Here is a 57,671-nt window from a genome sequence, read left to right on the forward strand (position 1 = left end):
CCGGAACAACAGGAGCAACCGCAGCCACAGGGGCAACAGGAGCTACAGGAGCTACAGGAGCCACGGGAGCCACAGGAGCAACCGGAACAACAGGAGCAACCGCAGCCACAGGGGCAACAGGCGCTACAGGAGCTACAGGCGCTACAGGAGCCACGGGAGCCACGGGAGCCACCGGAGCTACAGGAGCAACGGGAGCCACCGGAGCAACAGGAGCTACAGGCACTTCAGGGGCTTTCCAACAATTTCAGGGGGCCCTGAATACTCCAAATACAACGGGTAGTTCAGCAATTCTCATAACCGCTACCCCGACCACACTAAAAACTGTCACATTAACAGGTGTAGTTGGAGGCCGTGTCTGGTTAACTGGGATTGTTGGTTGGGAATCAACGGCTGGCAATACTGCAGTTCAACTTCAGATTCTTCGCGGAGCAACTGTGATTTTTAGCATTAATCAGCATGCAGCCGGTAATACCACATTTAGCACTTCCTTTGTTGATCATGTTGACTTAACCCCTGGAACTGGAAGTGTTACGTATTCGTTAGATATCCTGACTGTTGTCGGTACAGCTACTGCTATTGGAGGCACCACTTTCACAGCAGCTTTAATCGTTCCTTAGCTCAGTAGGCAAAAATGTTGGGCGGCAAGCTAAACTTAGGGGTGCTTCCATGTTGCCATGGAGCACCCCTTCTTTTTATGCACGTTCAAAAAAAGTCATTGCATCTAACTGCTCTTTGACAAGCTGTGCGGCATTATCAAGCGTTTCGGCTTGCAGGATGATTCGGTTTTGTTCATATTTTTGCATGGCATGTTCATAACGCGGGTCGTGATAATGTTCTAGCAGGAGTCTGACCCCTTGTTCGAATTGATGTTCCTTCAGAGCTCCCTCGATTTCTTTGGCGATGGGGGTATGAATCCGTTCCTTGATAAGCCTATAAGCCAGAAGCAGCTCTTGCTTATGCTCCCAAGGCCGGTAGTCCTCAATAATATGGCGTGCTCGCTCTTCAATGGGTATTTCAATAAAAAGTTGTACAGCAGAGTCCTTTTTGTGGTAAAAAAGTCAGGGATAACAGTTTTTCCAATCCACTTACTTTCTCCTTCAATCAAAACATAGGGTGAATTCTCCAATTTTAAGAGGTTCGTGAGAAGAAGGGATTCAAACGTTTTTTGATTGTTTGCCGTGAGCCCTACTTGTCCAAAGATAGATCCCCTGTGTCCCGCCATCGCTTCCAAGTCCAATACTGGGTAGCCTTCCTCTTGGAGACGCCTCAAGATAGCGGTTTTTCCGGCCCCGGTTTTTCCGGAAATCACACATGCCGGAGGTTTAAATTCTATCTGCTCGAGTGTATCCACCACCCATTTGCGATAGGCACGAGCCCCCCGGTTAAGCGGTAATCCCAGATGCCCATCAGCGAAAGGACGGTTGCGGTTGTCTTGCTGCGCATACCGCCCCGCCAGCAGAATACAGCCTTTTGTTCCTTGATCTGTTCGAAGGTCTTCACAAACGCAGGCAGTTTGGCGAAGACGATTTCAAGTCCTCTGTCTTTGGCAGCCTGTACGCTTACTTGTTTATATATCGTACCAATCTCTGCACGTTCCGCATCGTCGAATAAGGAGATGTTAAGGCTGCCCGGAATGGTAGAGTTTCGATACTCAGAAGGGGAACGCACGTCAATCATCACGATTTCTTTCTTGTCCATAAGGGAAAGTAACTCTTCGATGGTGATGTCTTGAAACAATGGATTTCGCTCCTTTAGATGACGACGATACGTCCAGGATGTTCTGCCGTCATTTCTCCGATGAGACTGGCTTCCACACCGGCAAGCTTCAGCTTACCTAGCAACTCCTCGGCTTGATCGCCTGCGACCGAGATGAGAAGACCGCCGAAGGTTACAGCATCGCATAGAATCCATTTACCGATCTGATCCAGATGATCCGGGAGCGTAATGGAGTCCTTGACATGGGCGAAGTTATTTTTCGTCCCTCCGGGAACAAACCCTTCTTCAGCCTGTTCTCTGACTCTAGGCAGTACGGGCACATCACTTGCAGTAATCCGAATGCCAACCTGGCTGCCCTTAGCCATCTCCAGGGAGTGTCCGATTAGCTCGAAGCCGGTAACATCTGTGCATGCGTTTACATCGAACGGCTCCATGATTTCGGCAGCCGTCTTGTTAAGCGTAGCCATGACTTGCGTGACCCGCTCGATTTCCTCCTCACTTAATCGGTCTTTCTTGATGGAGGTCGTCAAGATGCCTACGCCAATCGGCTTCGTTAAGATTAACTTATCTCCCGGAACGGCTCCTGCATTGGTTCGGACCTTGTGAGGGTTCACCAGTCCGGTTACGGCGAGTCCGAATTTGGGTTCATTGTCGTCAATGGAATGTCCGCCGACTAAGGTAATAGCCGCTTCATTCATCTTATCTCCAGCGCCTCGCAGATTTCAGCGAGCACTTGCTTATCAGCGGATTTTTCGGGTGTTTTGAAATTACCGGCGGTGAACGCTATAATAGGATGAAACTTTAAGTGCTAAGGAGACCCTACATATGATTCCTACATTGAAACAATTGGAAAACTACGCCGAATTGGCCGTCAAGGTCGGCGTCAATGTGCAGCAGGGGCAGACGGTTGTCGTCATGGCGCCGATCTCTGCAGCAAGCCTAGTCCGTCTTATCGTAACCAGTGCCTATCAGGCCGGAGCGCGGCATGTCCATGTCGAATACAACGATGAAGAGCTCTCGCTGATCAAGTACCGTCTGGCACCGGAAGAGGCGCTCGGAGAATACCCGATGTGGCGTGCCAAGTCGATGGAAGAGTATGCCGAGAACGGTGCGGCTTTTATCCAGATTTACTCGCCAAATCCGGATCTGCTTAATGGAGTGGATGCTTCCCGCATCTCCGCCGCTACCAAGGCTGCTGCCCATGCACTGAGCAAATATCGCGCTTACCTGATGAATCATACGAATTCATGGACGCTGATCTCGTATGCGACGCCGGAATGGGCGGCCAAGGTATTCCCTGGCCTGCCTGCCGAAGAAGCTGTTGCCAAGCTGTGGGAGAAGATCATCGATGCCACTCGTCTCGAGGCGATAGATCCGATCCAGGCCTGGAAGGAGCATAACGCAACCCTGCTGCAGAAGGTTGAGCTGCTGAACGGCAAGCGCTACAAGCAGCTTCATTACACAGCGGCAGGCACAGATCTGACGGTCGACCTGCCTGAGCAGCACGTCTGGCTTGGCGGGGCGAAGGGAAATGGCAAGGGCCATTTGTTCAATCCGAATATGCCGACGGAAGAAGTTTTCACGATGCCTCATAAAGACAGTGTGAATGGCACTGTGCGCAGCACCAAGCCGCTCAACTATAACGGCCAGGTCATCGATGGCTTCTCCTTGACCTTCAAGGACGGGAAGGTTGTGGATTTCACCGCGGAGCAGGGCTCAGACGCTCTGACCAAAATGCTGGAGACGGATGAGGGGGCGGGTTCACTGGGCGAGATTGCGCTGGTGCCTCATGACTCGCCGATTTCCAATTCCAACGTTATCTTCTACAACACGTTGTTTGACGAGAATGCGTCCTGCCATCTGGCGCTCGGTCAAGCTTATCCGGTCAACCTCAATGGGGGCACTTCTATGCAGCCGGAAGAGCTACTGGCCCATGGCGCCAACCGCAGTCTGATCCATGTCGATTTCATGATCGGCTCGCCGGATATGAATATTGACGGTGTGACGCAGGATGGGAAGACCGAGGCTATTTTCCGCAATGGCAACTGGGCGATCTAATCGCACGTGATGAATCAGCAGATATAGAGTTTCATGTGAACCTGCAGGTGCCGGGATACCGGTTGCCTGCAGGTTTTGCTGTATGTGGAGGTATTGCAGCTGCTATGGGAACGGATGGGGATGCGGGTTAAGCTGCCCAGCGCTCAGCGGCTCCTGCGCATATCCGAGCAGGACGGGCACAGTCAATACCCGGTCCAATCCCGTCAGACGCACCAGATGCTGTCCGAAGGTCATGGGCAGCATCCCAGGGATGATGACCTTTACACCACAGAGACCCTGGCTTCGCATCTCGGGTGTCGTCTGGTCTACGACGATAACCTCTAGCTTCAGCCCACGGAACAGCTGAATGAGCTCGCGTACATCCTCAGTCAGGTCCTTATGCGCTGGCCAGCTGCGGAAGGCTTCGCTTATGGTTTGTACCCGGTCTCCTTGCAGCAGAAAATGCAAGCGCTCCTCTGCCTCAGGCAAGCCGTAGAGCAGCGAATGATCCGCCATCTGCTGAACAAGCTCACGATCATGCAACAGTTCCTCAGCTCGTTCCGGGTCTGCCATAAAGCTTTCATTCAAGGCGAGAAGCAGCCCTCCCAGCTCATGAACGGCGTTCTTGATCGCCTTAACCGGGTCCAGATGGGCACCGGCCCCGCAGAGAAGGTTCATCCCCTCAGCCCTGGTGTTCTTGGCTATCGCCCAGACGCTCGGAATCCCATGCTCCATTGTCGTATTGAACACTTGCAGCTCAAAGCCTGTCACGGTATGCAGGCGGTCGGCCATCAGCATCAATTCCTGGTCACCCGTGCTGCGGAGGTCAATCCGGGGAACCGAAAGCCGGGCATACCAAGTCATCAGGAACGAATCCCGTTCCACGACCTCAAGCAGCCCGTGGAGAATCGCTTCGGCCAAGCTGCCGCCAACTGCGCATCCGTTGGAGGTTTCGTTGACGAAGCCGCCATCGTTATCCAGGCTGTAATAAGCGAAGCGTTCGGGAAGCAGCAGCGGGCGTTCGGCCGTCAGGGAGTATCCCCACACCCAGGGGATGGTGCGGTCATCATTGAAGGGTTCGAAAGGGAAGTCCGGCTGCGCATACTGCTCCTGCGAGTAGATGCCTACGGTGGAAGGGTCCAGAGCCTGCCCGGCCAGCGCGCGGTAGCTGGAGTGGACGACGGTCCTTTTGCCTCGAGGGCTGACACCGCAGTACCTTTCCAGACCCTCGAGCACGGCGGTCAGCCGGCTTTCCGGGAAGGTATGGGCACGCCCTCCTGTAATCTCGTCGCGACCCATTTCTAAGGGCAGGTTTACAACGGAGCTCGCAAAGGGAGCCTCTTTATCGTCCTGCCTGCTATTGAACAGCCCGGTACGTTCATCCACATAGGGACGCTTGAGAAGGGGCTGCAGGGAGTCCAGGGGACGGCTACGGAAGCTGCCAGGCTGCAGCTTGGGGCTTGGCTGCAGCTCAATCCGGGCTGCCTCGGCCGAATCCTCGGGCAAGTTTCCGCAGATTGGACACAGAGGATTCGGCAGCAGAGGGTGTAGGGAAGCCTGCAGGGTGCGAAGGTTCAATAGGTATAGGCTTCGCTCGGTCTGGGCAGGTTGCCCTTCCCAAATCCGCTGCGTCTCCATGGCGATCAGGTTCGCCGCTTGTTGTAGCCCGGTCCGCGAAGCATAGGTTTTGGAGGCGGCAGAGCCGGGCCTCAGAAGTCTGCTCATCAACAGCTCCAGCTTCTCTTCGGAATCATGTCCGGCCAGTTTGCGGCGATGCTCGGAGCAGTGCCCGCATCCGTGGCTCCCAGGACGGACTAGCGGCCCGATGACGGCCTCATCCCCGGCGATACCTCCGCAGAGCCAGGGGATCGACCCGTGGTGCAGCGCTTCCTCTGCTGCCAGCCACGAGGCATCTTCTGTATCATCCGACAGGAGGAGGACAAGGCTCGCCCCGGCAGGAGCAGAAGAACCCGGCTGGGTCAGGGTAACAATCCCGCCGTGTCCGGCCAGAGTGTCGCTGACTAGCTGGGCCAGCAAGCCTCCGCCAATGATCGTAACGACTTGATTCATAGCGACGGCACCTCCTTAATCTGAAGTCCGAACACTTCGACAGGCTCTCCTGGAACGAAAGGCTCCAGGTTGATTTCGAATACGGCAAGCGATCTCTGATGCTGCTCCAGGACCTGCAGGGCATGACGCACCGTCTCCGTCAGCTGGGTCTGCTGCCAAGCGGGAACGGTAAGGGCATGACGCTCCTCTTCCAGCACCAAGCCGGCCGATTGTCTTCGTAGAACAGAGGAAGATGAGGCAGGGCTGCTTGCGTATTCCAACGCCAACTGGAGTGCCCGCCGCAGCGCCAGCGTGAGATGAAGTCCAGGGCTGGCGAACCATGTTCCTCCGGTCCCGACCCCTATCACGGGAAAGCCGTGCAGATCTTCGCATCGGGCAATGACAGGCGTGCCGTATAAGTGTATCAATGCCTGCAACTCGTAGCGGCATACTTCATCCTCGACGAAATCTAGCTCCAGCAGCTGTGCACGTGAGGGACCGGCTTGCAAACGATCCGCCAATTCCTGCTGCAGCCACGTCTGGATGCCACGTCCGATGCCTTCGGCTGGAGTGGTGCCTGCGCCGATGCTGGTGAAGACGAGAGGCGGCCCGGCATACCCATGCTCCTGCCCGTTCCCGGGACGAGTCATGCCGGTTATCGCCCCGGTCATTCGCGAGACATAGGCTTCGGCACCCAGCAAGCCTGCCTCACGCCGGGCCTCCTCATGGGTAAGTCCGACGCCGGTCAGCTCCGGCAGCAAGCCCGCCGGGCCCCGGGTGAGAGGATCGGCCGGCTGCACACGGCACTGGGCGAGGGGGAGTTGACTGAGCAGGCCTTCATCCCAGAAGTGAAAAACACCCATAACAGGCGAGGTAAGCCGCTGCAGAAAGGACCACCATTCGTCGCCTGTCCCGTAGGGGACATTCAGACGGTGATCCAGATCGATAATGAGGCGGGCGGCTGTAATTCCCCTTACAGCGGGGTGAGGGTCGAAGCGATGCCAGCTTCCTTCACAGGTAACGGGGTCAAGCACGTACAGCTGACCTCTGCCTTCCGGCTCCATCACCTGCGTGGTCACCTTGAGTCCTTCGAAGACAACGATGGCGGACAGCAGCTTCTCCGCAGTTGCAGGGCATGGAACGGTCGTCGTGCAGTTTCCGGCCAGCGCGGTCTCATGTACGCGGAACCAGGCCGATTCCCAGTCATGCGGGGATTCGGGGCTCACCACAGGACCGGCCAGACCGTATCGATCCGTAAGCAGGGCAGGGATCAGCACCTTTCCTGCTGCCAGGCATGCGTCTTGAAATCTCACCAGTTCTGAAGCATTCTCATCCATGGACGCATAGAGTATCAGGTCAAAGGGACGCAGGGAAGCCTGCAAGCCGTGGATGTCCGGCTGCTCCAACACGGCTATCTCGACTCCAGCAACGGGGTCCCACGGTCTAACGCGTTTTGCCAGTTCGGTGAGCTGTTTCCGGTCCGTCTGGTCAGGTTCAGTCACCAGCACATCCAGATTGGATAATCCGGATTCCAGCAAGGACGTGGCCAGCGCGAGCAGAAAAGTACCCGAGCCTGCCGCAAGCACACGGCTTCGGCGATATGTCTCGAAGAGAGAGGCTCCCGATGGACCGAAGCTGTCGAGGAACCGAATTTGCGCCAGGTCATAAGGGTGAGGGTGAGAGCCGGACGGCAGGAAGGTATCATCGTTCGGGTTGCTCATCGTCGTTCCTCCTGTAGGAAGAAGTAGCCTCTCTGGGGAGCAAGGAATCTGTCGATAGAAGCTCATCATTAGGGTATGAAGGAACGGGGTAAATGAACTATGTCCAAAGGCAAACGTCAAAAAACCTTCCGAAGGGAAGGCTTTTGCAGTGTGCAGGTCTATGGTGCTTATCAGGTTGCCGGTTGTTCATCTACGTGGGCTTCCACTTCGATCTCAACCAGCAAAAGCGGGTCGATAAGAGCCTTGACCTCTACCATGGTCGCTACCGGTTGAATCTCACTGAAAAATTCGCCGTGAGCTTTACCGATTTCTTCCCACTGGGAGATGTCCGTTACGAACATTCGGGTCCGGACCACATGGGTCAGATCCGCATCTAATTCGCGCAGAGCCTTCTCGATGGTTTGAAGAATAAATAAGGTTTGGGCGTAAGCGTCGTCCACTCCGATGACTTCTCCATTTTGCATAGCAGTGGTTCCTGCCACTTCGATTCTGTTGCCGATCCGGATAGCCCGGCAATAACCAACAACCGGTTCCCAGGGAGAGCCGGTAAATACTCGTTTTCTGCTCATGTCTTGCATCCTCCATCGGCTGCCCGTCAGGTGCCGTTTCTTTAAGCTGATGTTCAAGCCTCGCTTGCCTTGCCTAAGCTAGTAGTCTAAGGCATGAGCTTTCCTTTGACAATACCTGCGGGAGGAGGTGGGACTATTCCAGTCAGGGGAACCGGTGCGCTTATGAGGCTGTTTGATCGGCAGAGAAGCTGGCTGCTGCCAGCTCCCCCCTGCCATCGTAACGTACGCACGCCTCGCTGTCTTATTGAAGCGGAGCGAGAAACATCGCTTCATTGCCTAGAATAAGATGGATCAGGAAGTAAAATAGCGGCGAAAATAAGGCCACGCAGAACAACACGATAATAAGGATCAGGCCTTTGTAAGAGGGCTGGTTAGTTGGATTAGCGACTGTTTTTTCCATGGCGACATTCCCCGTTTCGATTAAGGATGGTTGCGGATTGCTTCTATACGGATAGTGTATAGAACTCCCGGTCTGGTGTAAGTGATGCAGATCACACCTAGAAGCTCTGTTGTCTGAACCGTACACCTGTAATCTAAGCGATCCGGCCGGGGATGTAACCATCCAATTTCCGTTTTTTGCACCCATCCGGTTCGTTCTATGAGAAGAAAGTCGGCATGCCAAACAACTCCGTCAAGCGGAGCAGCAGCTTTGACGCCGATTCAGACCTTTGGCGTACATACTATATGAAAAAAAAGCTTGCCGGACCTCTCATCCGGCAAGCTTCGTACTTGGCTTCCGCCCGCTAATAACCGGTTAGCGGATGGTGCTGCGCAGCGCCGCTGCAAACTTCGCGATACCCGGTCCGATGTCCTCGGCCCGGGCTCTCGCGAACGTGAACCGCACATAGCCGGAGTCTGAGCCATAGACGCTGCCCGGAGCGAAGATCACGCCCTGCCGGATGGCCTCCTCCAGCAGCCGATTATCCTGGACCTCGGGTATGATGCGGCACCACAGGTGCAGTCCTCCCTGAGGAGCGGTATAGGTGATTAGGCCGGGCAGCTCCCGGTCCAATGCCTCCATGAGCAGATCCCGCTTGAACTGCAGATTCATGCGGAGCCTCTCCAGATGCGGCTGGACATGGGCAGACTTCAAGAACTGCGCCGCCACCCTCTGCGGGATCACGCTAAGGCCGAAGTCCATCTGCTGCCGCGCATCCGCCAGGCGGTCGATGACGGAATGCGGGGCCACCATCCAGCCGACGCGCAGCCCGGAGGCGGCTATTTTGGACAAGGAGCCGATATATAGTACTGATCCAATCGTATCCATCGATTTGAGCGGAGGAGGAGGGGAACCGTTGTACGCAGTCAGACTGAACGGATCATCCTCGACGATTGGAAGTCCTAGCTCGCTGGCGACCTCGAGCAGCTCTCTCCGACGCTCGGGGTGTAGCAGGGCTCCGGAGGGGTTCTGAAAGTTCGGATTGATGAATAGCATCTTGATCCGGTGCTTCTTGTACAAGGCCCTGATGTCCTCAGGCTTCACACCATGATTGTCCACAGGCAGACGGAACAGACGAAGTCCAGCCGACTGGAACATAGGCAGAGAGTAGCAGTAGGACGGGTCCTCGATGGCTACCGCATCCCCCGGTGCCAGGAGGCATTGTGTAATTAAGTATAAGGATTGCTGGGAGCCTGAAGTAATGAGAATGGACGAATCCGTCGTCTGGATGTTACGATAATGGCTTAAAAATCCGACGAGCGCTTCTCTCAGCGGGACAAACCCCTGTGGGTTATCATAGCCCAAGTATTCCGTATAATGATTCTCCAGCATCAGCTGGTTGATCTCCTCCACGGGAGAAAGGTCCGCTCCGAGCTCACCGCTGGCAAAGTCGATCAAGGACTTGTCCTTCTGCAGCGCTTCGCGGATCCGGCGCAGGAAGGTCAGGTTCGGCAGGAAGCTGCCGCCTTCGACATAGCGGTGCCAGTTGGGCGTATGTCTTGGGGTCATGCCCCACTTGAATTTGCTGACACGGGTGCCGCTGCCCGTCTGGCTTTCGATGATTCCGAGCGAGCGCAGCTCGGAATAAGCGAGAATGACGGTGCTGCGGTTTACGCCGAGCTGCTCCGCCAATTTCCGTTCGGAAGGGAGCAGACTCCCGGGCGGAAATTCTCCGTATGAAATTCTTCGTTCCAAATCGTCAGCGATTTGTTGATAGAGCGGCTGCTCACTCCCGCGATCGGGCTTCCACATGGTCGTTCATCCTCCGGCTTAGGTTGTGAAGGTCTCCATGAAGCATGGAGGGGGAAATTCCATCCGATTTGGATGGTTACTTGCATCGTTAATTATCTTACCATAGGTAGACGACAATACGAATTGATCATGGATAAAGGAATGAAGCTTGATGTTGAACGCTAAAAATACCGCAGCCGGGATACTGTCCGCCCTAATGGCTTGCACGGGGGGCGCCGTACTGATTATCAGCTCGGCGGAGGCGGCGGGACTGACCCGTCCCGAGCTGGTCTCCTGGCTGTTTATCGTTTATGTGGTCGGGGGATTGCTGAATCTCCTGTTGTCGCTGATCTATCGCATTCCGATGGCTGGCGCCCACTCGATCACGGCCGTTGCTTTCCTGAGCACGGCCGCCGCGCAGTATTCGCTGTCCGAGCTGGCGGGCAGCTTCCTGATGGCCGGCTGCCTGATAGCCGTGCTCGGATTCTCCGGTCTATTGACCCGGGTGTTCGCGTGGATTCCAAGACCGCTGCTCGATGCGATGCTCGCAGGGATGATTCTGCATTATGTGGTGGGCATCGTGCCCGCCATCCAGCAATCTCCCGTTGCCGGAATTCTGGCACTGGCGGGGTTCTTCCTCGCGCCGCGAATATCGAGGTTGATTCCGCCCCTGCTCGGGGTGCTCGCCTTCGGTATCGCGGGGCTGCTAATCGAGTATGATTTTCCTGCGCTGCAGGCTTCGTCCTTTACCTTTCCAGCGCTTATTATGCCGAATTTTTCCGTGCACGGCTTTTTCTCGCTTGCGGTGCCGATTGCTGTATTGATTCTGAGCAATGATGTAGCGGTCGCGCTCGCTGCACTGAAGAAGAACGGATTTCAGGCTCCATTCAATAAGCTGATCGGCTTCTCGGGGTTCGGAACCGCTCTGGTCAGTCTGTTCGGCGGTCATGCGGTCAATATGGGCGGGATGATGACGGCCCTGTGCAGCAGCGAGGAAGCTGGGCCGAAGGAAGGCCGGTACAAGGCGGCGGTCGTGTCCGGTCTGCTGGTCGCGTTATTCGGATTATTCGCCTGGAAGGTGATCACGGTCATCGAGCTTGTACCGAAGTCGTTCATCGCGCTGATTACGGGCTTTTCCTTATTAAGCGTCTTGCTGAATAGCCTGAAGTCAGCATTTGCGGAGGCATCGTACCGGTATTCAGTTTTATTTGCTTTTGTTATCGCCATCTCGAATGTGCAGGTTCTGGGCATCTCGGCGGCTGTATGGTCGCTGCTGATCGGGACGCTGGCTGCCAAGCTGCTGGGGGAGGACAAGACGCCGGGAACGGCAAGCGAAGGCGTCTGAGATTTTCCATTTGGAGGGAATGTTCACATAATAGTAAACGGAATAGCCCGATCGGGTCATATGCATCGCTCTGGAAATGGCTAGAATAAGAGGAAGATCTCTTGGATAGACCGATGGAAGGGGAGGATGCTGTGATCGGGTTATTTCGTCATGGGCATATAACAGGTTTGTTATGGATCTGTCTATGGCTGTTGCCTGGACCTGCGGCTTATGGGGCTGCACAGGCAGCAGCGCCTGGGGACCTGCAGAGCCTGATCGATGTGACACCGGCCGGAGGAACGCTGGTTATCCAGGCAGGCGAGTATGCAGGCGGTGTGACGATCGACAAGCCGGTGAAGGTGGAGGCCCGGGGACAGGTGAGGATCACGGGCGCCGGACCGGAGCCTGTGCTGCATATCCGCGCGGACAATGTGCACATCCAGGGTATCGGGCTTGTGCAGAACGGCGAGGATGAGACGGCAGCGGTCCTTGTATCAGGCAGCGGCGCCCGTCTGGAGGACTTGGACATTCAAACACGGGCGTTCGGCATCGTGATGAGGGATAATGAACGCAGCGAGATTCGCCGCACGACGATCCGTCAGACGGGGGATGGGGCGGATCAGACCGAACTTAGCTCCGCGATGGTTTCGGACAAGCGCAACGGGATCGACTTATATAATTCCCATGATAACCTCATTCACGAGAACGACATCGCCTGGATGAATGACGGCATTTATCTGGAGAGCAGCCACCGGAATGTGGTGGAAAACAATCGCATTGAGCATTCCCGTTACGGAGTGCACGGTATGTACACCGATGGGACGACGGTGCGCGGCAACCAAGGGGCTTACAATATTACGGGCGCCATGGTGATGGGTGTGAAGGATGCGATCGTGACGGGCAATACCTTCGTGAAGCAAAGCGAAAGTGTGAACTCGCAAGGGCTGCTGTTCTTCGATGTCGAAAACTCGCAGATTACCGGCAACACGGTAGAAGGCAACCGGGTCGGCCTGTATGTGGAGCAGTCCCACCGTAATGAATTCAGGGACAATGATGTGCTGCGAAATTTCGTCGGCGTGCAGTTTCTCGAATCCGAGGGCAACCGGTTCGCTGGAAACCGGTTTATCGGGAATGTGATTGAATCGCAGGCCAACGACAGCGAGAATAATTCTTTCAGCGGGAACTACTGGGAAGCTTTCCGCGGGCTAGATACGAATGGCGACGGTATCAGCGAGCTTGCCTATGCGATGAATCCTTTTTTCCAGCGGCTGACCTCGGCGACGCCTGCGTTCCAGCTGTTTTTCCAGTCGCCAGGCATGCTTTTCCTGGAGGGAATGTTTACGGCCGGTCGTGAAGATTGGTCGGTGGACGGGGCGCCCGTGATGAATCCGGAGGCAATCCGTTCGGGTACGGAGAGCGGCGGAGGGACGGGAACAGCCTCGACCGGTACGCTAGTTATGGGTATCCTGATGCTGGCTGTTTCTGTAAGTACAATTTATGTGATGGGGGTTAGACGACAATGAGCAAACCATTGAAACTGATGATGACGGCGTTATTTCTGATGGTGATACTGGCGGCTTGCGGGGCCAAAGAGAAATATCCGGCTCTCGCGATCAATGAAGCGGTCGATAAGTGCGCGATCTGCAACATGCAGGTGAAGGACGATGCGTTCGCGACGCAACTTACGACCACCGACGGCAAAAACTATAAGTTCGACGATCTGGGCTGCATGAACGAATGGAAGCAGAAAAACAGCACAGCCTCCATCGGCGCCCAGTATGTGCGCGACTATAACAATAAGGAATGGATCGCGTTCGACAAGGCGACTTATGTGTATGACGCTTCCTTCAAGTCGCCGATGGCATACGGCATCTACTCCTTCAAGGATCAGGCTGAAGCGAAGAAATTCGTCGATACGCAGAAAAAAGGCAAGCTGATGACCGCAGCCGAGCTATCCTCCCACACATGGGATCGAAGCAAGGGAGCGATGGATATGGGCTCGCACGCCAAGGATACGCATTCGGAGGGCGGCGGCTCGATGAAGACGGATGATAAAGGAATGCATGGTAAATGAACCTGCTGCACATCGCGCTGAGGGAGATCAAGATCGGATTCCGCAATCCATGGGCCTATTCGTTCATGGCCCTCTTTGCCCTATTCAGTCTATCTCTACTGCTGATTAATGCGCAGCGGTTCGTGCAGGGCTACTCCAGCACGACCTCTTCCATGCTGAATCTAATTCTGTACCTGCTGCCGCTGATGACGCTGCTGCTCGGCTCTTTCTCACTAACCGCGGAGAAGGAGGAGGGGAGCTGGCAGCTGCTCTCCACGTATCCACTTAGCACCTTCTCCTTCATCGGCGGCAAGTATACGGGACTGACTGCGGTGCTGATGACGATCGTTGCCTTCGGCTATGGGCTAACGGGAGTCGTCGGCTCCGTGGCGGGGCGTGGACTGGACGGACAGACCTTCGGCATGTTCATGGCCTTCTCCTTCGGACTTATTCTGCTGTTCCTTGCCATTGCACTGGTTATCGGTACGGTAGCCCGCAATCGCTGGCAGGCGCTGACGATCGGAGTCGCCGTTTGGTTCTTCACGGTGATCGGCTGGCCTACGCTGCTGATCTCACTGCTGGGACTGCTGCCTTATTTGTGGATCAAGCCGGCACTGGTTGTGCTGACGTTCCTCAATCCGGCGGAGCTGGTCCGTCTGTTCGTCGTCGTCAAGCTCGGAGGTGGAGCGGCGCTCGGCCCCGAGTATTATACATGGGTCGGCTGGATCTCGAAGCCGTCGGGCAGCTGGATGTTTCTCCTTGTATGCATGGTTTGGATTGCGGCAGCCATCGGATGGGCCCAACTAGTCTGGGAAAGGGGGCGTTCACGTGGCTAACCAGGTACTTGAGCTTCGCGGCGTAGGGAAGGATATCGGCAAGCGGACGATCCTCAGCTCGGTGGAGCTCGATCTTGCGCCGGGTGAATCGCTCGCGCTATGCGGCGGCAACGGAGTAGGCAAGAGCACCTTGCTGCGCATGATCGCAGGCATTCTCCGGCCTTCGCGCGGAAGCATTTCTCTCGGGGGGCTGGAGTGGGCGAGCAACCGGAAACGCTATGCGGAGCAGCTCGGCTATATGCCGGATGACTACCTGTTCGGGCAGGGGTTGTCTGCGGAGGAAACGCTGTCCTTCTGGGCGTCCTTGCGCAAGGTGTCTCCGGCTAGGGTCAGCGAGACGCTGGAGCTCGTGGGTCTGTCCGGGGTTCGGCGCAACCCGGTCACCTCTTTCTCTAAGGGGATGCGCCAGCGGCTGCTGTTCGCTCAGGCTCTGCTCGCGAAGCCGCCGCTGCTGCTGATGGATGAGCCGACCAATGGGCTCGATCCGTACTGGATGGATTCCTTCGCCGAGCTGGTCCGTTTCGCCAAGGCGGAAGGGCATGCCGTGCTGTTCTCTACGCATCAGCTGCAGATCGCTGAGGCGGCTGCCGATCGGGTCGTGTTCCTAAAGGACGGCGGGATCGCCGAGCAGGGGAGAACGTCAAGTTTCACGGACCGCTATGGCCCCTATGGTCTGCAGGCGGTGTTCAGCCGGTTGTTCGGAGATGCCGGGAGTCAGGAGCGGCCGAGATGAGCGGGCGGCGGAAACTCCGCTTGGGCCGAGCATCGAATGCGGCGATTCTTGTCGTATTCGTGGCAGCTCTGGTCTATACCCTGCTGCAGGTCCGTACGCCCCGGGATGGAGCACCTCAGGCGGGGGATCAGGCTCCGAACTTTTCCGCGATGACACTGGAGGGGGAGTCTGCTGCCTTGTCCGCCTACCGCGGACAGGGCGTACTGCTCAATTTCTGGGCATCCTGGTGCGGTCCTTGCGTGAGCGAGATGCCCCGGTTGAACGAGGCGTCTCAGCAGGGAGTTCCCGGCGTGACACTGCTCGCCGTTAACGTCGGCGAATCCAGAGGAACGGCGGCCGGATTTGCTGCTGAGCATCAGCTTCAATTTCCAGTGTGGCTGGACCCCAGTGGAGAGGCAGCCGGGCGTTACGGGCTGGTGGGCCTGCCGCGGACGTTCCTGATTGACAAGCAGGGACGGATCGTCAAGATTATCCCCGGCGAGCTGGCGAGCACGGAGCAGGTGCTTGAGCTGATGGCAAGTGTGAGGTCGTGAAGGCTAGCCTTCACGGCTGTACCATGAGGCCTAATTGACCGGGGAACTGTTTGCGGTCTGGGCTTCTTTATTAGTTAGCCGTCACACTTCATATTACAATCCGTCATCAAAAAAGATCGTTCTCTTATAAAGAGAGACGATCTTATTTTATTCTTTGGCTATGTTAAAATTTGTTGTTGATATTTGATAAATAAGAACTAATGTTCTATAATTGGGGTGATATCACTGTTAAGCAGGAGATAATATCGTAACTCCGAATTGTTAAAGTATAAAAATATTAGGAGTTTGTTATCATGAACTGTGACAGGATGTTAATCGTTTGGAAGGAATTAGTAAATGTTGATAGAATAAATATGAAGATGATCAGGTAATAAATTTGTACACATAAGGAGATAAAACTATGGCAGAAAACAAATTACTAAGAATGGACAATGTTGGCATCGTAGTAGAATCCCTTGATGACGCAATCGCTTTCTTCGAGGAGATTGGCTTGAAGCTCGAAGGGCGAGCTACTGTCGAAGGTGAATGGGCTGGTCGCGTAACCGGGCTAGGTTCACAGTGTGTAGAGATTGCTATGATGGTTACCCCAGATGGGCACAGCCGAATTGAACTTTCGCGATTTCTCACCCCGCCTACTATATCAGATCACCGAACTGCTCCTGTAAATGCCCTCGGTTATCTACGCGTCATGTTCACCGTTGAAGACATTGACGAGATGGTATCCAGACTCACTAAGTTCGGTGCTCAGCTCGTTGGCGAAGTGGTTCAGTACGAGGACTCGTATCGGCTCTGCTACATTCGTGGAAATGAAGGACTTCTAATCGGTCTGGCGCAACAACTCGGTAATAAATAAGTGACGTTTAAAAGAGAACTTAACTGAAATATACATGACTAGAGTAAAAAAATAGAAACAGAAAAGCAGTGTGAAAGTATCTCGAAGAAGTCGGGTGCATCATATAAACACCGCATTCACGTTCCGGGTCTGGGTGACCCTCGGTCCCAGAGACAAGGAACGAGGAAGTAATTGCCAGGACACATCCGCGCCCTAACCGCATCGCGGCCGGCAGCAAGCTGCCTTAACTCGGTGGACTTCGTGATGCATGAAGTTTAACGGAAATCAATGCAAAGCCAAATTAAAGGGACTCAACTAACGGGTACGGAAGCTCAATAAGCCGCCTCTTCTACGAGGCGGCTTTCTTATCGAAAAGATCAACATCAGGATTTAACATAGCTTATTCTTTAAGCATTTTGCGGTTAATTTTGTGCCCTAGCGGTTACATCCCAATCTTTTTTTTCGAGTATGCGCTCACCAGCCTTGAACACAAGGGATAAGTGATTAATTCCTGGCTTCAAGGGAAACTGTAGCGTAACATCATTCACGCCGAAGTCGGAGCCCAGCTTGTACAGCTGCTTTACTTTCGCCAGCTGTATATTCGTCAGATCGTTGTCATGGGTGTCTTGGCTTTTAACTAAAATTTGCAGACTAGGGGAAATCGCCTCGTTATCCAGATAGGTGCTCTCATAGAGAAGTCCAGAAAGATGAAGTTCATTTCCGTCAACGGCTATAGGCAAGTTAAAACCGGCTATCTCATATTCGCGGGAACTTAGTGTAACATGCTTATCGCCAAAGGCAACCTTTTCATGGTAGGCCGTCGTGGCGCCAAAAAGTTTTCTTACATCAGATAAGCTTAAAAGCGGCGGGAGTTTGAGTTCAGTCGTAACCGGCGAAGCCGTGAGGTTGACTTGATTAGCAAGTGCACCGTTCCAGAACGTCTTCGACGACTTCTCGTCAGCCTTGATTTGAAATGTATATCCTGCTTTATTTTTAAGCGACCACCAACCATTCGTATCCGGGCCAGTCAGATCATAATGATACTGCTCTGCCAAAAAACTGGCACTGAAATACGGCTCTCCGTTCAGAACTTTACCGACAACTTCGGAGCCGAAGGTAAATATACCAGAGTCATTTTGATAAAATACTCCTTGATACAGCATCGTAGATCGAATTTGCACATCATCTTCGCGACCTTTCAATACTACGCTGTCTTGAAAAGGGTACAATTGTACCCAACCTTGCCCGACAAAAGAATCGATCTTGTACCAGCGCGTGCCGTCTGGTGCGGTCCATGCCGCTAATGGATGGAGTGTTTGAGGCCCAATTTGGCCATTGTTCAGTGGTATCCTTGTATTGGGGTACCGAAAGATAGCTGTTACATATCCGCGAAGTTGAATGGACGCCGTATCATCTACCGTATCGTCAGGCTCGGCATAGGTCGGGCTAAACCAGCCCTTCGCTTGCTCGTTTTCGACGTGAAACCATGCTTCATGAAGCAAGTAGCCGTCTTCATTAAGTGTTGTTTCGACAACGTTCAAATTGCCCGGAGGCAGTTCCGTCACAATCTCGGCATTCGAATCCGGATACGCGAATAACGGGCTAGGGTACTTACGTTGGATGGTCTTCTTTTCTGATGTGATCGGCATACCTGAAGTAAAAGACCATTTTGGACCATACTCCGTATCAAATTGATAAGAACTCCCAAGCAAATTGCGATATTTTGCGGTTTGATGGACGAACATTTGGGTAAGAAGCCCTTCATATTGATATGTAATGTAGTCCATATGCGGGGAATTTCTGTAATAAACGCTCGGGTAATAAACTGTACGATCCAGCGGCTGTACAGCGCCGATCTCATCCAAGTGCAGGTGAACCCATTGATCACCGAGCCAGGTTGTATGGATTTTGATCCAGCGCTTTGGATTGTAATCCATCTCCGCTTGACGGAACCAGCTTTTCTCAGCATCCACAACCGTCACTTCTTGAGGGGAGAGAGAGGCCGTTGGGCCGCCTTTTTCGGATGCCTGTGCATATAACGGGGTTTCCGACATTAATCGGATGGTCGCCGGGGGAGGCACTTCGATTTGCCATGGAGTGGTTTTGATCCAACGATCCCCGAAATCGGTATGTATCTTCCACCAGTTCCCCGATGTAGCCCAATGCGCTTCCGCTTCGATCACTTCGACCGTTTGCGGGGAGAAGGAGCCTTCTGGCGTATTTTTGAGTGTATTTGGAATGACATAGTACGGCATTTTTTCTACTAATGTAAGTTTCTTGGGAATATAAAAGCCGTCTGCCGGCTCCGTTGGCGTATCTGCGTATTCATAGGCGTTACTGCTGGAGGCCAGCAGCACGATTTGCAATACGGCGCCTGATAAAGCGAGTAATATGACTTTTTTCCACATAAGAGGTCTCCTTGCATATTAATTTCAATTGTCTAGTATTTTTACTAAAAAACGGATCGAAAGTTGCGGAGGAGGACCGAGGTCGCCTAGGAGATTAAGCATGCAGCCTAGTTAAAGTGCTAAAGGGTGCTAATTATGACCCTGTGAAAGTACGAGTGTATGAAGGCGAACTACCAGATGGAAAAAATATCAAGGCAGTGGAGACCGAGGACCATTTCAATCAAGGGGAATGTTTCAAGGAAAATGGACTATTGATAATAAAGAGGTATCTTTAACAAAGAAATACAATCTCGAAAAACTATCGACGCCTGGCCACTCGCTATGAAAAAACAGCGAACATGTTCATGGCCTTTTTGACGCTGCTTTCCATTCGTTTTTGGCTCAAATAGGTTTGCGTACAGGCAGTAGTTCAATGAAGCAGCGACAGTCTAGGACATTGTTCAGTCCTGGACTGCCGCTATTTGATTTATGCTGGCTTCGGGCTAAAAAAGGAAGAGTGCTATTGATTAATTGATCGTAGCCAGGTGGAAATGATCGGCATGGTCGGCACGAATCTCAATCTTCGAGCTGGTCAAGCCATGGTTCTTGTAATAGTACACTTTGGTTACGTTGGAGTTTGCAACCGCAAGCTCGAGGAATTTCTTCGCTTGAGCATCCGTCAATCCTGCATTGCGGATGTCCACCGACTTGCCATCCTGATGGCTGCTGTGCTCAGGTGTGTCTGCGCCGTCAATTAAGCTCGCGTCATTAACTTCCAGCTTCTTGCTGTACGTATTATAGAAGCCTTGTGCGACCTGATCCAGCGTCGTTTTCGTGGACGGTGTTACATAGCTGTGATCCAGCCTGTATTTGATGTCTTTTGCCAAACCCTCGGACGTATCATTATAGTTAATGTAGTAAGAGGTATTGCCGACGCGTACATACCCTAATGGCGAGGATCCGATGGCGGCGTGAAAGGCATTGCGGCTTCCTGCACCGTAGATGCCATCAGCGGTCAAGCCTTTCACTTGCTGGAACACGATCAGATTGTCCTTGGTGGCCTGGTCGAAGGTGTTATTGGTGCTAGTAATTTTCGGAACGGTGCCGAAGTAGCTTTCATTGTTGCCATAGGCTCTCCACGCTTTGAGGTTGTTCTTCAAAACCCCGATTTGCGCATGAGTTTGTCCGAGTGAATAAGAGGACTGGTAGCTGACGCCATAGAAGCTGTTGGAATCGGCGGTACCTACGGCTGCCACGTTGGAATGACCCGCAAGCGCAAAGGCGCTGGAAACGATTGAGACGGCGGCGGTGCATGCAACGGCTAACGCGACAGCTAATTTCTTCTTCATTTTCATCAATATCACCCTCCAAATGGTTGTGTACTTCTACCCAATTAGGTTGAAGCAAATTGGAAATCTATTAATTTATTTCCAATATTATACTAACAAATGATATTTTTGTTGTATATAGATAAATTTTGAACATATTGTTAATTCTCTTTCCTTCGACGTCATCCTGTCCCAGAATTTCCACCCCTTTGCGAACATAATTGTCGTTTTCATGTATAGTAGAGAGGGAGAGCGGCGTGGTATATTTGGATATTACTCGATTTGATAGCGCTTACAATTTGAATAAAAGGAGCGAAAACTCATAATGTTCCAAAGATGGCTCAATATCATTGTCGTGGATGACGAGCTGCCGCTCCGCCAGGAGCTGCGCTCCTTCCCTTGGGGAGAGTGGGGCGCGGTGCTAGCCGGGGAAGCGGAGAACGGGACGGAGGCGCTCCGGTTGTGCCGGGACTGCGTGCCGGACGTCGTCGTTACCGATATTACGATGCCCCTGATGGACGGGCTGGAGCTGACGAAGCAGATCAAGCGGGAATTTCCCGCGGTGCAGGTGATTCTGCTCACCTGTCATAGCGATTTTCACTATGCCCGCGAGGCGCTGAAGCTGGGAGCGCTGGAGTATCTGGTCAAGGTCACGCTGGAGGAATCCGAACTGGAGCAGGCAATAGGCCGGGCGCGGGAAGCGATCGGACGCGAGCATGCCCATCGCAGGCAGACGCTGGACCAGCAGCGGCGCGAGCAGGCCAAGACGATCGGACGTCTGCTCAAGGATAAGCAGCCCGTCGAAGAGCTTATAGTTGCGGATCTGAGCCGCTGCGGGATGCTGCCTCAGCTTCCGGCGCGTCTAGCGATGATCCAGGTGCAGAGCGGCGAAGAGGACCGCGTATTCATCGAGCAGGAAATTCAATCCGCTCTGGATAATTTGGAATCGTCCTTCAGTCCGAGCTTCTGCTGGGTTCCCGTATGCAGCACGGAATATGCGCTGTTTTTCCCGGACGGCCAGCCTGCGATAAACCAATTAAAGCTGAGTCTGGAGGCAGTGGTAAGGGGGCTCGGGCAGGCGCTCGACACCAATCTGCCATTTCTCGGCCAGGAAACGGCCGTATTTGGGGTGATCAGCGAGTCGCTTGCCAGTGGCACGGAGTTTCTGGAAGCCTTCGGGCAGATCAAGAGATGGCAGCAGGCCAGGTTTTACGAGCAAGAAGCAGGCCAAGCGGTCTTCGTAGGCAAGCCTGTCCCACTCTCGCCACTGGACAAGGCGCAAGCGGCCCTGCTGCTGGAAGGACTGAGCCAGCTGGGCGGTAGCGATGGGATTGCCGGCTACATCCGAACGGAATTCGTCCGGGCGTGCCTTAAGCACCGTTACGAACCGGAGGCGCTTAAGCAGGCGGTCGAGCGTTTTTTTCAGGAGCGGCCGGGGGCAGCAGCTGCCGCACGGGAGGACTTGTCGGATATCCGGCAAGCCGCCACGCTTGGCGAGCTGGCGGATGCTATGCATCGGCTTACGGTACAAACCAATGGCAGGAAGGGACGGCTGCGCCAGGAGGTTCACGAGGCGAAGCAGTATATCGCCGGGCATCTTCACGAGCCGGTGACCCTGCAGCTGGTAGCCGAGCATGTGGCGCTAAGCCCACATTACCTGAGCCGGCTGTTCCGCGAGGAAGTGGGGGAGTCCGTTCTTGAATATATGACCAGGCTGCGGATAGGCAAAGCGATCCAACTGCTGGAACAAACGAATCTGAAGGTGTACGAGGTCGCCGATCGGGTAGGCATCCCTAGCTACCGGTACTTCTCGACGCTGTTCCGCAGCTGGACGGGGGTTCCGCCGACGGACTATAAAAAGCAGCAGGGCGGTCAAGCGGTCGACGAAGATGGAGGTGAGGCGCAATGAAGCGCTGGTTGCAGCGATACCAACGCATCGGGATAGCGACCAAGCAGTTTATCTTCTTCTTTGTTGTGACCTTCATCATGTTCATGGCGCTCGCCCTGAACAATCTGCGGGATGCGGAGGCCTTGTTCCGCGATCAGGTGGTACGGGATGCGCAGCAGCTGATCGGGCGAACGAACCAGTACCTGGATTCGTATCTGGATAATGTACAGAACATGCTGCTGCTGCTCTCCACCCGGGACGACTTATTCCTCGAAGGTCACGAGGAGGAAGCGGCTAAGACCCTTAGAACCTATGCCAGCTATAACAGCTCGGTCGCCCGGACGCTTTATCTGGTCCGGGAGGACGGCCGGGTGTATTCCAACGCCCAGGTCAACTATGAGATCATGGGCAATCCGCATCTGGAATCGCTCTACCGGCTCGCGATGTCCAACTACGGCGCGATGAATGTGAGCGAGCCCTATGACTCGCCGTTATCCGGCAAAACGATCGCCTATGTCCTCCCTGTGACCGACCGGAACAAGTCGCAGACGCGCGGCGTTGCGATCGTCGAGATCGATCTGGAGCGGCTGACCGGTCTCGTCGCGCCGCTGCTGGTCAGCGACAACCAGACTTTCACGATCATTTCGAAGAAAAATAACGTGATCACCTATACGGATCCTAACGACAAGCTGCTGCCTTATGTGCCGGGCACGTTCCTGCCCCAGCTCCAGTCGTCCTTTCTGGAACAGCTCGGCGAGCTTCCGGTCGGTGTACGAACGATGCAGAGCAACGCGAATTCTCTGGTCGTGATCAAGTCGTCGAGCAACCGGCTCGGCTGGAGCCTGATTTGTTTTATCAAGGAGGATTTCTTCTACCAGAATGTAAGGAAGCTGTACCGGAACTACCGGGATGCCGGGATGATCTGGGTCGTGGTGCTGTTTGGCAGCACATGGATCATGACGCGACACTTCACGAGGCCTGTGCGGGGATTGGCAGCCAAGATGGACCGGGTCCGCGATCTAGGGGCGCTGTCACATATTTCCGTGGACCGATTCGACGAGATCGGCACGCTGGCGCGAAGCTACAACGCGATGATGGAGCGCATCCATACGCTGCTGAGCGAGACGAAGGAGATGGAGGTGAAGAAGAAGCAGTCTGAGCTGAAGATGCTGCAAAGCCAAATCGCTCCGCATTTCCTATATAACACGCTGGCCTGCATCAGCAGCCTCGCCCGTCAGGGACGGGTGGACGATGTGCGGGAGACGATCAAGTCGCTGGTCGCGCTGTTGTCGTTCAGCTTCAATAAAACCTCCGAGTTCGTGACGCTCGCGGAGGAGCTGGAGGGGCTGCAGAGATATGTGCAGATTCAGCGCATTCGCTATGGGGATGTATTCACATTGACCATCGATGTGGAGGAAGCGGCGCTTCGCAGCAAGCTGCTGAAGCTGACGCTGCAGCCGATCGTGGAGAATGCGATCTTTCACGGTATCGTACCGAACAAGAAGGCCGGCTGCATCCATATCCGCGGTCGTCTGCAGCATGGAATGCTCAGGCTGGCGATCTGCGATGACGGGCTCGGGATGCCTCCGGATACGATGCGGGGATTGCTGCTGGGACGAAAGGAGACTCCCTCCAAGTATTCGTTCACCGGGATGGGGATCATCAACGTCCATGAACGGATCCGCCTGCATGTCGGACAGCCTTACGGACTCAAGGTACGCTCTCAGGAAGGGCGCGGGACTGTCGTACGTCTGCTGATGCCTTACGAGGAGTGGATAGGAGAGCCGCCGATTCGCGAATAGCCGTAACTCGAACAGTTTTGTCGTTTTCATGCATATTCACTGCCAGGGGCGGCTTGCTATACTGGGACCAGAAATTGAAAGCGCAATCAAGAAAGGGGTGAGAGCATGAAACAAGCATCGGCTGCGGCAGCCGCAGCACAGCAAGCCGACCGTCAAGCCAGACTTCTGGCGCTGGGTCATACGGTTTGGTCATACAGGGCGTTCTATCTCATGCTGCTGCCCGGTGTGCTGTACTACATTATTTTCAAGTATGTTCCCATGTACGGCGTTGTGATCGCGTTCAAGGATTTCAACATGCTCGAGGGGGTTATGGGGAGCAGCTGGGCCGATCCTTGGTACCGTCACTTCGAAACGTTCTATCATTCCCCGTACTTCGGCCAGCTCCTGACCAATACGGTACTGATCAGTGTCTACAAGCTAGCGTTCGGAACAATCCCGCCAATCCTGATGGCCTTGCTGCTGAACGAATGCCGGGTCCGCTGGTTCAAGTCAATGGTGCAAACGCTGACGTACATGCCGCATTTTCTGTCCTGGGTCATCATCTACGGCATTCTGCTGGCGCTGTTCGGTCAAAGCTCGGGTCTGTTCAACCGGTGGATCGTGGAAGCGGGCGGCAGCTCGATTCCGTTCCTAACCTCCACTGACTATTTCCGCAGCCTGCTGGTTGGATCGGAGATCTGGCAGAATCTCGGCTGGGGCGCGATTATCTACCTGGCCGCTATCGCAGGCATCGATCCGACGCTCTATGAGGCTGCACGTGTGGATGGGGCGAGCCGGATGCGTATGATCTGGCATATTACGCTTCCGGGCATCCGCAGCGTGATCGTGCTGCTGTTCATTCTCAAGCTGGGTCAGATGATGGACGCGGGCTTCGATCAAATTTACATTCTGTACAACATTCAGGTGTATCCGGTCGCGGATATTCTGGATACCTGGGTATTCCGAACGGGGCTGCAGCAATTAAACTTCAGTCTGGCTTCGGCGGTAGGTCTGTTCAAGTCGGCCATCGGGCTCATTCTGGTCGTCCTGTCCAACCAATTGGCTAAGAAGTGGGGGGAGAATATATGGTAAAAGGCTTCGAGGACCGCGTGGTCAATGGCATCGTATTCGGCATTCTGGGTCTGGCGGCCGCCTCCGCGATCTTTCCGCTGCTGTATGTCGTCTCCGTCTCGATCACTCCATTCGCCGAGGTGCTGAAGAACGGCGGCTTCATCCTGCTGCCGAAGAGCATTACCTTCGATGCGTATGCCAAGCTGCTGACGGAGTCGAATATCCCCCGGGCGTTCTGGGTGACGATCTTCATTACCGTCGTCGGAACTGTTGCCAATCTGCTGCTGACCACGCTCATGGCTTATCCGCTGAGCCGCAAGAAGCTGCCTGGCCGGAGCTTCTTCCTGCTGATGGTCGTCTTCACGATGCTGTTCAGCGGAGGGCTCATCCCGACTTATCTCGTCGTGAAGGCGGTTGGTCTGCTGGACTCGGTCTGGGCCATGATCGTGCCGAGCATCATCTGGAGCTTCAATATCCTGATCATGAAAAGCTTCTTCGAAAACCTGCCCGAGGAGCTGTTCGAGTCGGCCCGGATGGATGGAGCAGGCGAGTACCGCATCCTGTGGCAGATCGTGATCCCGCTGTCGGTACCGTCGATGCTAACCGTCGGACTGTTCTACATGGTCGGCCACTGGAATGAATTTTTCCAGGCCATCATGTACGTCACAGACCGGACGCTATTTCCTCTGCAGGTCGTCGTGCGGGAGATCCTGATGCTGTCCCAGCAGCCGCTCGAATCGGTCGAGAATATGACGCCGACCGAGACGATGCAGATGGCTTCCGTGATTCTGGCCAGCCTGCCTATCATTATCGTGTATCCGTTTATCCAGAAGCACTTTACGAAGGGTATGCTGCTCGGCTCCATCAAGGGCTGAGCATCACTTAAACCAGAGAAAGAAGGGGAACGCATGAACATGAACCGTACCCGTACCCGTACATCCGCTTTATCCGTGGCTATGACCACGATCTTGTTGGGGGGAGCGGTGCTGACAGGCTGCAGCAGCCAGAAGCCGGAGAGTCCGCCAGCTGGGTCTGCTCCGGGCGGCGACGCCAAGCAGGAGGCTCCGAAGTCCGTCAAGCCTGTGAAGCTGGACATTATTGAACCGGGCAGCGGGCTGCCTGCGCCTGATCAGGATCAGATCAAACAGGAGCTGGACAAGGCGCTCGGCATCGAGACCAATCTGACCGTCTATGCCTCGAACGATGATTACAAGAATCAGCTGAACGTCAGGATGGCCTCCGGCAACTTCCCGGATCTGTTCTCCGTAGACCGGGCGCAGCTCAAGCAGTACGTCGAGCAGGGCTTGCTGCTCGATCTGACCCCTTACAAGGATAAGCTCAAGCCAACGATCGACTTCATCGGAGCGGATACAGTGAAGAAAGGCACGCTGAACGGCAAGCATTATGCGGTTGCCAAGGCGCCTCAGATTCCTTACAACACGTTCTGGATTCGCAAGGATTGGCTCGATAAGGTGGGTCTGAAGCCGCCGACAACCATTGACGAGCTGCTGGAAGCAGCGGTCGCATTTACGGAGAAGGATCCCGACGGCAACGGGAAGAAGGATACATTCGGGCTGACCGGGGGCAAGCTGGGCGCGTTCTATCCAGTATTCGGCGCATTCGGCGTAGGCGGACCAGGCAACTTCTACGAGAAGGACGGCAAGGTGATGAATGCGTTCTACGATCCGGCCTTCAAGGACGCGCTGGCTTTCATCAAGAAAATGGTCGATACCGGAGCGGTCGATCCGGAGCTGTTGTCCAACAACAGCACGCCGCAATTCCAGCAGAAGGGCATCAAGGGCCAGGCGGGGATCATGTGGATTGATTGGCCGAATGTGACCAAGGATGAATTTGTCGCCCAGATCAAGGCGGTCAACCCGCAAGCCGAGTGGATTCAGCTCCCTGCCTTGAAAGGACCGGGCGGTCAGTTCGAGGGGGCTTACGACATCGGGACGTCGGCGGGCATGTATGCGATCCCTAAGGGATTGGAGAAAAATCCAGAGAAGCTGAACAAGGTCATCGAGCTGCTGAATTACGTATCTACCCAGGATACCGGCTCTGCGCTCGTTCAATTCGGTATCAAGGGCAAGCACTATAACCTGGAGAACGGGAAAGTAGTGCCGACCGAGCTGATGGGCAAGGAAGTGAACTATTCCTGGCTGTACCAATTCACGGGGCGTCCGGAAGTCGAGTATTTGTACGTGAAGTTTGCCAAGCAGGCACCGTTTATCGAGTTCGCCAGCAAACAACCGCGGATCAGCGCCCTCAATGGCTTTGTGGATAACCCGACCGGGTTTAATAGCGCCGATGCGCAGCGCTACATCGACGAGGAGCTGGCCAAGTTCGTGTATGGCAAGCGCCTGCTAACGGAGTACGATGCCTTTATCAAGACACTGGAGACGTCGATGAACTATAAGTCTTATCTGGATGCAGGCATGAAGCAGCTGGCCGAGCTCGGATTCGGTAAAAAGTAAGGGCAGCGTACAGCCCCAGGCTTTGAGCAGAATGCTTGAATAACAAAGATCGAAGAAGATACCGGAGGGAAAAAACGATGAGTATAACAGGCGTGCCGGCCTTGACCGAGACAGAGAAGGAACGTATTGCGGAATGGAAGGCGCAGTTCGAAGAGCAGGGATACTTGATCCTGCCGGGGGTCTTGTCCCAGGAGCAGGTAGGCCGGCTGAATGCGGCCATTGACGACTTGCTGGAGGAGGAGCCTGGTAGTCTCGCCCATAATATCTACCATTCCGTCGAGCGTCATCCGGAGATTGCGGCGTTGATCGACGAGCCGACGGTGCTGCCGCTGATCGTGAACTTGCTCGGGTATAACATCCAACTGCATATCTCGCATCTGACCATACGCAAGCCGAATCCGGAGCAGGTGAAAACCGAGACGAACAGCTTCATCAACTGGCATCAGGACGGCCCGCATCCGCAGTTCCCGAGCATTCAAGGCATTACGTCTACCTATTACATCAAGGCGTGCTATATCCTCAGCGATATGTCCGAGCCGAACCGGGGCAATACGAAGGTGATACCTGGCAGCCATAACCGGCCGTACAGTCCCGAGCACACGAATGTCGACGGGGTTCTGGAGAATGAGCTCCAGGTATGCGGCAAACCTGGCGATGTCTTCATCTTCACGCAGAGCCTGTGGCATTCCGGTGCTCCGAATCTCTCGACATTTACCCGGCGCCAGCTCTTCTTCGGCTATAGTCCGATTTGGATGCGGCCGATCGATTACCGCACCGTGTCCGACCGTTTGCTGGAGGGGGCTTCTCCGGTCCGGAGACAGCTGCTCGGCGTGATCGACGACAATCCATTCAAATATTATGTGCCGCAGGAGTCCATGACTCCGCTCAAGGCGCTGTATTTCGATGGCGGCTCGCACAGCGTGTACGAGTAGCAACGGACCGCCCGTCTGCTGCAACTGCAGCTTCATGGCGTCATGCAGCTGAATTACAGCTTGCAAGGAAGGACTCTCTGCCGTTTCGATGGCCGGGAGTCCTCTTGTTGTTGTGTATATATGACGCATCATCTACCAATGCCGATCGGCCCACTCCTCGAAGGATGAGGTTTCGCTGAAATCCTCCACAATGAATGTCTGTAAGCTTATCAGGGAAATCCAGAACACGGTCACTAACCAAGCTGTTTTTACCATCATGGGCTCACCGCCTAACATTAAGATTTAATGTATGGACGCGTGGAGCTGTAAAAGGTTGCATGAGCGAGGTACATGCTACCATTCATTCGCGAAAACAAGATGCACACTTGCTTGTTAGGTTCAGTCAAGCCAGCAGCGATATTCTTGAAATGTTTCGACAAAAATAATTCATATTAATCAACTCGGATTAGTTTACAAAATGATGAAGACTGATTACAATATAAGGAAGCAAAGGAGACACCTCTATGCGCTGAACGCTATTAATCGAAAAGGTGATGAATATGGGCGAGTCGAGCCGTAGAATGGTATTGAATTTGGTGTTGCAAAACGGAGGTTCTCACCGGGGAGCCTGGCGCCATTCCAGTGCGAAGTTGGATGAGATTCACGATATCAAATATATACTCAAGCTGGCACAAAAGGCGGAGGCGTCGCGGATCGATTCGTTATTTATCGCGGATGGCTTATCGATCGAGGCCAAGGCTGTCCAGCACGGGCCGATCTTCGGTTTCGAGCCGCTGACGCTGCTGTCGTCCATCGCGACGGTCACCGAGCGGATCGGCCTGATAGCCACGGTATCGACAACCTTCAACGAGCCGTATAATGTGGCCCGCCAGTTTGCTTCCCTGGACCATATCAGCGGGGGGCGTGCCGGTTGGAATATCGTGACGACCGGGGTCGAGCGGACGGCCTTCAACTTTGGCCTGGATCACCTTCCTCCGCATACGGAGCGCTACGAGAGGGCCAAGGAATTCACCGAGGTTGTCCAGAAGCTATGGGACAGCTGGGAGCAGGATGCGCTCGTCCAGGATAAGGCTGCCGGTATCTATGCGGATGTGGGCAAGGTCCATGATATCCACCACCAGGGTACGTATTATTCCGTGCGTGGAGCGCTTAACATTATGCGGCCGCCGCAGGGCAGGCCGTTGCTTGTACAGGCGGGAGCTTCTGACGAAGGAAAGGCGCTGGCAGCCCAATTCGCGGAAATGATTTTTACCGTTCAGCCTACGCTGGAGGATGCGCAGCTGTTCTATCAGGATATCAAGTCAAGAACGGTCTCAGCGGGGAGGACTCCCGAGAGCGTTCATATCTTACCCGGGCTGCTTGTCATCGTCGGGAACACGGAGGAGGAAGCGCTGGAGAAGGCTAGCGAGCTGCGCCAGCTCGGCCCGATCGAACGCTCCGTGATGTCATTGTCCAACCTGCTGGGGATGGACTTTTCCATATACTCACTGGACGATCCGTTCCCCAAGCTGCCCGAGCCTGAGCAGGTTAACGCTTACCAGTCGTTCCATAAGATGGTCCGGAAAATCGTGGACAATCGAACATTGACGCTGCGGGAGTTTCTTGATAAATATTGGGTCGGAAGCGGACAATTGCGGGTAGCCGGAACTGCGGAGCAGATCGCGGACGTGATGGAGGAATGGTTCGTGAACGGAGCGGCGGACGGCTTCAACGTCATGCCGCAGCTTGCTTCGGGCGGCGCGGAGGATTTTCTGGATCGGGTCGTGCCGGTGCTGCAGCGGCGCGGACTGTTTCCAACCGCATACGAGAAGCCTACCCTACGGGAAAATCTGGGGCTCCAGCCACATGCCCTGGCTCATTAGAGGAGGAATCGGTTCATGACGGTACAACTGCAAGCTACAGCTTACGAAACACTTTATCCAGAGGGACATCTGCTGGCTGATGCCGACTGGGTCGATGCTCACCGCACGGCTCCAGGAGTCGTGCTCCTGGACGCCAGAGCCAAGGGCTATGATGAAGGACATATTCCCGGCGCTGTCTGGGTCGATGTCAAGGCATTCAAGGATGCCCCGGCGTATACCTTTGCCTCGGCGGACGCGATCAGAGAAAGGCTAGAGCAAAGCGGCGTTAGCCAGGACAGCACGGTGCTCGTCTATGACGACGGGGGCGGCGTGCTGGCCACTCGCTTGTTATATGTGCTTGAATTCGTGGGACTGAGAAATCAGGTGAAGCTGCTCAATGGCGGGTATGCGGCTTGGTTGGCAGCAGGGAAGGAAATAACGAGGGAAGCACCGGTCATTAAGCCGGGTAGTCTTATCGTGCAGCCTAACCCGCAGCTGGTCGTCACGAGGGAGCACATCGAAGCGGGCCTTACAGACAGCGTCCTGCTCGATGTGCGGTCAGCCGGTGAATACAGCGGACAGGACGCTCGGGATAACCTCCGAGCCGGTCATATTCCGGGGGCTGTCAACAAGGAATGGAAGGAAGCGCTTGCGCCCGCTGGCCAAGGCGGAGTTGTCAGGTTCAAGAGCTATGCCGAGCTGAGCCGGGAGCTGGGGGAAGCAGGGGTTAACAACCCGGAGCTCACGGTCGTTCCCTACTGCCAGAGTAATCAGCGGGGCGCACATGCGTACTTTGTTCTGAGATTACTCGGCTTCTCCGACATTCGCCCTTACGAAGGCTCGTGGGACGAATGGGGAAATACCGAAGAGACTACCGTTTCGAGCGGCGAAGCCTGAACATATAGAAGGCGACTGCTGCGGATAGCAGCGCAACGACGGTGACGATGCCGGCCAGTGCAGCGGGACCGACGGTTCCGCTCCCCAAGCCTAGTGAAGTTGCCGAGGGTGACGAGCCATTCCCCAGAATCGCGAGCTGTTCTGCGGCTGACGCCAGCGGCATGGTCATATCGCAGATCGTCGTCTTGAGCTTACCTTCGTAGGTACGGGCCGAGACCAGATAGGCTTGCCCGACCTTGAACGTATCGTATCCGCAGCTGCTTGAGCTTAGCGCTGTATATACCTCCGTTTTCTTGGCCAGCTCCCCCTTCCACACGGTCGCTACCTGGAAGTTAACCCGGACCGGGTCATCCGAGGATAGAATCATCATCTGAGGACGCTTGACCGCAGTGACCTCGCCTGCGAATATAGCGGTCTGGCTGGCTAAGGCATTCTCCACTTGCTCCTTCCCTGTGCGTGGAGTAGCGCAGGAGCAGGCCTGTGCAGTTGATGGGTGCAGGATGAGCCAAGAGCTGAACAGAGTCATCCAGCATAGAGCGAATAAAACGAATTTCCGATTCATTATGGATTTCCCTCCTATGAATCATTAAACGAGGAGAGGCAGGAATTTGTTGCCAATCCCCGTGTAATCTTGTATAAAATAGGAAGAAGAATAGGCTGTGCCGTAAACGGGACCCCCAAATCGGGGGTTTTTGTTTTTGGAACATACGGCATAACGGCAGCCTCAAAGGGTCATAATGCTAGCTAGCAGGCTAATCTAAGGCTGAATAGAGAGCTAACCCAGTCCGTCAGGATGTAAGAAGTGCACATAAGAGAGTATTAAATTAATGGCATATATAATTTATGATATTAATAATAAATACCGATAATTATTAGGGGAGGCCTATCATGCACATATTTGTTGCTGTACCGCTGCCTGAGAAGATCACTGAGGAGCTGGAGCGCTGGACGCATATTCACCGGGAGCAGCTAACCTTTCGCCGACGCACACATCCGCACGACTATCATATTACCCTCCAGTTTCTGGGGGAGGCTACGCCATCCAAGGTGGAGGACGTTCAGGCAGCTCTGGGGGCCATCCGATGCACTCCGTTTGCCTTGGCTTTGCACGGATTCGGCACGTTTGGCACGCCCCAAGCGCCCCGCGTCTTGTGGGCAGCTGTTGCAGGTGAGCTGCAAGGGCTGCACGCACTGCACACCTCTGTCGTGCAGGCGAATGCTGTCCTCGGCTTCGCGCCCGAAGAACGGCCCTATGCCCCTCATATTACGCTGGCCCGCCGCTTTGAGGGCGCTTCACCTTTCACCCTGGATACGATGACTACCGCTCTGGCTGCGGAGGCTTGGGAGGCGGACCGCTTCGTGCTGATGCAGACCCATAAGCATGCTTCACCGATGTATGAAGTAATCGGGGAATATGAACTGACAAAACCCCAAAATTGATCATTTATTCCTGCTATGTTATGGTGTGAAGGACAAAGCCTCTAACGCGTCGATCAGCCCTGTCATGCCGGAAGGGCTTTTTGGGATATTCAGAATCCCGTTCCACCTCCAGCGTCGCTAGTAGGCTGTAAGGAGAGCTTCAGCTTCATATATACGAAGGGAGAGATGACCATGTCCATCCGTCGGCACATGGAAGTCGACCCGCCGGCAGAAGGATTCTGCCGCTTGCGGAGCATCCGCTTGCTCAGCAGTGAAGGTTCTGCCTGTACGGCGGATTCATCCGGCGAGGATTACGCGCTGCTGCTGGTTGAGCAGGGAAAGGGAAGCATCTGGCTGTCCGGTATTTGCTACCGGGCAACCCGCGGCCATGGACTGATCGTGGTGCCCGGTACGAAGCTGGAGGTACTGGCCGATGAAGGGAGTCGGCTGCAGGTTTATGTGTTGGTGTTTCAGGCTTATCAGCCTGTGGAGCCATCATCGCCTTCTCAGCCCCTGCCGGTCTATTTGCCGTTACGCGGGATTTTCTCGGCGAATGGCCGTCTTGCCTTGAATGACAGTGCGGCTGTGATAGAGTCGGCCGGGCGTCTGTACGAAAGTCGTGAGGACTGCGCACCCCTGCAGAGCTACAAACGGTTCATCCGGTTCCAGGAAATCATCTTGACTTGTCTGGAAGCGGGTTATGCTCTCGAGCCAGAGGAAGAAGAGGCTCTGATCGACAGAGTGAAGCGCCATATCGAGGTTCACTACGCGGAACAGGTTTCTCTCTCCCAATTGGCAGAGCTGGCCTCATTCAGCGAGGCGTATTTCTCGACTTGGTTCAAGAAAGAGACCGGTCAGAGCCCGATTGAATACTTGACGGAATACCGGCTGCTGCGGGCGCGTGAGCTTATGTTCTCCGGCTCCTCCGACGTTACCGGGTCCCTGCGGCTGAAGGAAATTGCGCGCAGGGTGGGACTGACCGACGAGTTTTATTTCAGCCGGGTCTTTAAGAAGCGTACAGGAATGGCACCTGCCTTCTATATGAAGAACAAGCCGCAAACCATAGCAACGGTTATTCAGCCCTATTCGTATCACCTGCTTGCGCTGGGCATTTCTCCTGTTGCAGGGCTATTCGATTATGTGCCGCCGCAGCTGCAGCAGGGCACGTGTCCTCCGGTCAACTTGCTGAGATTTAGAAAAAACGAGTGGCTCCCAAGCTCAGGGCGCTTCGCCCGGACCTCATTCTGACCCATAATATGACCGGAGGCGAAGAGCAGATGAGGCCGATCGCTCCGCTGGGCATCGTGCCCTGGGACTATAACGACATCTATGATCAATTGCGTCTGACTGCAGATCTGGTCGGGAAGCAAGCCGAGGCGGAGGACTGGATACAAGCCTATGAAGGCAAGGTACGGAACGTGCGCAGGGCAGTGGCATCTTATTTCGGCCGTACAGAGACCATCGCTGCTATTCGCTTCGTTCAAGGTCAGCTGCGTGTGTATGGGGCTCGAAATATGGGACATGAGCTGTATCGCTCCCTTGGACTTACTCCCCCTGACCGGATCCGATCGCAGCTTAAGAACGCTACGTTCGTCTGGGAGGCCATCACTGCCGAGCAACTGCCTGATTATGCCTCCGCCGACCGGCTATTCCTGCTGACATTCACCAATGATGTGGAATTTGTCAAGCAGGTGGAGGAAAGCTCGCTTTGGAAAAACCTGCCTGCGGTCAAAAATGGCCGTGTCTATACGATCCCCGAGGAAATTTGGTTCACTTACGATCCGCTGTCCATCGACCGTCAGCTGGATGATGCCATCTCTCTCCTGAGCAAATAACGCTCAGCATGTGCCTAACAGGCTGCTCCTGGCTGCCTGTTTTTTTGCAGTCTGAGACCGGGCCAGACTACTTTTTTAGTCTGGCTGTAACTTTTGCGGACTTCAAACGTGGATATAGGGGAGGGAGGGATGGAGACGAACAACCTGGACTCGGTTTATCAAAGCTATGTGAAGGATGTTTACCGTTATTTGCGCTCCCTCTGCAACGATCATCATGCGGCGGAGGACCTGGTTCAGGAAACCTTCTACCGTGCCTATCTTTATTTGGAGGATTGCAGGGAGGACAAGATCAAGCCCTGGCTGTTCCGGGTTGCTCACAATGCCTTTGTCGACTACATACGCAAGGAGAGACGGAATCTCTCGCAGGAGCCGGCCTATTTCCAGCGGCTTGCCCATTTCAATACGCCGGAGAAGGAGTTCCTGCAGCAGGAGGCCTGGGACGAGCTTGGGAAGGCCGTGGCCGGACTGCCTATAGATCAGAGGCAGGCGCTGCTGTTGTATGACCAAGGCAGGCTGACCTATCAGGAGGCGGCCGGAATTATGGGGATTAGCCTGTCTCACTTTAAGATACTGCTTTTCCGGGCCAGACAACGGCTTCGGCAGCATGCGGGAAGGGATGGTGAAGCATGAGCGAAGAGTTCAAACGAAAGCTGAAGCAATATGCGGATGGAACGCTGCCGGATCAGGAGCGGGAAGAGATGGAGCGGGAATTGGAGAAGATGGAGGCTTACCAGGCTTACCTGGAAGAGGTGATGACTGCCAGTGAGTCTTCGAGGGATGAGTCGGAGCAAGCAGACCAGATACCGGAGCGCCGCGTTCCGAAGGGAGCCGAGCGGCGTATTATACGCAAGGGCAAGTGGAAGGCGCGCCTGATGAATGGGCTGACTGGAGTCGGTCTGATCCTGCTTCTCACGATCATCAGCGGGATCTTAACGGGCCTTTTCTATGGAACGGGAGAGCCGGACCGGATGACCCAGTACAGGGATGCTGTAGCCTCGGCCATTGCAGTCTCACGTCCCAATGTTACAGCCGAATTGAACGGCCAAGGGAACGCCTTTTTTTCCATGGATCTGACGGGCAAGCTGATGAAGCAGATTGGGGACTCCCGGGAGTCGGCAGGAGAGCTATCGATCAAGTTTCTGATGAGTCTGGCCACAAGTCCCCAGATTTCCTGGAGGGACAACCGGAGCTGGGGCATCTTCCATCACCCGGCCTACAAGCCGCAAGGACAGGACACAGACACCACAGAGAAGAGTAACAGCCGCACGGATGACAGCGAGTGGGCCACGCTGGATAAGCTTCCTGAGGGTACAGTGGCCGAGGTCTTCATCTCCATGGATCGCTTGATCCCGATCGACGAGCTGCTGCAGTGGCTGGAACCCAAAAATCTGGAGCCCGTCTGGTTCGCTGCAGATGTGGGTCCAAGCTCGTGGAGAGACGACAGCGGGATCGTGATGAGCCCGATCGGATTTCCTTACCAGCCTCTGTGGCACCCGGGCGATATGAAGGTCGATCAATACTCGGAGCGTAAAACGGGCTGGTTCGGCAAGGTCGTGATGAGCTCCAGCTCTTCTCCATCCGTCAAGGCTTATGGGGACGGGGAACTGCGGGGACAGAACTTCCTGCAAACACTGAAGGTGCTGCAGCAGTACAAATCGGTAACGAGGCAGGTTGCACCGTTTATTAAGGTCGATGAAGCAGTGGATTACGTGGAGAAAAACGGCGTTCAGCTCTATGGTCTAGTGCTCACTGGACCATCGAAAGAACTGTTGAAGCTCAAGCAGGAACCGTGGGTCCGAAATCTAAGGGTAGGCGAGGTCCGGCTGTGGAACTGGAACGATCGGCAGTAGCCTTCCATGAACCCGAGTGTGCGGGAGTACAGCCGGTAGGAGGCAGGGGAAGCTATCGAGCGGATGAAGGCTTCCCCCGCTGCCAGCGTCATGCGGTCCGGACGATATGCGTACTATACGTGTAGGTCTCGGTTCTGAAGGGAAGGCCGGGCGAGGAGGGCAGTACTTCTTCCATAAACGGCAGCCGCGGCGCATACACGAAGCGCCCTCCCACCGTTAGCGATCGGAGAATATCCATGTAAGCACGCGCGTAACGCTCATGCTCGCCATCTGCCTTGAGATGATGATGGGTAAAATGATTGGAGAACGCCATATGGGAAATAACCGTTCCCCATGTGTTCGGCTCAAATGTATATTCAAACCAGCCAGACCGGTGGAGATCACCGGCCGGTGTGACATTCCTGTCAATTCCAACCGTAGGGATGCCATGCGCTTGTATGTAGCGGATGAGGCTGGCCTGTGCTCCGCAGCCTATGTCCAGCACAGGGGAAGCTATCGCGCTCAGATCGAGATTCAATACAGCTAGCTGAAATTCAGGTGTATATTCCGCACATGTGATGTTCGGCAGATCTGGGTGGTCCCTGTATGTGCGAAAGATTTGGCTGCCATTGGAATAGATCAGAAAAGCTTGCAGGCGTTTATAATGAGCTGCGAAAATAGGTTCAATTTCCTCGTCGCCGATGACCGTCTGTTCGCCAAGCCGGCTGAGCCGGGCAAATAAATGACCGTAAATTTCCTGAAGTCCGGCATAGTGCCGGCGGCTGAACTGCAAGTATTGATTGACCTCCCAGAATAACTGAATCGTCTGGGAAGCGGCGCTCTCCATCACTTGCATAAGCTGTCCGTTTGTCTTGGCCGCCTGCATAAAGAGGGAGATCTCCCGGGCTTTCACGCGCAGCAGCTCGATGGTTTCGGCAGCTGGGGTCAAGACGAGCGTTCCTCCGGTAAGCTCATAAAAAAGACTTTTATCCCGATTGTGAACGAGCTGCCGTTCGATTTCACGCTGGAAGTCGGATAAGGTGAACATGACGGTTTCTCCTTTCATAACATTGTTTACATAATATAAATTATGTTAATTCCAGATCAAGCGGATCGTGGTTCCGTTCCCTTCTGAGGCTTGAACCTCGATTACTGCTCCTAGCGCCTCGGCCAGCGCTTTGGTCACCGCCATGCCAAGCCCAGTGCCCTCTGAGGCACTCTCCGTATCGGTCCCCCGGTAATACCGCTCGAACAGCCGCTCCAGCGTAGCCTGATCCATCCCGTTGCCGTCATCCTGAAAGGAAAGAGCAGCTCCGCCTGATTTCAAAGCTGATAGTGTAACGGTCAGTGTCGTCTGCGCCGGGTTATGCAGGAAGGCATTCGCCACCAGATTGTCTACGATCCGCTGAAACCACGGCTTGTATAGATCCAGATGGACAGGTCCTTCGGCCGGAATAAAGTGCACGGCGGCTGCGTTCACGAACGGTGGATGGCTGGCCTCGCGCAGTGCCTCGGGGAGGTACTCGTTCATATTGATCGTCTCCAGAGAGGGAGCCTCCACGCCGTGGCGGAGCTGGTAAGTCAGCGTCAGGTCACCGATCAGTCCTTCGAGGTGAGAGGCTTTATCCAGCATAATTTTTCCAAAGGAACGGACCTCCGCCGCCGACCATTCATAGGTAGGGCTCTCCAGCATATGCGCATAGCCCTTGATCGACGACAGCGGTGTCTTCAAATCATGGGAGACGCCGGCAATCCATTCGTCGCGCAGGCGCTGCGTTTCTTCGCGAAACCGCCGGTCGCTGTGCAGAGTATGCGTGAGTCTATCCAGCGAATCCAGAACATCCCGGTAGATCAAGTATTTGCGCTTGCGCTGTCCGCGGCGGTTGAGGCTCTGGGGCCGCCTGCCCGCTCCGCCCGGCTCCTCATACCGGCCTTCGGCCAGCATGCGCAGCCAATTCATGATATGCAGGATGGGAGAGCCAACCTGATGCCCGAAGCCGTAGGCTAACGCCATAAATGTCAGCATGGAGGCCGCTACCAGCATCCCGATGCCCAGAATGAGCACCCGGTATTCTGGAACAACCAGAGGCTGCTGGCCGGGTTTGGTCCCCGGCAGGGGGGAGCTGAGCGCCCAGGTGTGTCCTGCTGGCTGGTCATGATGGAGGGTCAGCTTGGTATTATACCGGTCCGGATAGATCGAGCGAAGCGCCATCTCCTGGATGGAGAAGCTGGTGATCGCTTCCTTCGGACGATTGAACGATGCCAGCTCGATGCCGCCCGCATCTAGAAGCTGCAGCCAGCTTCCCTCACGCTCTAGCCGTTCCCTCAGCTGTTCCGGAACCTGGAGCTCATGTCCTTGCTGTACGCTTTGCTCCGCCAGCTGACGGAGCAGGATATCCCGCTCCGGCGGCTTGCCGTAGAGCAACGTGTATCTCACTCCGTCTTTATCCTGGATCCACAGGTACAATTGATAGGGAAAAGGAGCCTTACCCAGCCAATAGGCCGTCAGTTCCCCAGGGCCATACGAGGACGGGACGTCGGAGGGCGTGAAGAAGGATTCCGTAACCTGTCCATGTGTGTCAATCTGCTGCAGCCAGCCTCCGCTCTCCCGGACCTGCTCCAGCAGCTCAGGTGCATACTGAGTGCTGCCGCCTTTGGTTTGAAGAGTTTGCACGAGCCGATACAAGCCGATGCTCTCGAACTGCCGGGCTGCTTCGAGCCGTGTCAGCCTCTCCGAGCTCCAGATCATGGCGACTGCCGCTAGGCTCAGCAGAACCAGCCCCATGACCAGAAGCCACAGAATCAATCGCCGGGCAATGCGCCATCTAATATTCAAAGCCTTGCTCCTTTTTCACCAGCTTATACCCCAGTCCCCTGACATTCACGATATATTCGGGCTTGGACGGATCGACCTCGATCCGCTCGCGAATGCGATGAATATGAACCATGATGGTGTTATCGTCGCTGAGACTGTTCCCTCCCCATACCCGTTCGTACAGCTCCGTCTTGGTAAACAGCCGGTTGGGATGCTTGCACAGAAACAGCAGCAGCTGAAATACCAGGGAAGGGCAGGGGACCTGCTGACCTTCGACGATCAATTCGGCGGCCGTTTCATTCACCTGGAATCGTCCGAACGAGTAGATGTTGCCTGGTGCCGCCACCTCCGCAGTCGGTTTGCCTGTACGCCTCAGCAGCGATTTGATGCGGGCCACGATCTCCAGCGGGTTAAACGGCTTCGTTACATAATCATCTCCGCCTACGGCAAAGCCGGTCAGCTTGTCAAAATCACTCGAGCGGGCGCTTAGAAACAGAATAGGAGCGTCTGTTGCCCGGCGGATAAAGGGACATGCCTCGATCCCGCTCATATTCGGCAGCATGACATCGAGCACGATGACATCGTACGGCTTAGCCTCACAGGCCTGTATGGCAGCCTCTGCGGTTCTTACCTTATCAATTTTAGTAAAGCCCTCTTTCAATAAAACAGTCTCCAGCAGCTGGAGGATAGCCTGTTCATCGTCGACTAACAGGATGGAGGCGTCGTTCATGGCAGCTTTCTCCCTTGGGTGTCCTATTTCACACTGCTTCTAGTGTACCACGCTTTGAAGGGGCGAGCATGGGAGCGAATCTTAACGACAGCTTAATTTTACCGGATTATAATTAAGCCTCACGTAAGCTCATGTTTCCTTGAGGTTAAGCTGGGACTTGTATAGTAGGTATAGAAACTAACATCCAAAGGAGGAGTACCATGATTATGCTTTGGATCAAGGTTGCGACCGCTGGGCTTCTATTACTGGGCTTGGGCGGGCATACTCAACTGCAGAATAAGGAGGAACCCCCCGTGGAAACTTCATCAGGCATGCGGACAGGAGCAGGTAGCTCCGTCATTCAGGCGGAGGAGATCGCAGAGGCGCTCATTCGCCAGGAGTATGACCAGGTATACAACCAAACCAGCGAGCCATTCAGGGAGATGATCTCGGCAGCGGACTTCGCGAAGGCCGTTCAATCCTTCAGCAGCGATGTCAAGACATGGAATCCGAACTCGGATCTGAAGGTCAACGGAGGCCGTTACATCACGTGGGCAAATCCAGAGGGAACGAAGGGACTGATCGCTCAACTCGGTCCGGACGGCATCATCGCCGGACTGCAGATGGTCCCGTTGAAGCAATTCCCGCAGACGGATATGGCCTTCACCCAGCAGGAGTTCAGTCTCCCGGTCGAGGGGGACTGGCTCGTATTCTGGGGCGGAGAGAATGTGCTCTCCAATTATCATTACGAAGTGAAAGAACAGCGGTATGCCTACGATTGGATTCAGATCCGGGACGGTTACTCGTATGACGGCGATCCTTTCAAGAATGAAAGCTACTATGCCTTCGGGCAAAAGGTTACGGCTCCACGCGACGGAAGAGTGGCGCATGTCGTGAACGATATTCCCGATAATGAGCCGGTCGGCACCATGAATCCGGATGTCCCTGCCGGCAATATGGTCGTGATCGATCATGGCGATGGCACGTACAGCTTCCTCGCTCATCTGAAGAAGGGCTCTGCCACCGTCAAGGTCGGCGACCTCGTCGCCAAGGGCGACCTGATCGGCCTGTGCGGCAACTCGGGCAATTCCAGCGAGCCTCACCTGCATGTGCAGGTATCGGATCATGTGGATCTGTTCAGCGGCAAATCACTGAGAATCAAGTGGGAACGAGGACTGGAGCCTCGCCAAGGCGAGGTGGTCCACGGCAAGCCGAGCATTAATGAGTAGGCGGAGCGAAGCGAGGTAGCGCTTTGTGAAGCCAACAAGACCAACAAGCCACGTTGTCCCCGCGGCTTGTTGGTCTTGTTGTTCATTCAATCTCTGATCGGTACATTATGACCGTTCCGAAGCCGACGGGCCGGTCAGGGCAACTTGGTATGGTACAGCGTGCGGTCACCCATATCCCAATGGGGGAAATATATCTCATCGCCTGCGATATACAGCGCGGTAGCCCGTGCTTCAAACAAAGCTTCTCGCGCGGAGCCATCGATCCTGATGCGCTCGACAGAAGCCGATCCAGCGATGCCGAAGCCTCCGCTGACGTAGTACAGCCAGCCGTCCCGGTAGTTCATCTTCCCAAGCGGCGGGCGGGTAGTTTCATGCAGCAGGATATGTACTGAGCCGTCGGCGTTCATCTTGTAGAGCTGTTTATCCTGGCTGACATAATAGATCCAGTCATCGATGAGGATGAAGCTTGTAACCCCATCATGTAGCTTCCTCGCTTCGGACCCGTCCAAGTTCATCACATACAGTCCGCGTTGTCCGTCCTCTCCCTTCAGGACGTAGAGCCGGTCGTTCGAGAGGAAATACTCCCTCAGATCCTTATCGTCAAGCAGCTTCTGCTCGTCTGTGCCGTCTGTTCTCCTCCGATTCAGGCCGTCAGCCATATCATATATCCAGTCGCCCTGCACCCACAAGTGTCGGGCATCTTTATCCGAGACAAGGGTTCTGTCGGAACCGTCGGTACGCATTTTGTAAATGGAATTTTTCTTCCAATTATCGAAGGCGATGTAGTATAGCCAGTCTCCGACAACGTTGATCGATAAGGCCTGGTCGTCCGACAGCTGGGTCTGCTCCGAGCCGTCCGGTCTGGACTTGATCAAGGCTAACGGGTTTTGGTAAACCCAACCGTCCTTCACAGCGAGCTGTCCGCCACTGGCAATATTGAGCCGATCCTGATGAGTCTGAGTGGCAGATGAGGGTTCCGCGCAGGAGCGGATGCCAAATCCCCGCTTATCGTCCCAAGAGGTCGTCCAGCCGAACGCCTCCCGGGTAAATGACCAGGTCATCGGAAAATAGACGATGTTCCGGTACAGTAGAACCGGGTAGGGTTCCTCTTGGTTGATGATCGACTTCCCGTTTACCTTAATAGGGAAGGGAGCCAGAGTTAGAGTGGCATCGCCCGCTCCGTCCAGATTGCCTTCCGCTGTCAGATCTTGTATGAGCGGATTGCAACCGGAGCTAGACGCGACCGACAGTCCATCCTGCTCGCTCCAATCGACAGTTAGTCCGAGGGCCGAAGCATAGTGCCAAGTCATCGGGAAATAAATCATCTCGCGGTACAGCAGCGCCGGATATTCGCTATGACGCTGATCCGTGAACACCCCGTTTACTGCGACGGGGAAGGCCGGGAACGAAGCCTTGGCCTCCTGAGCGGAAGCGTCCGGATTCAGAGACAGGGAGGCGCCCGTCAAGGCGGTAGAAGCTAAGAGAATTGCTAGAAGCCGACAGCTAGAGCAACGAAAAGGCATGAAAGCACCCCTTTTCCAATTCTTTCTATTCCTATATATTGGACGTCTTATTCGCAAAAAAGGGTGCAGCGCTGCAGAAACTTTTGCGCATCCGTTTCCAGTCATCGTGATGAATACGGTAACCGATTCCTCGCAGGATGTATGCGGTGGGTTCGTCTATATCGAAGCGAATCGCTAGAGGCTAGGAAGCATATAGCCGGCTGATTGCGCTGTGACGTAGTTCACACTCTCGTCAATAGAGAGACACGGCTTTGACACGATAACCCCCCGTTAGGGCTATATGCACCTTATTTCCATCCGGTATAATAAGGAGCATAGGAGCCATGAAGCAATGGGCCCGGGTAGTCATCCCGGAGTTTCTGCCGAAACATGCATACAGCGGGAGACTGCAACTCATATTGTGAACATTTTCACATTTTATTTGTGATTTATTTCACGTGAATAATTTCACATTAATTATGAATGTTACGGCTTCCTGGACTTCATGGATTCAAATAAAACCCGAAAAATGAAGGGAGCTCGTTATGGACATCGTTGATTTGGCCCGTCTGCAGTTCGCTTTGACTACGATCTTTCATTTTGTGTTTGTCCCGATCTCGATTGGCTTGTCCCTTCTGGTCGCGATCATGGAAACGATGTATGTGGTGAAGAAGAAGGAGCTTTACAAGAAGATGGCCAAGTTTTGGGGGACCTTTCTTCTGATTAACTTCGCCGTCGGAATCGTGACCGGTATTCTACAGGAGTTTCAATTTGGCATGAACTGGTCGGACTTCTCCAGGTTTGTGGGCGATGTATTCGGCACACCGCTGGCGATTGAAGCACTACTGGCTTTTTTCCTCGAATCTACCTTCATCGGCCTCTGGGTGTTCGGCTGGGAGAGGCTGTCCAAGGGACTGCATCTGGCTTGTATGTGGCTGGTCACGGTCGGTACGATGTTGTCCGCGCTCTGGATACTGGCTGCCAACTCCTTCATGCAGCGTCCTGTCGGCTATACGATCAACAACGGACGGGCGGAGATGACGGATATCTGGGCGCTGCTGACCAACGGACAACTGCTATGGGAATTTCCCCACACCTTGTTCGCCGCCTTTGCGACAGGAGCTTTTCTCGTGGCGGGGATCAGCGCCTGGAAGCTATTGAGGAAGGAGGAAACGGAGTTTTTTATCCCATCCTTCAAGCTGGGCATCACGGTCGCTCTGATCTCATCACTCGCCATCGCCCAGTTCGGGCATGGTCAGGCGCAATATCTGGTGGAGACCCAGCCGATGAAAATGGCGGCGAGCGAAGGCTTATGGGAGACGAGCGCCGACCCTGCTCCCTGGACGGTGGTCGCGGCTATTGATGCCCGGAATCAGCAAAACAGCCTTGAGGTCAAGGTTCCGTATCTGCTCAGCTTCCTGTCTTACAGCAAGTTCTCCGGCTCTGTGCCTGGCATGAAGGACTTGCAGGCGCAGTATGAGCAGTCCTACGGTCCCGGCAACTATATCCCGCCGGTCCGCACGACCTTCTGGAGCTTCCGGATTATGGTCGGCAGCGGAAGCGCCATGATTTTGCTCAGCCTGTACGGGGCTTACCTAGCGTTTCGCAAGAAGCTGGAACTGCCCAATAAGCGTTATATGCAGCTTATGATGGCGGCGATATCGCTGCCTTTCATCGGGAATACGGCAGGGTGGATCATGACGGAGATCGGGCGTCAGCCATGGACGGTATTCGGACTGCTGCGTACGGAGGATTCGGTCTCACCAAGCGTGTCAGCGGCGCAGATCTGGACTTCGCTCCTTGCATTCTCCGGTATTTATCTGGTATTACTAGGAATTTTGGCGTATTTATTCGCCCGCACGGCACGAAAAGGCCCTGATGGCCATGCTCACGAGGAAGTACAGCTTCATGATCCGTTCGAACAGGAGGATAATCGCCATGTCGCTCAATGAATTATGGTTTGTGCTGATCGCGATGTTGTTTACCGGCTTTTTCTTTCTGGAGGGGTTCGACTTTGGCGTCGGGATGGCCACCCGGTTACTGGCGCGCAATGACAGCCAGCAGCGGGTCATCATCAATACGATCGGCCCGTTCTGGGACGCGAATGAAGTTTGGCTGATCACGGCTGCCGGCTCCATGTTCGCAGCGTTTCCTCATTGGTATGCGACGATGTTCAGCGGCTATTATATGCTATTGACCTTGATTTTACTGGCGCTGATCGCACGAGGCGTGGCATTCGAGTTCCGGGGCAAGCTGGAGGGAGCACTGTGGAAAAAGACCTGGGACGCGGCCATCCTCATCGGCAGCAGCGTACCGCCTCTGTTATTCGGTATGCTGTTTGCCGGGGTGATCCGGGGCGTTCCGATCGGCGCTGATAGGGAGATGCATGCCTCCTTCTCCGACATGGTGAATGGGTACACCCTATGGGCAGGCATCACGGTGGTCGGTCTGTGCCTGCTGCACGGGCTTACCTTCCTGTCCCTGCGGACGACAGGTGATTTGCGCGAGCGATCCCGGCTCATGGCCTTGAAGCTGCTGCCCGCTCTGACGGTATGTCTGGCTGTACTTGCGGTCTGGACGTACGGGGCCACGGACCTGTTCGAACGCAGAGCAGCCGTGCTGGTTCCTGCGCTGATCCTGGGCGTCATCGCCCTATTCCTGGCCTTCCGATTTTTGCGGAGCCGCAGGGAAGGCTGGGCTTTCGGGATGACCGGAGCGCTCATTCTGCTGCTGTTCGGGGCGATGTTTGCAGGTCTATTCCCGAGGCTGATGATCAGCTCGCTCGATCCGGCTTATGATCTAACCCTGGTTAACGCAGCATCCAGCGCTTATACGCTCAAGGCGATGACGATTGTCGCAGCATGCATCTTGCCTTTTGTGCTGGCCTACCAAGCCTGGAGCTACTTCGTCTTTCACAAGCGGGTCCATGAGAAGGACCACCTGGAGTACTGATGGACAGACGATGGCTTGCGCTGAAGGGCATTCGTCCGGTAATGATGCTGCTGGCCGGACTATCCCTTCTGCAAGGAGCTGCTGTCGTCGGGCAGGCTCTGCTGCTGGCCAAGGCAGTGTCTGCCCTGTTCGAGGGGCGCGCGGCATCGGAAGCCACCCAGGCTCTTCTGCTGTTTGCCGGCGCGTGGGTCGCCCGGCATACGATCGTCTGGCTGCAGAAGCGAGTTGCGGGCCGGTTTGCCGATGTATCGGCCCAGTCGCTCCGGCAGGAGCTGCTCGCGGCTTTATTTCAGGCAGGACCGGGCCAGGCCGCCAGGCAGGGCAGCGGCAGACTGGTCACGCTGGCGCTGGAAGGCGTCGACCGGGTTCGCAATTACCTGGATACGGCGATCACGCGTATGCTGGATATGGGCATCGTGACGGCGATCCTGCTGATCGCCGTGTACAGCCTGGATGTGATATCCGGGCTGATCCTGACAGCGGCGATGCCGGTGCTCATCGGGTTCTTCATTCTGCTGGGCTTGGCGGCGCGCAAGCAAGCAGATAAGCAGTGGCAGTCGTATGGCAGGCTGGCCCATCATTTTACCGACTCGTTGAGGGGTCTGGAGACCCTGAGGTTCCTGGGGCGAAGCCGGGCGCACGGCAAGACGGTGGAGAAGGTGAGCGGCCAATACCGTGCGGCTACGATGCGTACTCTGCGCGTGGCCTTCCTGTCCACGTTTGCGCTGGATTTTTTCAGCATGCTGTCCGTGGCCTTTGTGGCGGTAGGGCTGGGCCTGCGGCTGATCAACGGCAGCCTGGGGCTGGAGATGGCGCTGGCCGTGCTGCTGATCGCACCCGAGTACTTTGTCCCGGTCCGGATGCTGGGTTCAGACTACCACGCTTCGCTGGACGGCAAGGAGGCTTGGACCGCGATCCGTCACTTGATGCGTACTCCCCCGGAGCCCGATACCGATGTTAAGGGGGAAGGAAATCAACACCGGGATGCCGAGCAGGAGGGCTTCCACAGCCTGACCTTGAGCGGTATCTGTGTGGCGGGAGATGAAGGCCGCTCGCTATTGCGGGAGGTAACGGCGAGCCTGCCGGATCATGTCCGCAAGGTGGGCATCGTGGGCGCCAGCGGCGCCGGGAAGTCTACGCTGCTGCATGTGCTCGGAGGCTTCCTCGCCCCGGACGCCGGGAAGCTGCTGGTCGACGGACAATCTGCCGCCGACGGCGGGATGGAAGTATGGCAGCGGCAGATCGCTTATATCCCGCAGCATCCGTATCTGTTCAGCCAATCCGTGGCTGACAATATCCGCTTCTACGAGCCGGAAGCGACGAAGGCCGAGGTGGATCAGGCGATCGACGCCGTAGGCTTGCGCGATCTGGTCGATCAGTTCCCGCTGGGCAGCGGGGAGAGGATCGGCGAAGGGGGCCGTGCGCTTAGCGGGGGGCAGGCCCAACGGGTGGCTCTGGCTAGGGCGCTGCTCGGCAGCCGCCCGGTCCTGCTGCTGGACGAGCCGACGGCACATCTGGATATGGAGACGGAGTGGGAGCTGAAGCAGACGATGCTGTCCGTGTTCGGGCAGAAGAAAGTGTTCTTAGCTACTCACCGGCTGCACTGGATGCAAGAGATGGACTGGATATGGGTGATGCACGAGGGAAGGCTTGTCGAAGCCGGCATGCATGAGCAGCTGCTGGAAAGCCGGGGCGTTTACTATCGGCTGGCTGCGGGCAAGAAGGAGGAGGAAGCATCGTGAGTAAGAGGGGCAAGTTCAAGGGCTGGTTCGCCTTTGCCGCTGTCATGGGTACCCTAGCTATAGGGTGTGCGGCGGCTCTTTTGTTCACCTCCGGGTACTTGATCTCCCGCTCGGCCTTGAGGCCGGAAAATGTATTAATGGTCTATGTGCCGATAGTGCTCGTCCGCACCTTTGGATTCAGCAAGGCTGTTCTGCAATACGGGGAGCGGCTCGCCGGTCATCATGCCGCGCTGGGCATATTGTCCGCCCTGCGGGTCCGGTTGTACCGGGCGCTGGAGCCACAGGCCTTACAGCTGCGCAGCCGGTTCCAAACCGGCGATCTGCTGGGGCTGCTTGCGCAGGATATCGAGCAGCTGCAGCAGGTGTATCTGCGTGTCGTGCTTCCGTCCGTCTCAGCGATTCTTCTGTACGCGCTCGCGATCACGGCGCTCGGTCGGATGGACCCCGCCTTCGCTTGGATGATGGGGCTCTATGCCGGCTTTCTGCTATTTGCAGCGCCGGCTGCGGCTTGGTGGCTGTCATCCCGTGTGAGGATGCGCTTCAAGCAGGTGAGGAGCGAGGCTTACCGGGAGCTGACGGACGCTGTGTTCGGCATGAGCGATTGGCTGCTGAGCGGCCGCACCGGCTCTTTTCTCACCGGCTTTATGGCCAGACAAATGTCCGCTTCCCGGGTGGAAGGATCGATTCGGCGCAGCGAATGGCGCATTCACTGGATCTCACAGTGCTTAGGGGGAGGTCTTATCGTGCTCATGGCCGTCTGGGCCGGAGAAATGGCTGCGCAGCAGCGGATAGAGGCCACGTGGATTGCGGCGATGGCTCTGATCGCCTTCCCGCTGGTGGATAGCTTCGTGCGGATTACGGATTCCTTTGCCCGGATGCCTGAGTACACGGACTCGCTGCGTCGACTGAGCGGCATCGGAGGAGAAGCTGCATGGAGCCAGCCCGATAATTGGACGAGACTGGAGCGCAATGGCGAACTAGCTCCACCAAGCGGGCCAGTGGGATGGGAGCCGACACGACGAATGACGGGTGATGCTTCTTCTGCGATTACAGCTCCAATCTCTGCGGCAGCGACCGGGCTGCGGCTGGAGCGGGTAAGCTTCCGCTATGCGGATACGGAGTCCTGGAGCTTGCGTGAGGTCACTCTCCACGTGCCTCCGGGAGGCAATCTGGCTATTCTCGGCCGCAGCGGGGCCGGCAAATCCACGCTGCTCAAGCTCATGCAGGGGGAGCTGCAGCCGCAGGAGGGGCAGATCACCGTGCTTCCGCAGCAGGTCCAGGCCGGGGAGGACGAATCTGCCGGGCTATTCGCCGTCCTTAATCAGAAGCCGTATCTGTTTGATACGACTGTGGCTAACAATATCCGGCTCGGCCGCAGCGAGGCTACACTCGAGGAGATCCGTTGCGCTGCGGAGCAGGCGGGTCTTGCCCGGCTTATCGAGTCGCTCCCTGCCGGGTATGACACCCGAATGACGGAGGCGGGCTTGCGTTTCTCCGGCGGAGAACGCCAGCGGATCGCGCTTGCACGGGTGCTGCTTCAGAATAAGCCGATTGTGCTGCTGGACGAACCGACCGTGGGGCTGGACGCCCAAACGGAGCGCGACTTGATGGAGACGGTCTTTCGCACGCTGGAGGGTAAGACGTGGATCTGGGTCACGCATCATTTGCTCGGTATGGAGCGGATGGACCAGATTCTATTTATGGAGCAAGGGGGAGTAGCTATGCAAGGCACTCACGAGCAGTTGCTGCGTGAGAATGCCCGTTACCACCGTCTGTACAAGCTGGATCATCCATTCGGGTAAAACATGTGCGAGTGACCAAACAGACCCATGCCTATGAACGCAAAACCGATTTATTGGTTTTGGAATGGATAGCTCCTTTCAGATTGGAGTTAGGAAGCAGCCGCTTCCAGATACCCTAAACATTTTCCATTTACTTACGTCTATGTATGTGGTTGTTTAAAAGAAATGGAGTTGATGTCTCATGATAAGTTGGCACAAAACTCGCTTTCTTATAGTCGGTGCATGTCTGGCCTCCTGCCTGACCGCCGTACCGCTTAACACTCATGTTGCTGCTGCTTCCCCCGAATTCGAGAGAGCGCTGCACAATCCTAAGATCGGGGATAAGATCGGGAACGTGTATGCCACGGACATCCGGGCTTACGTGAACGGCCATCTGATTCCATCGCTCAATATCGATGGCTACACGGCGGTCGTGGCCGAGGACTTGCGAAGCTACGGCTTCGATGTGGCTTGGACACCGGATCAGAGACGGGTTACCATACTGCCCCGGCAAGACAAGCCGACGGAGCCCATCCCTGCAGCATCCCCCTCCGAGCAGCCGATCGGAGCCAAGCTGGGGAATGTGTTGTATACCGATATCGAAACCTACTATGAAGATCAGGCGATTCCTTCCTACAATATCGGCGGGCGAACCGCTATTCGGCTGAATGACCTGGATAAGCTGGGAGATTTGAAGTGGGAGCCGCAAAAGAAGGAAATTTCCTTCCAAGCGGTCTGGAAGGGCCAAGGTGAAATGAAAGAGGCTCCAACGCCTCTGGTCATTTATCAGCGCCAAGAAATCAAGGTTCCGGCCATTCAAGTTCAAGGAGTTTCCGTGGTCTCCGAAGGCAAGCAGGTTGGCCAAGTCTTGGACGGAAGTCTCCGCATTTCCCTGGCCTTCATGGCCCAGGCACTAGGTTATAAGCCGAGTAAAGCGAATGCATGGGGCTGCGGGCAGGAGACGATTTGTTTCGATAATGGCTCCTATGGGATCATGGTGGATCCCAGGCCGCTGAAGCAGGGAGGCTCCTCTCCCCTTAACGCCTCTTTGTTCTGGATGGGCGGCGAGGAGGGAAAACATGAGCTTCAAGTCACCGCTGTGGACACGCCGCTGGATGTGTTGGTTGAGGAGTGGAATTTGAAGGAGCTGTTCGGCTATTCTTCGACATGGGAGCCGGAGACGAGAACGCTGAATATTGTTTACGTCGATTACGCTGTTGACGATTTTGGATTTCCCAAGTCTCTGAACAATTATTATTATACGTATCGCGCTACGGGCTACCTCGACGGGTCAAAGTCATTGCTGCCTTCATTTACCGTTAAAGTCAACCCAGGCGCGTTGGGTTATGGCGGGTCGATGGGGCTGATCGGGGAGACGGGCGCGCATAGATACAAGGGAGTAGGCGGCTTGTCCGAGTACCGGTACGATTATGAGAAGCTGTACAATCTCGGTTCTTACGAACAAGAAATTCAGGTGAGCGCAGGGATGCGTATTTTGTTTAAGCAGAATTTGAGCTACGAGCTGACCATGAAGGACGTAAGCCCGGTGATCGATTATCCCGACCCATTCTCGGGCGGTGAGATTAGCCGCATTACCTTTGATAAGCCAACTGGGGGCTATACCCGAACCTCCGGGCAGGCCGTGTCTTTCCATGGAAAGGCACTGAAGAAGGCCAGCAACGAGCTTAAGGTCATTGTCGAGCATCAAGGGTATGGAGGAGGGTTCGAGAAGGTTGATCACTTCGACGTTCCCATCGATGGAGATGCGTTTTCCTTCGAGGTCAAGCCTCAGGCCGATCCCCGTTACTTAACCCGCGTTACGGTCCAGAGCTTGATTAGCTTTCCACGGGGGACGCGGATGGGAGATGTAGCCAGATTTTATATCGAGAAGGCTACTGAAGAGCCGTAAGGGTATGAGCCGGCTAGCCCCTGCATAAGCTGGTCACTTCAACTATTTAATGACAAAGCGGCAAACCGAATTCTGGTCTGCCGCTTCAATGATTGAGCTCGTTCTTCGTTAGAGTTTAATGAAGATCTTTTATAAACCAAGCGTCCGTAGCATTATGCTCTGAACCATCTAGTGGTCTTTCAAGCTGCTGGAAGCCTAATTTGATGTAAAGGAGATTTGCTGCTTGAAGTTTCTTCAATGTTTCTAAATAACAGTAGGTATAGTGTTCTTTGGCGAAGTCCAGTGCAACTTTCATAAGCTCCTTGGACAGACCCCTGCCTTGAGCTTCGGGTGCAATGTATAGCTTTTGCAACTCGCAAATTCCCGGTTCCTGCCCAAATGCTGCAATCCCCACACCGCCTACCACTTCATTTTGCTCATTCACTGCAACCCAATACTTGGAATTTGGCTGTTCCTTGTAATATTGTGCCAGACTGCTCAGTTGGGGGTCAAAATAGGCTGTTCCCGGAATGTTTAGGTTAAATGATTCCAATGAGCGTTTAATAATTTGCTCTATGGCTTGATTGTCTTTTTCTTCAATTTCACGAATTTGCATAGTTCCATTCCCCCAATACCCAATACCTGAATCATAATAATCTATTAACTCTAATAGGATCCGCCAAATAATTCAACCCTTTCCAAGAATGCTCTCGCGAAAAAAACTACTTTGCTCTTAAGTGCGCGCATTTTCTTAGATTTTAAAAGTACCGATCTAACCCGTTACGGAAACGCGCCGGAAGCTGAGCGCGGTTTCCAATGTCCATTATAAGGGATGCACTTCAACAGGCAAGGTGGGCTTTTTTTTGTTTTAATCCGACTAAACCGATTGACATTTATTATTATTGGGTTATGATAGGAATAACAGCATATACGAGCGACCATACAGACCTATGGAGAGAGAGGGAGATGGCTATGATCAAGGTAGCGATTATCGGAGGAAGCCAGACGAATACATTCAAGAAATTAGGGGAGAAGCGTGGGCTGAGCGTCGAGCATCACGACGGAAAAACCGGTGGCGGTCCTATTGAGAATTATTTTCTGAGCATCATCAACAAGGCGGATGTCATTATCATACTACGGGGAGCCATCAAGCATACCTCGATGTGGGCTGTACGGGAGCTGGCGGAGAAGAAGGGCAAGAAAATCGACTATCATGACGGCTTCGGCGCATCAGGGGCTTTGGATAAGGCGATGCAGCTGGTTGGATAAAAAAATAGCCCCGCTTAAGACGCGCGGAACTTAACAGGCGGTTTGCTTCCCATTGGATGCAGGCCGCCTTGATGCATGTCACGCCGGTATTGGGGTGAGAGACATATTGCTTGAGCCCTGCAGTTCTCATGATATAATGGATGGGAGAACTTGGTTTAATGATGCATTTTATACATGACTATCATGGGAGGAATGGATATGGAACTCGGTTTGAAGAATAAGAAAGCGCTTATCACTGGCGGAAGTAAGGGAATTGGTCTTGCTACAGCATTGGCGCTGGCCTCGGAGGGAGCGCAAGTTGCCATCGTCGCGCGCAGCAGCGAGGCACTGGAGCAGGCGGCCACACAGATTCAAGAGCAGACGGGTGCGGAAGTGGTCTGGATTTCGGCGGATGTCTCCGTCGAGTCGGAAGCGCAGCGCGCTGTGGCTGAGGCGGCGGAGCGGCTCGGGGGGCTGGACATTCTGGTCAACAACGCCGGTACTGCGGCGGCGCGCCCTTTCCCTGAAGTGGGGACGGAGTCCTGGTCGGCCGATCTGGATCTGAAGCTCTTCGGAGCGATCAACTTTGCCCGGGCCGCTCTGCCGCATATGCGCAAGGCGGGAGGCGGCGCAATTGTCAATGTGACGGCTATCGGCGGGAAAACGCCGGGCGCCTCGTCGCTGCCTACGTCGGTCAGCCGTGCTGCGGGACTGGCCCTCACGAAGGCGATGAGTAAGGATCTGGCTGAGGACCGGATTCGTGTCAATGCGGTCTGTATCGGTTTGATCCGCAGCGAGCAGATCGAACGGATGTGGCAGGCGACGGCACCCGAGCAATCCTGGGAGGAATTCGCCCGCGATCCTCGCCATCGTATCCCGCTGGGCCGCATAGGGGAGGCCAAGGAAGCGGCTAATGTCATCACGTTCCTCGTATCCGGCGCCGCCTCGTTCGTCACAGGCACATCGGTGAATATTGATGGCGGTGTTGCGGCCGTTCTATAGAACTAGACTCACACGGGAATTTACCTCGAAGGAAACCATAAGAAAAGCCTTAGTCCCTTCCGGGGCTAAGGCTTTTCGTCCTACGAAGGATGCTGAGACAACGCCTTGTGTAACGATCACGCCAGGAGCAGATTTAGGAATTCTTCAACGGAATATAATGCCGCTCCGGTATAAAAAACGGCTCCCGCGCTACGATGTCGGACGGGTTATAGCCGAACTGGTCAATTTCGAAGGGAGACAGGCCAACGCTCCACTTCTGCCTGAATTTTTCCGCATTCTGTAACGAGGAAAGCTGGTAATCGACCCGGTTTTCGCGGAAGGTACCCTGTCCCTCATGATGAATGAAGACGTCCCTGGCGACCCACAGGTTTTTGCCGCTGATTCTGGCACGGATGCTGAAGTCGTCATCCTCATAATTGCCGGGGTAAAACCGTTCGTCCAATCCGCCGATCCGATCCAGCAGGCTGCGATGAAACAGCATACAAAAACCGATCAGTTTATGCGAATAAAACCCGCTGTTCAGGTGCTGCATCCTCCACAAATTCGCAGCGGCCTCCAGTTGGTCTGGGTTCTGATAGATGGGGTTTTGAACACGCTGAATAGGGGCGACATGGTTCGATACAGGGCCTACGATACCGATCGAGGGGTCCCGCTCCAGCCAGGATTGAAGACCGCTTAGCCATTCAGGTGTGACGATGGTGTCATTGTTCAGCAGGAGGATGTATTCACCTCGGGCCGCTGCAAAGCCTTGATTGTTGCCGGCGGCGAAGCCTCTGTTATCCGTATTCAGTATGACGGTAGCATTGGGCACGTTTTCCAGATAAGCCGGTGTGTCATCTGTCGAGCCGTTATCAATGAACACAAACTCATAAGGCTCCGGTGTATGCCGGATTACGCTATCTATACAACGCTTGGTTAGATCAAGCCCGTTCCTGGTTAACATAATGATGGAGGTTATTGCCATCTTGTCGTATGTCTCCTTCCAAGCCTTGGTATTTACTTACAATCCAGACGATTCCAGAATATACGGAAGCACTTTCCGAATGCTGGATGACTCCGGCACGATAATGCCCAGCCCGTTATTGGAGTAGAGGTCATAGTACCGAAGAGAGAACGGTGATTCTTTTACAAAGTCCTCGATGGCTGTCAGCACGCCATTTCGTTCCCCATGTTCATACACCGCATTGAGCGCGATATTGTTGAATCCGCCGGATTCGAGCAGCTCGGACACACCAGGCTGCATACCCTTACGCTCATACGTCTTGCGGAACTCCTCCGGAATCGACTCCGGGAAGTAATACATGTCCCGGCGGCCATATGGCCAATTGGTATCGTGAAATAAAATAATCGGAAAGCTGCCAGATTGCTCCGCCATTTTCTCAGCGAGCTTAAGCTCATGATAGACCGTATACCAGTTATGATCCCCATCAACCAGAAGCAGGTCATATTTCGGAATTTCAGGCAGCGCGTCCAAGCTGAATTTTTGCAAGAGTGTCACATGATCGCCATAATAAGCTTTCAGCAGATCATAATTGTATTGCGGCGCAGGCTCTACGATAATGAGCTCCGCTTCGCTATGCTTACAGTAATCCAGCACTTTGAATGTGTTGAGTCCTGTAAGCGAACCGATTTCGACGATAATTTTGGGCTGTGCCGCGATAACAATCGGTTTGATAACTTTCTCCCAAAAACGGTGCATGTTTCGTCTCCTCACTCCGCTGGTTTAGAGTTTAAATCAGATGTAGTCATCATATGCGGCAAATTGGAAAAAGTTCACTTGAAACAAGCATAGCTAGGGTGCGGGAATGTCTGTTCTGGTTATGTAGTTTTGGCTGTTTATGGTGGGAAGAAAACCGCTGCACCGTCTAACTTGGCTGCAGGGTTCGTAAAATGTGCGTATAACCACGGACTAATGCGTGTCCGCGAATCTCTTGTCTTGCATTCAATATAGGAAGCGGTTTTTGAATGGGATGGGGGAGATGGAGATGGCACAAAGAATTTATGTGAGCGACTCTCATTTTTCTTGTTGCCACTGTGACTGCGGGGTGACAGGACCGACGGGAGAAACGGGGACCACGGGAGAGACCGGCGCCACAGGACCAACAGGGGCAACAGGAACAGCTGGAGCAACGGGAGCGACAGGATCTACAGGAACAGCTGGGGCAACGGGAGCGACAGGCTCCACAGGAACAGCAGGGGCAACGGGAGCGACAGGATCCACGGGACCGACAGGTGCAACAGGAGCAACGGGAGCGACGGGATCCACAGGAACAGCAGGATCCACGGGAGCGACAGGCTCCACAGGAACAGCAGGGGCAACGGGAGCGACAGGATCCACGGGACCGACAGGTGCAACAGGGGCAACGGGAGCGACAGGATCCACAGGAACAGCAGGGGCAACGGGAGCCACAGGATCCACAGGAACAGCTGGGGGCACGGGATCCACGGGATCCACAGGAACAGCTGGGGCAACGGGAGCCACAGGAACAGCAGGGGCAACGGGAGTGACAGGATCCACAGGAACAGCAGGGGCAACTGGGGCCACAGGATCAACAGGAACATCTGGAGCAACAGGAGCCATGGGTGCAACAGGAGCGACAGGGGAAACAGGAGCTACCGGAGCCACGGGCACAAGTCTCACAACAAACTCCGCATTTGCGGCCAATACATCGGGCTCGGTCATTGCGGTCCTGCTGGGAGGGACCAACATAACACTTCCTAATGCTCAGAATATTGGCCCAGGGATCACGATTAATGGCGCCAATGATACCTTCACCATAGCGAATGCGGGGAGGTATTATATCACTTATCAGATCAATCTAACCGCAGGACTATTGGTCAGCTCTAGGATAGTCATCAATGGAGCAGCAAATCTGGCTTCCACGATCTCACCGGCCGTATCGCTTTCTTCCTTTAATAACGACATCATTGTGACGCTGACGGCCAATTCTACAGTGTCCTTGCAGTTGTTCGGACTGGTTGGGCTCGCGACGCTGCTCGGCAGTGGCGCCGGATCTGCTCTGACTATTATCCGCTTAAGCTAATCGATTAGATGCCAAAGGGACCGGAAACGGTCTCTTTCTTTCGTATGTGCTCAGAACGAGCTAAGGACTGTCGAGCATTCGGCGGTAGCAGATAGTGTAGTTTCCTCGGCCCATGGCAGCTTTCTCACCGCTGCAGACGACGGTTAAGCTTTCAATCGACGGCACAACGAAGGAGACCTGCTGCGACTGTCCGATCATCTGGATGATATCTCTGGTATTCGTCTTGATGATGACCTTCATATCGCAATTCGTTTCGTTCTGTATGATGGCAGTGGCGGAGAGGTTCACCCCGGCCACTGTGAAATAAATATGAGGTGTAGAATCGCATTTTTGAAAAATCGTCCCGCAGACGTTCTCTGGGGCAGATTGTCTTCTAGCCGGTCTGCATGTTTTCTTTCTTGGCGGATCCAATGGTTTCTTCCGCGGACGGCATGGCACAGTGATCGTGACGATCGTCGTTTGTTTATGATGTCGAACACATTTTTTCAAGTTCATGACACCCCCGCTCTGCATACTTCAATTAGGTTATATCCCATATTACTTTCCGTCAGCTTAAATGTAACCGGGCAAATGCACAAAACGCTCCCGATTCCCATCTTTTTCTAAAAATGTGCGCATAGACTTGGGGAATTCGCACATACAGGAGAGTCCACCTGTTAATACCCATATAGAGTGGCACATTAACCGAAGGAAGAAGGGATTCTAAATGAGTTGCAGAGGCGGTTTCGGACGCGGTCCGAGTGTGGCGGAAAGCAATTTTTCTTGCTGTAACCAGGTAACCTTTGTTCAGGACCAAGTATGTTTCAGCATTAATATTACACCTGTCGCTACGGAGATTACACAGGATCTGTATACCTTGAATGTAAACCCGACAAGCACGTATGTATCGGGTACTTTGACGATTGGGACGGCGCCAGCCGGAAGAACAATTACAGTAAACTTCCTTCTTGGCGGTCCTGGAGGCACCATTGTTTATACGGATACGATTACGACAGGAACTGCACTGGCCTTTACAAGAACAGGCTTTGATACCATTCAACTGGTCGTTGCCGCAGGTGTTGCCGTTACACCTAACATCACAGGCGAGCTGTGCGTAACTCCGCGATATCCGGTCAGCGCGTAATGAGTCCTGACTCCATATCCAGCTTTACAGCTGCCTGCAAGCTGTAGGCAGCGCAAAGCTAACAGAAGCGATCGCAGATCGGACTATGAATGGTCATACTGCGATCGCTTGTAAGATTACATAATATTAATTATGTCCTCTAAAGATGGAGTGTGTGCTTATTTCCCACCTAACAGATCAACTCGGATTTCTTGTATAGGACTTTGCCTTTATGAGCAATACTCCGTATTGTTTTAAAATTCCAGCCAGATGGAAAGAATGAAGGTAAAGCTTGGAATTGGAGGTCTCCTGAATGAGCAGCACGGATACGAACAACCAGCAGGCGACTTTACATACAGATTTGAATGAGAATATTCGGGAGGTGAGGGACCGATTCGGCAA

49 protein-coding genes and 3 pseudogenes (1 of these 52 running past the window's edge) are annotated in these 57,671 nt (G+C 54.5%); 32 read left to right on the top strand and 20 right to left on the bottom strand.

Annotated elements, in window-relative coordinates; all coding sequences use genetic code 11:
- The 3 genes and pseudogenes from WMW72_RS32475 to selD all read right to left on the bottom strand — a co-directional run.
- Window positions 1-199 (bottom strand): hypothetical protein (locus WMW72_RS32475; RefSeq protein WP_341419748.1); only part of this gene is annotated, 199 nt, incomplete at its 3' end.
- 493 nt (window positions 200-692) lie between these two features.
- Window positions 693-1,737 (bottom strand): annotated as a pseudogene (gene mnmH / locus WMW72_RS32480) (tRNA 2-selenouridine(34) synthase MnmH).
- A gap of 14 nt (window positions 1,738-1,751) precedes the next feature.
- Window positions 1,752-2,473: pseudogene (gene selD, locus WMW72_RS32485) on the bottom strand (selenide, water dikinase SelD); the annotation flags it as partial.
- A gap of 68 nt (window positions 2,474-2,541) precedes the next feature.
- On the opposite strand from selD, the gene WMW72_RS32490 reads away from it, so the two are divergent.
- The gene (locus WMW72_RS32490; protein ID WP_341419749.1) at window positions 2,542-3,774 is read left to right on the top strand and encodes an aminopeptidase; all 1,233 of its coding nucleotides are present in this window, start codon (window positions 2,542-2,544) and stop codon (window positions 3,772-3,774) included.
- Window positions 3,775-3,876: 102 nt separating this feature from the next.
- On the opposite strand, the gene WMW72_RS32495 is transcribed toward WMW72_RS32490, so the two are convergent.
- The 5 genes from WMW72_RS32495 to pdxR all read right to left on the bottom strand — a co-directional run bounded on the left by WMW72_RS32495 (window position 3,877) and on the right by pdxR (window position 10,283).
- Window positions 3,877-5,823: a TOMM precursor leader peptide-binding protein gene (locus WMW72_RS32495; RefSeq protein ID WP_341419750.1), complete on the bottom strand. Its 1,947-nt coding sequence runs from the start codon at window positions 5,821-5,823 to the stop codon at window positions 3,877-3,879.
- Window positions 5,820-7,523 (bottom strand): bacteriocin maturation protein, encoded by a 1,704-nt coding sequence (locus WMW72_RS32500; protein WP_341419751.1) that lies wholly within the window; start codon window positions 7,521-7,523, stop codon window positions 5,820-5,822. The genes WMW72_RS32495 and WMW72_RS32500 overlap by 4 nt, the downstream gene beginning before the upstream one ends.
- 170 nt (window positions 7,524-7,693) lie before the next feature.
- Complete coding sequence (locus WMW72_RS32505) at window positions 7,694-8,092, bottom strand: RidA family protein (protein WP_341419752.1); 399 nt, start codon at window positions 8,090-8,092, stop codon at window positions 7,694-7,696.
- A 241-nt stretch (window positions 8,093-8,333) separates the two neighbouring features.
- Entirely contained in the window at window positions 8,334-8,492 is a 159-nt protein-coding gene (locus tag WMW72_RS32510; RefSeq protein ID WP_341419753.1) for a hypothetical protein, read from the bottom strand.
- A 354-nt stretch (window positions 8,493-8,846) separates the two neighbouring features.
- Window positions 8,847-10,283, bottom strand: a complete 1,437-nt coding sequence (pdxR, locus tag WMW72_RS32515) for a MocR-like pyridoxine biosynthesis transcription factor PdxR (protein WP_341419754.1) — start codon at window positions 10,281-10,283, stop codon at window positions 8,847-8,849.
- A gap of 151 nt (window positions 10,284-10,434) precedes the next feature.
- Between pdxR and WMW72_RS32520 the strand changes: the two genes are divergently transcribed.
- The 7 genes from WMW72_RS32520 (at window position 10,435) to WMW72_RS32550 (ending at window position 16,594) form a co-directional block, all read left to right on the top strand.
- Entirely contained in the window at window positions 10,435-11,607 is a 1,173-nt protein-coding gene (locus WMW72_RS32520; RefSeq protein ID WP_341419755.1) for a benzoate/H(+) symporter BenE family transporter, read from the top strand.
- A 101-nt stretch (window positions 11,608-11,708) separates the two neighbouring features.
- A complete protein-coding gene (locus tag WMW72_RS32525) occupies window positions 11,709-13,109 on the top strand; it encodes a right-handed parallel beta-helix repeat-containing protein (RefSeq protein ID WP_341419756.1) in 1,401 nt (466 codons plus the stop codon).
- Window positions 13,106-13,660, top strand: coding sequence for a nitrous oxide reductase accessory protein NosL (locus tag WMW72_RS32530; protein WP_341419757.1), 555 nt, complete (start codon window positions 13,106-13,108; stop codon window positions 13,658-13,660). Before WMW72_RS32525 ends, WMW72_RS32530 begins: the two co-directional genes overlap by 4 nt.
- A complete protein-coding gene (locus WMW72_RS32535; protein ID WP_341419758.1) occupies window positions 13,657-14,475 on the top strand; it encodes an ABC transporter permease in 819 nt (272 codons plus the stop codon). Before WMW72_RS32530 ends, WMW72_RS32535 begins: the two co-directional genes overlap by 4 nt.
- A complete protein-coding gene (locus tag WMW72_RS32540; RefSeq protein WP_341419759.1) occupies window positions 14,468-15,208 on the top strand; it encodes an ABC transporter ATP-binding protein in 741 nt (246 codons plus the stop codon). The genes WMW72_RS32535 and WMW72_RS32540 overlap by 8 nt, the downstream gene beginning before the upstream one ends.
- Window positions 15,205-15,741 (top strand): redoxin domain-containing protein, encoded by a 537-nt coding sequence (locus WMW72_RS32545; protein ID WP_341419760.1) that lies wholly within the window; start codon window positions 15,205-15,207, stop codon window positions 15,739-15,741. Before WMW72_RS32540 ends, WMW72_RS32545 begins: the two co-directional genes overlap by 4 nt.
- A gap of 400 nt (window positions 15,742-16,141) precedes the next feature.
- Window positions 16,142-16,594, top strand: coding sequence for a VOC family protein (locus tag WMW72_RS32550; protein ID WP_341419761.1), 453 nt, complete (start codon window positions 16,142-16,144; stop codon window positions 16,592-16,594).
- 401 nt (window positions 16,595-16,995) lie between these two features.
- On the opposite strand, the gene WMW72_RS32555 is transcribed toward WMW72_RS32550, so the two are convergent.
- Window positions 16,996-18,981 (bottom strand): SH3 domain-containing protein, encoded by a 1,986-nt coding sequence (locus WMW72_RS32555; protein WP_341419762.1) that lies wholly within the window; start codon window positions 18,979-18,981, stop codon window positions 16,996-16,998.
- 506 nt (window positions 18,982-19,487) lie between these two features.
- Window positions 19,488-20,315 (bottom strand): peptidoglycan-binding protein, encoded by an 828-nt coding sequence (locus WMW72_RS32560; RefSeq protein ID WP_341419763.1) that lies wholly within the window; start codon window positions 20,313-20,315, stop codon window positions 19,488-19,490.
- 298 nt (window positions 20,316-20,613) lie between these two features.
- Between WMW72_RS32560 and WMW72_RS32565 the strand changes: the two genes are divergently transcribed.
- From WMW72_RS32565 to WMW72_RS32590, 6 genes are all read left to right on the top strand, one after another.
- Window positions 20,614-22,197, top strand: coding sequence for a response regulator transcription factor (locus tag WMW72_RS32565; RefSeq protein WP_341419765.1), 1,584 nt, complete (start codon window positions 20,614-20,616; stop codon window positions 22,195-22,197).
- Window positions 22,194-23,978 carry a cache domain-containing sensor histidine kinase gene (locus tag WMW72_RS32570; RefSeq protein WP_341419766.1) on the top strand — a complete coding sequence of 595 codons (1,785 nt, stop codon included), beginning with the start codon at window positions 22,194-22,196 and terminating at the stop codon, window positions 23,976-23,978. The genes WMW72_RS32565 and WMW72_RS32570 overlap by 4 nt, the downstream gene beginning before the upstream one ends.
- Window positions 23,979-24,188: 210 nt before the next feature.
- Complete coding sequence (locus tag WMW72_RS32575) at window positions 24,189-25,049, top strand: ABC transporter permease (protein WP_341419807.1); 861 nt, start codon at window positions 24,189-24,191, stop codon at window positions 25,047-25,049.
- A complete protein-coding gene (locus tag WMW72_RS32580) occupies window positions 25,043-25,903 on the top strand; it encodes a carbohydrate ABC transporter permease (protein WP_341419767.1) in 861 nt (286 codons plus the stop codon). Before WMW72_RS32575 ends, WMW72_RS32580 begins: the two co-directional genes overlap by 7 nt.
- A gap of 33 nt (window positions 25,904-25,936) precedes the next feature.
- On the top strand, window positions 25,937-27,502 hold the full coding sequence (locus tag WMW72_RS32585) for an extracellular solute-binding protein (protein ID WP_423227629.1): 1,566 nt from the start codon (window positions 25,937-25,939) through the stop codon (window positions 27,500-27,502).
- 77 nt (window positions 27,503-27,579) lie between these two features.
- Entirely contained in the window at window positions 27,580-28,434 is an 855-nt protein-coding gene (locus WMW72_RS32590) for a phytanoyl-CoA dioxygenase family protein (protein ID WP_341419768.1), read from the top strand.
- Window positions 28,435-28,566: 132 nt separating this feature from the next.
- Here the strand turns inward: WMW72_RS32590 and WMW72_RS32595 are convergent, their stop codons facing one another.
- Window positions 28,567-28,692 carry a hypothetical protein gene (locus WMW72_RS32595; RefSeq protein ID WP_341419769.1) on the bottom strand — a complete coding sequence of 42 codons (126 nt, stop codon included), beginning with the start codon at window positions 28,690-28,692 and terminating at the stop codon, window positions 28,567-28,569.
- Window positions 28,693-28,973: 281 nt separating this feature from the next.
- On the opposite strand from WMW72_RS32595, the gene WMW72_RS32600 reads away from it, so the two are divergent.
- Both WMW72_RS32600 and WMW72_RS32605 read left to right on the top strand, forming a co-directional pair.
- The gene (locus WMW72_RS32600) at window positions 28,974-30,296 is read left to right on the top strand and encodes an LLM class flavin-dependent oxidoreductase (RefSeq protein WP_423227630.1); all 1,323 of its coding nucleotides are present in this window, start codon (window positions 28,974-28,976) and stop codon (window positions 30,294-30,296) included.
- A gap of 15 nt (window positions 30,297-30,311) precedes the next feature.
- On the top strand, window positions 30,312-31,172 hold the full coding sequence (locus WMW72_RS32605) for a sulfurtransferase (RefSeq protein ID WP_341419772.1): 861 nt from the start codon (window positions 30,312-30,314) through the stop codon (window positions 31,170-31,172).
- Here the strand turns inward: WMW72_RS32605 and WMW72_RS32610 are convergent.
- On the bottom strand, window positions 31,147-31,734 hold the full coding sequence (locus WMW72_RS32610) for a hypothetical protein (RefSeq protein ID WP_341419773.1): 588 nt from the start codon (window positions 31,732-31,734) through the stop codon (window positions 31,147-31,149). The genes WMW72_RS32605 and WMW72_RS32610 overlap by 26 nt on opposite strands.
- 326 nt (window positions 31,735-32,060) lie before the next feature.
- Here WMW72_RS32610 and thpR point away from each other — a divergent pair, with 326 nt between their 5' ends.
- The 5 genes from thpR (at window position 32,061) to WMW72_RS32635 (ending at window position 36,276) form a co-directional block, all read left to right on the top strand.
- On the top strand, window positions 32,061-32,612 hold the full coding sequence (thpR, locus tag WMW72_RS32615) for an RNA 2',3'-cyclic phosphodiesterase (protein WP_341419774.1): 552 nt from the start codon (window positions 32,061-32,063) through the stop codon (window positions 32,610-32,612).
- Window positions 32,613-32,783: 171 nt separating this feature from the next.
- Window positions 32,784-33,839, top strand: a complete 1,056-nt coding sequence (locus WMW72_RS32620) for an AraC family transcriptional regulator (protein ID WP_341419775.1) — start codon at window positions 32,784-32,786, stop codon at window positions 33,837-33,839.
- Window positions 33,840-33,868: 29 nt separating this feature from the next.
- Window positions 33,869-34,426, top strand: coding sequence for an ABC transporter substrate-binding protein (locus WMW72_RS32625; RefSeq protein ID WP_341419776.1), 558 nt, complete (start codon window positions 33,869-33,871; stop codon window positions 34,424-34,426).
- A 129-nt stretch (window positions 34,427-34,555) separates the two neighbouring features.
- Window positions 34,556-35,056 carry a sigma-70 family RNA polymerase sigma factor gene (locus tag WMW72_RS32630; RefSeq protein WP_341419777.1) on the top strand — a complete coding sequence of 167 codons (501 nt, stop codon included), beginning with the start codon at window positions 34,556-34,558 and terminating at the stop codon, window positions 35,054-35,056.
- On the top strand, window positions 35,053-36,276 hold the full coding sequence (locus WMW72_RS32635; protein WP_341419778.1) for an anti-sigma factor: 1,224 nt from the start codon (window positions 35,053-35,055) through the stop codon (window positions 36,274-36,276). Before WMW72_RS32630 ends, WMW72_RS32635 begins: the two co-directional genes overlap by 4 nt.
- 88 nt (window positions 36,277-36,364) lie before the next feature.
- Here WMW72_RS32635 and WMW72_RS32640 read toward each other — a convergent pair whose 3' ends face one another.
- From WMW72_RS32640 to WMW72_RS32650, 3 genes are read right to left on the bottom strand one after another with little or no spacing between them, the layout of a single operon-like run.
- Window positions 36,365-37,303, bottom strand: coding sequence for a class I SAM-dependent methyltransferase (locus WMW72_RS32640; RefSeq protein WP_341419779.1), 939 nt, complete (start codon window positions 37,301-37,303; stop codon window positions 36,365-36,367).
- Window positions 37,304-37,348: 45 nt separating this feature from the next.
- The gene (locus WMW72_RS32645; protein ID WP_341419780.1) at window positions 37,349-39,091 is read right to left on the bottom strand and encodes a sensor histidine kinase; all 1,743 of its coding nucleotides are present in this window, start codon (window positions 39,089-39,091) and stop codon (window positions 37,349-37,351) included.
- Window positions 39,081-39,800 (bottom strand): response regulator transcription factor, encoded by a 720-nt coding sequence (locus WMW72_RS32650; protein WP_341419781.1) that lies wholly within the window; start codon window positions 39,798-39,800, stop codon window positions 39,081-39,083. Before WMW72_RS32650 ends, WMW72_RS32645 begins: the two co-directional genes overlap by 11 nt.
- A gap of 200 nt (window positions 39,801-40,000) precedes the next feature.
- Between WMW72_RS32650 and WMW72_RS32655 the strand changes: the two genes are divergently transcribed.
- The gene (locus WMW72_RS32655; protein WP_341419782.1) at window positions 40,001-41,008 is read left to right on the top strand and encodes a M23 family metallopeptidase; all 1,008 of its coding nucleotides are present in this window, start codon (window positions 40,001-40,003) and stop codon (window positions 41,006-41,008) included.
- 134 nt (window positions 41,009-41,142) lie between these two features.
- Here WMW72_RS32655 and WMW72_RS32660 read toward each other — a convergent pair whose 3' ends face one another.
- The gene (locus WMW72_RS32660; protein ID WP_341419783.1) at window positions 41,143-42,474 is read right to left on the bottom strand and encodes a DUF5050 domain-containing protein; all 1,332 of its coding nucleotides are present in this window, start codon (window positions 42,472-42,474) and stop codon (window positions 41,143-41,145) included.
- A gap of 581 nt (window positions 42,475-43,055) precedes the next feature.
- Here WMW72_RS32660 and WMW72_RS32665 point away from each other — a divergent pair.
- The 5 genes from WMW72_RS32665 (at window position 43,056) to WMW72_RS32685 (ending at window position 50,894) form a co-directional block, all read left to right on the top strand.
- Window positions 43,056-44,462, top strand: a complete 1,407-nt coding sequence (locus WMW72_RS32665) for a cytochrome ubiquinol oxidase subunit I (protein ID WP_341419784.1) — start codon at window positions 43,056-43,058, stop codon at window positions 44,460-44,462.
- Window positions 44,449-45,462 carry a cytochrome d ubiquinol oxidase subunit II gene (cydB, locus tag WMW72_RS32670; RefSeq protein ID WP_341419785.1) on the top strand — a complete coding sequence of 338 codons (1,014 nt, stop codon included), beginning with the start codon at window positions 44,449-44,451 and terminating at the stop codon, window positions 45,460-45,462. Before WMW72_RS32665 ends, cydB begins: the two co-directional genes overlap by 14 nt.
- Entirely contained in the window at window positions 45,462-47,204 is a 1,743-nt protein-coding gene (gene cydD / locus WMW72_RS32675; protein WP_341419786.1) for a thiol reductant ABC exporter subunit CydD, read from the top strand. The genes cydB and cydD overlap by 1 nt, the downstream gene beginning before the upstream one ends.
- 44 nt (window positions 47,205-47,248) lie before the next feature.
- Window positions 47,249-49,006 carry a thiol reductant ABC exporter subunit CydC gene (gene cydC / locus WMW72_RS32680; RefSeq protein ID WP_423227632.1) on the top strand — a complete coding sequence of 586 codons (1,758 nt, stop codon included), beginning with the start codon at window positions 47,249-47,251 and terminating at the stop codon, window positions 49,004-49,006.
- A 181-nt stretch (window positions 49,007-49,187) separates the two neighbouring features.
- Complete coding sequence (locus WMW72_RS32685; protein WP_341419788.1) at window positions 49,188-50,894, top strand: hypothetical protein; 1,707 nt, start codon at window positions 49,188-49,190, stop codon at window positions 50,892-50,894.
- A gap of 115 nt (window positions 50,895-51,009) precedes the next feature.
- On the opposite strand, the gene WMW72_RS32690 is transcribed toward WMW72_RS32685, so the two are convergent.
- On the bottom strand, window positions 51,010-51,489 hold the full coding sequence (locus WMW72_RS32690) for a GNAT family N-acetyltransferase (protein WP_341419789.1): 480 nt from the start codon (window positions 51,487-51,489) through the stop codon (window positions 51,010-51,012).
- 350 nt (window positions 51,490-51,839) lie between these two features.
- On the opposite strand from WMW72_RS32690, the gene WMW72_RS32695 reads away from it, so the two are divergent.
- Window positions 51,840-52,142 carry a DUF2325 domain-containing protein gene (locus tag WMW72_RS32695; protein WP_341419790.1) on the top strand — a complete coding sequence of 101 codons (303 nt, stop codon included), beginning with the start codon at window positions 51,840-51,842 and terminating at the stop codon, window positions 52,140-52,142.
- A gap of 198 nt (window positions 52,143-52,340) precedes the next feature.
- Window positions 52,341-53,123, top strand: coding sequence for an SDR family NAD(P)-dependent oxidoreductase (locus tag WMW72_RS32700; protein ID WP_341419791.1), 783 nt, complete (start codon window positions 52,341-52,343; stop codon window positions 53,121-53,123).
- A 133-nt stretch (window positions 53,124-53,256) separates the two neighbouring features.
- On the opposite strand, the gene WMW72_RS32705 is transcribed toward WMW72_RS32700, so the two are convergent.
- Together WMW72_RS32705 and WMW72_RS32710 are read right to left on the bottom strand one after the other, a co-directional pair.
- Window positions 53,257-54,087 carry a glycosyltransferase family 2 protein gene (locus tag WMW72_RS32705; protein ID WP_341419792.1) on the bottom strand — a complete coding sequence of 277 codons (831 nt, stop codon included), beginning with the start codon at window positions 54,085-54,087 and terminating at the stop codon, window positions 53,257-53,259.
- A 36-nt stretch (window positions 54,088-54,123) separates the two neighbouring features.
- Window positions 54,124-54,822, bottom strand: coding sequence for a class I SAM-dependent methyltransferase (locus WMW72_RS32710; protein ID WP_341419793.1), 699 nt, complete (start codon window positions 54,820-54,822; stop codon window positions 54,124-54,126).
- Window positions 54,823-55,144: 322 nt separating this feature from the next.
- Here WMW72_RS32710 and WMW72_RS32715 point away from each other — a divergent pair.
- Window positions 55,145-56,167: pseudogene (locus tag WMW72_RS32715) on the top strand (BclA C-terminal domain-containing protein); the annotation flags it as partial.
- 60 nt (window positions 56,168-56,227) lie between these two features.
- Here WMW72_RS32715 and WMW72_RS35735 read toward each other — a convergent pair.
- Complete coding sequence (locus WMW72_RS35735; RefSeq protein ID WP_423227631.1) at window positions 56,228-56,680, bottom strand: S-Ena type endospore appendage; 453 nt, start codon at window positions 56,678-56,680, stop codon at window positions 56,228-56,230.
- A gap of 193 nt (window positions 56,681-56,873) precedes the next feature.
- Between WMW72_RS35735 and WMW72_RS32725 the strand changes: the two genes are divergently transcribed.
- Both WMW72_RS32725 and WMW72_RS32730 read left to right on the top strand, forming a co-directional pair.
- On the top strand, window positions 56,874-57,290 hold the full coding sequence (locus WMW72_RS32725) for an S-Ena type endospore appendage (RefSeq protein WP_341419795.1): 417 nt from the start codon (window positions 56,874-56,876) through the stop codon (window positions 57,288-57,290).
- Window positions 57,291-57,582: 292 nt separating this feature from the next.
- A protein-coding gene (locus WMW72_RS32730; RefSeq protein ID WP_341419796.1) for a spore germination protein crosses the window boundary here: on the top strand, window positions 57,583-57,671 show its beginning. Its footprint extends 1,435 nt past the window's final position; only the first 89 of its 1,524 coding nucleotides appear in the window; it begins with the start codon at window positions 57,583-57,585; its stop codon lies off the right edge, out of view.

Source organism: Paenibacillus filicis (assembly GCF_038070315.1).
Taxonomy (GTDB): Bacteria; Bacillota; Bacilli; order Paenibacillales; family NBRC-103111; genus Paenibacillus_G; species Paenibacillus_G filicis.

What these genes read in the sequence shown, in the direction of transcription:
- WMW72_RS32565 (WP_341419765.1), top strand. Translation starts at nt 20,614, where the DNA reads ATGTTCCAAAGATGGCTCAATATCATTGTCGTGGATGACGAGCTGCCG.
- WMW72_RS32520 (WP_341419755.1), top strand. Translation starts at nt 10,435, where the DNA reads ATGTTGAACGCTAAAAATACCGCAGCCGGGATACTGTCCGCCCTAATG.
- WMW72_RS32605 (WP_341419772.1), top strand. Translation starts at nt 30,312, where the DNA reads ATGACGGTACAACTGCAAGCTACAGCTTACGAAACACTTTATCCAGAG.
- WMW72_RS32630 (WP_341419777.1), top strand. Translation starts at nt 34,556, where the DNA reads ATGGAGACGAACAACCTGGACTCGGTTTATCAAAGCTATGTGAAGGAT.
- WMW72_RS32610 (WP_341419773.1), bottom strand. Translation starts at nt 31,734, where the DNA reads ATGAATCGGAAATTCGTTTTATTCGCTCTATGCTGGATGACTCTGTTC.
- WMW72_RS32490 (WP_341419749.1), top strand. Translation starts at nt 2,542, where the DNA reads ATGATTCCTACATTGAAACAATTGGAAAACTACGCCGAATTGGCCGTC.
- WMW72_RS32695 (WP_341419790.1), top strand. Translation starts at nt 51,840, where the DNA reads ATGGCTATGATCAAGGTAGCGATTATCGGAGGAAGCCAGACGAATACA.
- WMW72_RS32710 (WP_341419793.1), bottom strand. Translation starts at nt 54,822, where the DNA reads ATGCACCGTTTTTGGGAGAAAGTTATCAAACCGATTGTTATCGCGGCA.
- WMW72_RS32570 (WP_341419766.1), top strand. Translation starts at nt 22,194, where the DNA reads ATGAAGCGCTGGTTGCAGCGATACCAACGCATCGGGATAGCGACCAAG.
- WMW72_RS32650 (WP_341419781.1), bottom strand. Translation starts at nt 39,800, where the DNA reads ATGAACGACGCCTCCATCCTGTTAGTCGACGATGAACAGGCTATCCTC.
- WMW72_RS32725 (WP_341419795.1), top strand. Translation starts at nt 56,874, where the DNA reads ATGAGTTGCAGAGGCGGTTTCGGACGCGGTCCGAGTGTGGCGGAAAGC.
- WMW72_RS32595 (WP_341419769.1), bottom strand. Translation starts at nt 28,692, where the DNA reads ATGATGGTAAAAACAGCTTGGTTAGTGACCGTGTTCTGGATTTCCCTG.
- WMW72_RS32575 (WP_341419807.1), top strand. Translation starts at nt 24,189, where the DNA reads ATGCTGCTGCCCGGTGTGCTGTACTACATTATTTTCAAGTATGTTCCC.
- WMW72_RS32690 (WP_341419789.1), bottom strand. Translation starts at nt 51,489, where the DNA reads ATGCAAATTCGTGAAATTGAAGAAAAAGACAATCAAGCCATAGAGCAA.
- thpR (WP_341419774.1), top strand. Translation starts at nt 32,061, where the DNA reads ATGCACATATTTGTTGCTGTACCGCTGCCTGAGAAGATCACTGAGGAG.
- WMW72_RS32560 (WP_341419763.1), bottom strand. Translation starts at nt 20,315, where the DNA reads ATGAAAATGAAGAAGAAATTAGCTGTCGCGTTAGCCGTTGCATGCACC.
- cydC (WP_423227632.1), top strand. Translation starts at nt 47,249, where the DNA reads ATGGGTACCCTAGCTATAGGGTGTGCGGCGGCTCTTTTGTTCACCTCC.
- WMW72_RS32500 (WP_341419751.1), bottom strand. Translation starts at nt 7,523, where the DNA reads ATGAGCAACCCGAACGATGATACCTTCCTGCCGTCCGGCTCTCACCCT.
- WMW72_RS32705 (WP_341419792.1), bottom strand. Translation starts at nt 54,087, where the DNA reads ATGGCAATAACCTCCATCATTATGTTAACCAGGAACGGGCTTGATCTA.
- WMW72_RS32505 (WP_341419752.1), bottom strand. Translation starts at nt 8,092, where the DNA reads ATGAGCAGAAAACGAGTATTTACCGGCTCTCCCTGGGAACCGGTTGTT.
- WMW72_RS32600 (WP_423227630.1), top strand. Translation starts at nt 28,974, where the DNA reads ATGGGCGAGTCGAGCCGTAGAATGGTATTGAATTTGGTGTTGCAAAAC.
- WMW72_RS32590 (WP_341419768.1), top strand. Translation starts at nt 27,580, where the DNA reads ATGAGTATAACAGGCGTGCCGGCCTTGACCGAGACAGAGAAGGAACGT.
- pdxR (WP_341419754.1), bottom strand. Translation starts at nt 10,283, where the DNA reads ATGTGGAAGCCCGATCGCGGGAGTGAGCAGCCGCTCTATCAACAAATC.
- cydB (WP_341419785.1), top strand. Translation starts at nt 44,449, where the DNA reads ATGTCGCTCAATGAATTATGGTTTGTGCTGATCGCGATGTTGTTTACC.
- WMW72_RS32625 (WP_341419776.1), top strand. Translation starts at nt 33,869, where the DNA reads ATGAGGCCGATCGCTCCGCTGGGCATCGTGCCCTGGGACTATAACGAC.
- WMW72_RS32580 (WP_341419767.1), top strand. Translation starts at nt 25,043, where the DNA reads ATGGTAAAAGGCTTCGAGGACCGCGTGGTCAATGGCATCGTATTCGGC.
- WMW72_RS32550 (WP_341419761.1), top strand. Translation starts at nt 16,142, where the DNA reads ATGGCAGAAAACAAATTACTAAGAATGGACAATGTTGGCATCGTAGTA.
- WMW72_RS32620 (WP_341419775.1), top strand. Translation starts at nt 32,784, where the DNA reads ATGTCCATCCGTCGGCACATGGAAGTCGACCCGCCGGCAGAAGGATTC.
- WMW72_RS32685 (WP_341419788.1), top strand. Translation starts at nt 49,188, where the DNA reads ATGATAAGTTGGCACAAAACTCGCTTTCTTATAGTCGGTGCATGTCTG.
- WMW72_RS32510 (WP_341419753.1), bottom strand. Translation starts at nt 8,492, where the DNA reads ATGGAAAAAACAGTCGCTAATCCAACTAACCAGCCCTCTTACAAAGGC.
- WMW72_RS32585 (WP_423227629.1), top strand. Translation starts at nt 25,937, where the DNA reads ATGAACATGAACCGTACCCGTACCCGTACATCCGCTTTATCCGTGGCT.
- WMW72_RS32530 (WP_341419757.1), top strand. Translation starts at nt 13,106, where the DNA reads ATGAGCAAACCATTGAAACTGATGATGACGGCGTTATTTCTGATGGTG.
- WMW72_RS32640 (WP_341419779.1), bottom strand. Translation starts at nt 37,303, where the DNA reads ATGTTCACCTTATCCGACTTCCAGCGTGAAATCGAACGGCAGCTCGTT.
- WMW72_RS32555 (WP_341419762.1), bottom strand. Translation starts at nt 18,981, where the DNA reads ATGTGGAAAAAAGTCATATTACTCGCTTTATCAGGCGCCGTATTGCAA.
- WMW72_RS35735 (WP_423227631.1), bottom strand. Translation starts at nt 56,680, where the DNA reads ATGCAGAGCGGGGGTGTCATGAACTTGAAAAAATGTGTTCGACATCAT.
- cydD (WP_341419786.1), top strand. Translation starts at nt 45,462, where the DNA reads ATGGACAGACGATGGCTTGCGCTGAAGGGCATTCGTCCGGTAATGATG.
- WMW72_RS32545 (WP_341419760.1), top strand. Translation starts at nt 15,205, where the DNA reads ATGAGCGGGCGGCGGAAACTCCGCTTGGGCCGAGCATCGAATGCGGCG.
- WMW72_RS32665 (WP_341419784.1), top strand. Translation starts at nt 43,056, where the DNA reads ATGGACATCGTTGATTTGGCCCGTCTGCAGTTCGCTTTGACTACGATC.
- WMW72_RS32655 (WP_341419782.1), top strand. Translation starts at nt 40,001, where the DNA reads ATGATTATGCTTTGGATCAAGGTTGCGACCGCTGGGCTTCTATTACTG.
- WMW72_RS32535 (WP_341419758.1), top strand. Translation starts at nt 13,657, where the DNA reads ATGAACCTGCTGCACATCGCGCTGAGGGAGATCAAGATCGGATTCCGC.
- WMW72_RS32700 (WP_341419791.1), top strand. Translation starts at nt 52,341, where the DNA reads ATGGAACTCGGTTTGAAGAATAAGAAAGCGCTTATCACTGGCGGAAGT.
- WMW72_RS32635 (WP_341419778.1), top strand. Translation starts at nt 35,053, where the DNA reads ATGAGCGAAGAGTTCAAACGAAAGCTGAAGCAATATGCGGATGGAACG.
- WMW72_RS32495 (WP_341419750.1), bottom strand. Translation starts at nt 5,823, where the DNA reads ATGAATCAAGTCGTTACGATCATTGGCGGAGGCTTGCTGGCCCAGCTA.